We start from the raw sequence: 57671 nt of genomic DNA, 5'->3' as shown, positions 1-57671 counted from the left end.
CGGGGCTGGGCATCGTCAAGCTCCTCGAAGGGCGCCGGGGGCGGACCTACCCCGACATGGAGTGGGAGCCCAAGGCCGCCTTCGAGGCGGTGGCGCAGCAGTACCGGAGGTGACCGGCCCCTACTCCCGCTTGTCGTCCCAGGGCATGCCCAGCCAGCTGTCGAAGGAGGTGACCAGCGCCGTCAGCGCCGCCGCCAGCCGCTGGTCGGTCCACTGCGCGTGCACGACGACCTCGCCGTCGGCGTGGAACTCGAACGGGGTCTCACCGGCCGCCCGCCAGCGGATGCGCCGGGGCCCGCGCGGCACATCGCCGCCTCCATTCACCAGGCTGCCCACGCCGATCGCCAGCCACAGCGGGAACAGCAGCCACCACACGTACCACCAGAAGATCCGGCCCTTGAGGCCGACGGCCTCGGGGCAGCCGCTCTGGGTGACCGTCCAGCGGGTGCGCAGGCCCTTGCCCGAGCACGCCTTCTCGCGGACGACGGTGCCCAGCACTTCCCCGTAACCACCCAGTACCTGGTACGCCGAGACCCCGTCACCGGCCGACGCGGTGACGACCGTCGCCAGCCGGGCGCGGCGCTCCGGGTCGGCCCACAGCACGAAGGAGCGGGTGCCCTCCTTGCGGGCGGCGAGGTACGCGGGTATGCCGCCCGGCGGCAGCTCCCGCTCCAGGTGGGCCAGCACCCGCGACTCCCCGCCCGGCACGTCCGTGACCTTGACGACATGGCTGAAGGGTGAGACGGGAGGGGGAGCCGGCGCGCCCTTGCGCGGCTTCCTCCCCGTCGCGACGGGACTCACTTTCAGGACGGTGGCCACGTGCGCGCTCCTCCGTTGTGATGATCGGGAAGTCGAACAGTAGCCCTACCGTCTTGCCGGATTACGAGGACGGTGCGGCGCCCAGCCGCCGGAACAGGCCCTCCTGCACCACCGACACCAGCAGGTTCCCCGCCCGGTCGTAGATCCGGCCGCGCGCCAGACCCCGACCGCCCGTCGCCACCGGCGACTCCTGGTCGTACAGGAACCACTCGTCCGCCCGGAACGGCCGGTGGAACCACATCGCGTGATCCAGCGACGCCATGTCGAAGCCGCGCGGACCCCACAGCGGCTCCACCGGGATGCGGACCGCGTCCAGGAGCGTCATGTCGCTCGCGTAGGTCAACGCGCAGGTGTGCACCAGCGGATCGTCGCCCAGCGGCCCCACCGCGCGCATCCACACCGCGCTGCGCGGGTCCGCGTCCTTGATCTCCTCGCGCGTCCAGCGCAGCCGGTCCACGTAACGGATGTCGAAAGGCTGGCGCCGCGCCATCCGCTCCAGGGCCTCCGGCAGGCCGCCCAGGTGCTCGCGCACCTCCTCGGCGACCGTCGGCAGCTCCTCAGGGTCCGGCACCACCCGGGCGGGCGGCAGCTGGTGCTCGAAGCCCGCCTCCTCCGGGCGGTGGAACGACGCGGTCAGGTTGAAGATCGTCCGGCCCTGCTGGACGGCCGTCACCCGCCGGGTGGTGAACGACCTGCCGTCCCGGACGCGCTCCACGTCGTACACGATCGGCACCCCGGGACGGCCCGGCCGAAGGAAGTAGGCGTGCAGCGAGTGCACCGGCCGGTCCCCGTCCGTGGTGCGGCCCGCCGCCACCAGCGCCTGGCCCGCGACCTGGCCGCCGAAGACCCGTTGCAGGGACTCCTCGGGGCTCCGGCCCCGGAAGATGTTGACCTCGATCCGCTCCAGGTCGAGCAGGTCGACCAGGCGCTCGGCGGGGTTCGTCATACCGCTCTTCTCCACTCTCACAACTGGCCCACGGACGTGACCCGCACGACCGCCCGGCCCTCCTCGTCCGACGCGGCGAGGTCCACCTCCGCGCTGATGCCCCAGTCATGGTCGCCGTTCGGGTCGGCGAACGTCTGACGGACCCGCCACACACCGTGCGCCGCGTCCTCCTCGATCTTCAGCAGCTTCGGGCCGCGCGCGTCCGGGCCGGTGCCCAGCTCCTCGTACTCGTCCCAGTACGCGTCCATCGCCTCGCCCCACGCGTCCTCGTCCCAGCCCGCGTCCACGTCCAGCTCGCCCAGGTCGCGGACCCGGTCCAGCGCGGCCAGCTCCACCCGGCGGAACATCGCGTTGCGCACCAGCACCCGGAACGCGCGGGCGTTCGCCGTGACCGGCTTGACCTCGTCCGCCCGCTCCTGCGCCTGCTCGGCGGTCTCCACCTCGGGATTGGCCAGCTGCTCCCACTCGTCCAGCAGACTGGAGTCGACCTGCCGGACCATCTCACCCAGCCAGGCGATCAGATCCTCCAGGTCCTCGGACTTGAGGTCGTCCGGAATGGTGTGCTCCAACGCCTTGTACGCGCTCGCCAGATACCGCAGCACGATGCCCTCGGTGCGCGCCAGCTCGTAGTTCGACGTGAACTCCGTGAACGTCATGGCCCGTTCGTACATGTCACGGATCACCGACTTCGGCGACACCGGATGATCGCCGACCCACGGGTGGCTGCGCCGGTAGACGTCGTACGCGTGCCACAGCAGCTCGCTCAGCGGCTTCGGGTACGTCACCTCCTGGAGCAGCTCCATCCGCTCCTCGTACTCGATGCCGTCGGCCTTCATCTGCCCGACCGCCTCACCACGCGCCTTGTTCTGCTGCGCGGCCAGGATCTGGCGCGGATCGTCCAGCGTCGACTCCACCACGGAGACCATGTCCAGCGCGTACGACGGCGAGTCCGGGTCCAGCAGCTCGAACGCGGCCAGCGCGAACGTGGACAGCGGCTGGTTCAGCGCGAAGTCCTGCTGGAGGTCCACGGTGAGCCGGACGATGCGCCCCTCCGCGTCCGGCTCGTCCAGCTGCTCCACCACACCGCCGTCCAGCAGCGAACGGTAGATCGCGATGGCGCGGCGGATGTGCCGCAGCTGCGCCCGGCGCGGCTCGTGGTTGTCCTCCAGCAGATGCCGCATCGCCTCGAAGGCGTTGCCCGGGCGGGCGATCACCGAGAGCAGCATCGTGTGCGTGACCCGGAAACGCGAGGTCAGCGGCTCCGGATCGGACTGGATCAGCTTGTCGAACGTGGTCTCCGACCAGGCGACGAAGCCCTCGGGGGCCTTCTTGCGGACGACCTTCCGCTTCTTCTTCGGGTCGTCCCCCGCCTTCTTGACCGCCTTCTCGTTCTCGATGACGTGCTCGGGGGCCTGGGCCACGACGAAGCCCGCCGTGTCGAAGCCCGCCCGGCCCGCCCGCCCGGCGATCTGGTGGAACTCCCGCGCCCGCAGCGTCCGCACCCGGGTGCCGTCGTACTTGGTGAGCGCGGTGAACAGCACCGTGCGGATCGGCACGTTGACACCCACGCCCAGCGTGTCCGTACCGCAGATCACCTTCAGCAGACCCGCCTGCGCCAGCTTCTCCACGAGCCTGCGGTACTTCGGGAGCATACCCGCGTGGTGCACCCCGATCCCGTGACGCACGTACCGGGAGAGGTTCTGGCCGAACTTGGTGGTGAAGCGGAAGTTGCCGATGAGATCGGCGATCTTCTCCTTCTCCTCCTTGGTGCACATGTTGATGCTCATCAGCGACTGCGCCCGCTCCACCGCGGCCGCCTGCGTGAAGTGCACGATGTACACCGGCGACTGCCGGGTTTCCAGCAGCTCCGTGAGCGTCTCGGTGATCGGCGTCAGCCGGTACTCGTAACTCAGCGGTACGGGACGGGTCGCCGAGCGGACCACCGAGGTCGGGCGGCCGGTGCGCCGCGTCAGGTCCTCCTCGAACATCCGGACATCGCCGAGCGTCGCCGACATCAGGACGAACTGCGCCTGCGGGAGTTCGAGCAGGGGGATCTGCCACGCCCAGCCCCGGTCCGGCTCCGCGTAGAAGTGGAACTCGTCCATCACGACCTGGCCGATGTCCGCGTACTTCCCGTCACGCAGCGCGATCGAGGCCAGCACCTCGGCGGTGCAGCAGATCACCGGGGCGTCGGCGTTGACCGAGGCGTCCCCGGTCAGCATGCCGACGTTCTCCGTGCCGAACAGCTTGCACAGATCGAAGAACTTCTCCGAGACCAGCGCCTTGATCGGCGCGGTGTAGAAGGTGACCTTGTCCTGGGCCAGCGCCGTGAAGTGCGCACCCGCCGCGACCAGGCTCTTCCCGGACCCCGTGGGCGTGGAAAGGATCACGTTGGCCCCGGAGACCACCTCGATCAGCGCCTCCTCCTGAGCGGGGTAGAGGGTGATCCCCTGCGTCTCGGTCCAGGACGAGAAAGCCTCGAAGAGAGCGTCGGGATCGTCGGTCGGGGGGAGCTGATCGATAAGGGTCACGCCCCCATCTTGCCTGTCTTCCGCCCCGATGAGGGAACCGGACGACGGCCCGAAGATCACGGACGATACGCTTCCCTCTCAACTCGGCCACGCCGCAACGGCGGTGGCCGGAATCCCGCGCCCGGCCACCACAGGGCGCACTCGGCGACACCTACGGGGGCTCGGCAGTCATGATGGGACCGGCACACTCTCTGTCAGGGGCGGCGGCCTGGCTGGGGGTGGGCGCCGCGGCAGCGGCCACCGGCCACACCATGCCGTGGCCCGTGCTCGTCGTCGGGGCGCTGATCAGCGCGGGCGCCGCACTCGCACCCGACCTCGACCACAAGTCCGCGACCATCTCGCGCGCCTTCGGACCCCTCTCGCGCGGGGTGTGCGAGATCGTCGACAAGCTCTCGCACGCCGTCTACAAGGCCACCAGGCTGCGGGGCGACTCCAACCGCAACGGCGGCCACCGCACCCTCACCCACACCTGGGTCTGGGCCGTCCTGATCGGAGCGGGCGCCTCCGCCGTCGCGTACACCGGCGGGCGCTGGGGGGTCCTCGCGATCCTCTTCGTCCACCTGGTCCTCGCCGTCGAAGGGCTGCTCTGGCGGGCCGCCCGCGTCTCCAGCGACGTCCTGGTGTGGCTGCTCGGCGCGACGAGCGCCTGGATCCTCGCAGGGATCCTCGACAAGCCGGGCAACGGCGCCGACTGGCTGTTCATCGAACCCGGCCAGGAATACCTCTGGCTCGGGCTGCCGATCGTGCTGGGCGCTCTCGTCCACGACATCGGCGACGCGCTGACCGTCTCGGGCTGCCCGATCCTGTGGCCGATCCCGGTGGGCCGCAAGCGCTGGTACCCGATCGGCCCGCCCAAGGCCATGCGCTTCAGGGCCGGAAGCTGGGTGGAGATCAAGGTGCTGATGCCGGTCTTCATGATCCTGGGCGGTGTGGGCGCGGCGGCCGCGATGAACGTCATCTGAGCCGCCCGGGGGCCGGCCGGCCCCCGGGCGCCCTGTCAGCCGTGCCAGGAGCGCCAGAGCGCCGCATACGCCCCGTCCGCCGCCACCAGCTCGTCGTGGCTGCCCAGCTCCGTGATCCGGCCCTGCTCGACCACGGCGATCACGTCCGCGTCGTGCGCGGTGTGCAGCCGGTGCGCGATCGCCACCACCGTGCGGCCCTCCAGCACCTGGGCGAGCGACCGCTCCAGGTTGCGTGCCGCCCGGGGGTCGAGCAGCGACGTCGCCTCGTCCAGGACCAGCGTGTGCGGATCGGCCAGCACCAGCCGGGCGAGCGCGATCTGCTGGGCCTGCGCCGGGGTGATCACCAGGCCCCCCGAACCGACCTCCGCGTCGAGCCCGTCCTCCAGCGCCCTCGCCCAGCCGTCGGCGTCCACCGCGGCGAGTGACGCCCACAGCTCCGCGTCCTCGGCGTCCGTACGGGCCAGCCGGAGGTTGTCCCGCAACGAGCCGACGAACACGTGGTGCTCCTGGTTGACCAGCGCCACGTGCGACCGCACCCGCTCCGTCGCCATCCGCGCCAGCCGCGCACCGCCCAGCGTGACCTCGCCGTCCCGGGGCGCGTAGATCCCCGCGAGCAGCCGGCCCAGCGTCGACTTGCCGGCACCCGACGGGCCGACCAGCGCCAGCCGGGTACCCGGCGCGACGTCCAGCGACACGCGGTGCAGCACGTCGACGCCGTCCACGTACCCGAAGCGGACCTGGTCGGCGCGCACGTCCCGGCCGTCCGGGGACACCGAGGCGTCGCCCGCGTCCGGCTCGATCTCCCGGACACCCACCAGCCGCGCCAGCGACACCTGGGCCACCTGCAACTCGTCGTACCAGCGCAGGATCAGACCGATCGGGTCCACCATCATCTGCGCGAGCAGCGCACCCGTGGTGAGCTGGCCGACGGTCATCCACCCCTCGATGACGAACCATCCGCCCAGCAGCAGGACCGCGCCGAGGATCGTCGCGTACGTGATGTTGATGACCGGGAACAGCACCGTACGCAGGAACAGCGTGTACCGCTCCCACGCCGTCCACTGCTTGACGCGCAGGTCCGACAGCGCGACCCGGCGCGCCCCCAGCCGGTGCGCCTCCACGGTCCGCCCCGCGTCCACGGTCTCCGCCAGCGCCGCGGCGACCGCCGCGTAACCGGCGGCCTCCGAGCGGTACGCCGCCGGGCCCCGGCGGAAGTACCAGCGGCAGCCGATGAGCAGCACCGGCAGCGCCACGACGACCGCGAGGGCCAGCGGGGGAGCGGTGACGGTGAGGGCGGCGACCAGCAGGCCCACCCACACCACGCCGATCGTCAGCTGTGGGACGGCCTCGCGCATCGCGTTGGCCAGCCGGTCGATGTCCGTGGTGATCCGGGACAGCAGATCGCCCGTACCGGCCCGCTCCAGCACGCCCGGGGGCAGCCGCACCGAGCGGACGAGGAAGTCCTCGCGGAGGTCGGCGAGCATCTCCTCGCCCAGCATGGCGCTGCGCAGCCGCATCATCCGGGTGGCCGCCGTCTGGACCACGAGCGCGCACGCGAACACCGCCGCGGTCCGCTCCAGGTGCAGGTCGCGGGCCCCGTCGGACAGGTCCTCCACCAGCCCGCCCAGCAGGTACGGGCCCACGATGGACGCGATCACCGCGAACGTGTTGAGCAGGGTCACCACGGCGAACGGCCTGCGGTGGCGCCGCATCAGATCCAGGACATAGGCCCGCACGGTCGCCGGCCGGCCGACCGGCAGAGTGGTCGCGGTCTCGGGGGCCGCCGGATCATAGGCGGGGGGTACGTGGGCCGGTGGGGCGACGCCGGTCATTGCCTGTCCTTTCATGCCCGTTCCTCGACTTCCTGGTGCGCGGCGGCGCGCTCACCGTGCTCCGCTGTCGCCGGGGGCTCCGCCTCGTCGTCGTTCTCGCGGGTGACGACGGCCCGGTACCGCTCCTCGGTGCGCATCAGCTCGCGGTGCGTGCCGACCGCCACCACCGCGCCGCCGTGCACCAGCGCCACCCGGTCGGCCAGATCGAGGAGCAGGGGCGACGAGGAGAACACGACGGTCGTACGGTCCTCGCGCAGCGCCTTGACGCCCGCCGCGACACGGGCCTCGGTGTGCGAGTCGACCGCAGAGGTGGGCTCGTCCAGGACGAGGGTGTCCGGGTCGGTGAGCAGCGACCGCGCCAGGGCGAGGCGCTGGCGCTGGCCGCCGGACAGGGACCGGCCGCGTTCGGTGATCCGGGTGTCCAGCGGCTCGCGGTCCGGCTCGGGGGACGCCTGCGCCAGCGCGGCCAGCACGTCGTCGCACTGCGTGGCGGACAGCGCGGCCGCGGCCTCCACCTTCCCGGACGACGGCACGTCCAGGAGTTCGCGCAGGGTGCCCGAGAGCAGCACCGGGTCCTTGTCCTGGACGAGTACGGCGGTGCGTGCCGCGCCCGGTTCCAGTTCGTCCAGCGGCACCCCGCCCAGCAGGACGGAGGGCGGCTCGGCGGCGTCGGTGTCCGGTGCCTCGGGCTGGGCGTGTCCGCCGAGCCGTTCCGCCAGCCGCCCCGCCTCGTCGGGGTCGCCGCAGACGACCGCGGTGAACCGGCCCTCCTGCGCCAGCAGTCCGGTGACCGGGTCGTACAGGTCGCCGGAGGGGACGGTGCCGACGGTGGCCGGCCGGGTGTTCCGGCTCAGCGACAGCACGCGTACGGCGCGCTGCGCGGAGGGGCGGGAGAAGGAGTACGCCATCGCGATCTCCTCGAAGTGCCGCAGCGGGAACAGGGTCAGGGTCGCCGCGCTGTACACCGTCACGAGCTGGCCCACCTCGATCCTGCCGTCCCGGGCCAGCGAGGCTCCGTGCACGACCAGGGCGAGCAGCAGGACGCCGGGCAGCAGGACCTGGACCGCCGAGATGAGCGACCACATCCGGGCGCTGTGCACCGCCGCCTCGCGGACCTCCTGCGAGGCGCGCCGGTAGCGGTCGAGGAACAGCTCCTCGCCGCCGATGCCGCGCAGCACGCGCAGCCCGGCCACGGTGTCCGAGGCGAGTTCGGTGGCCCTGCCGCCCTTCTCGCGCTGCACGTCCGCGCGCCGCGTGGCACGCGGCAGCAACGGCAGGACGGACAGAGCGAGGAACGGCATGGCGACCCCCACGAGAACGCCCAGCGAGGGGAGGTAGAGGACAAGCCCCACGCTGATGACGACGAGGACCGTGGCGGCGGCCAGGAACCGTGAGAGCGCCTCCACGAACCAGCCGATCTTCTCCACGTCACCGGTGGAGACCGCGACCACTTCGCCCGCCGCGACCCGGCGCGTCAGCAGCGAGCCCAGCTCGGCGGTCTTGCGGGACAGCAACTGCTGGATCCGGGCGGCGGCGGTGATCCAGTTGGTCACGGCGGCCCGGTGGAGCATCGCATCGCCCACCGCGGTCAGCACGCCGAGGAGCGCGGTCAGCGCACCGGCCAGCGCGAGCCTGCCGCCGGACCGGTCCACGACCGCCTGGACGGCGAGCCCCACGGTCAGCGGGTATCCCGCGATCGAGCACTGGTGCACCAGCCCCCAGAACAAGGACTTGAGCTGCCCGCGGATCTGGTTGCGGCCCAGCCACAGCAGGAAGCGGGGGCCTGAACGGACATCGGGATCGCCGGGGTCCGCATATGGAAGATCGCGAATGTGCATGACATCCCAAAGGATCGGAAGACACTGGGCCCGCGAGGCGCCGCGCAGGCGCGTCGGGGCAGCACTGATTCGCCTGCGGGATGCGCAGGCGGGGGAACCGGACCGCGCAAGCCTTGCCTCTCGCCGGGATCGCGGCAAACGGTTTTAGGCGGCGCGGGTGCGGTGCGGGTAAAGATTCGGCACGCATTCTCCGGGGCCGCCGGGGGTGGACGGCGGCGTACATCGCCAGGTGCGAGCATGGACGGATGCGTATAGCCGGTGTGGTTCGGATGGCGGCCTCGGCGGCCGCCTGCGGTGTCCTGCTCACGACCCTGACGTCCTGCGGTGACGGGCACGACACGAAGAAGGGCGCCGCCGCCGGGCGTTCGGCGGTCGGGAAGGGCAGCACGAAGGCCCCCGTCAAGGACCTGAAGCGCATCCCCGATGTGGGTGACCGGTTCCAGTCGCAGATCCCCGCCGACTCCCGCCAGGTCGTCGCCGTCTACGGCGAGGGCAAGGACTCGGCGGACTCCACCGTCGTGCTCTACACCAAGTCCGGCTCCACCTGGGACAGGACCGCCTCCTGGAAGGGCCACAACGGCAAGAAGGGCTGGACGCCCGACCACCACGAGGACGACAAGCGCAGCCCCGTCGGCGTCTACACGCTCAGCGACGCGGCCGGTGTCCTGCCCGACCCGGGCGCCCGCCTCCCGTACACGCAGACCGCCTCGATCCAGGCCCCGCGCTACTGGGCCAAGTCGCACTGGCACGACTTCGACTACGTCATCGCCATCGACTACAACCGGGTCAAGGGCACCCCGCCCAACGACCCGACGCGCCCGCAGGGCCAGACCAAGGGCGGCAGCATCTGGCTGCACATGGACCACGGCAGCGGCACCTCGGCCTGCGTGAGCGTGTCCAAGGAGGCCATGGAGAAGCTGCTGCGCACCCTGGACCCGAAGCAGCACCCGGTCGTCGTCATGGGCGACCGGGCCAGCCTCCGCGCCTGACCCGCGCCGCTCAGGCGGGGCCCGGGCGGGTCGCCCACTCCAGCTCCATCAGGGCGGAGTGGTACGAGCGGCCCGTCGCCCGGTCCATGCCGATCTCGCACATCCGGTTGGCCGAGAGATACGCCTCGTAATCCCGGGACCGCACCTCGGCGGCCTCCTTGGCGGTCGCGGACGCCGTCAGCTCCTGGTGCAGCATCCCGCGGTCGCCCGCGAAACCGCAGCACGCGGCGTCGTCGGGGATCACGGCCTCGTCCGCGCAGGCGTCGGCGACCGCGCGCAGCCGGTCCACATCGTCCAGGTGCTCCATGGAACAGGTCGGGTGCAGCACGGCCGAACGGGACTTCCGCAGCACCGTCAGCTCCGGCAGCAGCTCGTCCGCAGCCCAGACCAGGGAGTCGACCACGTTCAGCTCGCGGTGCAGCGCCCGGTTGTCCTCGGTGAGATACGGGACCACCTCATGGGCGATCCCCAGCGTGCACGACGAGGCGTCGACCACCAGCGGCAGCTTCCCCCCGGCCGTCCAGCCCCAGGCCGCTTCCACGATCCGGTTGGCCATCACGGCGTTTCCGGAGTCGTAGCCCTTGGAGTGCCAGATGGTGGCGCAGCAGGTGCCGTTGACGTCGTCCGGGATCCAGACGGGCTTCCCGGCCCGGGCCGACACGGCCACCACTGCCTGGGGCAGCGACGGGCCGCGATGGCTGTCCGGGCTGCCGAAGATGCGGTTGACGCAGGCCGGGTAGTAGACCGCGCTCGCCCCCGTCCTGGACGTACGAGGCAGTTTGCGGGACGCGGCGCCGGGGATCTCCGAAAGCCACTCGGGGACCAGATCGGGGCTCACCGCCCGGCGGGCGAGCCGGGTGACCCCTTGCAGCAGCCGGTCGTCGATCCGGCTCGCCGCGGCGACCGCGAGCCGGGCCGCCGTCTCCGCCGTGCGGAAGTGCTTGGCGGCGAGCGCGGCGATCCGCTCCTCACGCGGGGAGTGCCGCTGGTGGCGGAAGTTCTTCATCATGGCGCCCGTGTCGATGCCGACGGGGCAGGCCAGCTTGCAGGTGGAGTCTCCGGCGCAGGTGTCCACGGCGTCGTAGCCGTAGGCGTCGACCAGGCCCGTCTCGACGGGCGAGCCGTCGGCCTGGCGCATCATCTCGCGGCGCAGCACGATCCGCTGGCGCGGTGAGGTCGTCAGGTCGTGGCTGGGGCAGGTCGGTTCGCAGAAGCCGCACTCGATGCAGGGGTCGGCGATGGCCTCGACCTTCGGGATGGTCTTCAGCCCGCGCAGATGCGCCTTCGGGTCGCGGTCGAGGACGATCCGCGGCGCCAGGACGCCGTCGGGGTCGATGACCTGCTTCGTACGCCACATCAGTTCGGTGGCCTGCGGGCCCCATTCCAGTTCGAGGAAGGGGGCGATGTTGCGGCCCGTGGCGTGCTCCGCCTTGAGCGATCCGTCGAACCGTTCGACCGTCAGCCGGCAGAAGTCGGCCATGAAGGCGGCGTACCGGTCGACGTCGGACGGCCGGGCCGCGTCGAACGCCAGCAGGAAGTGCAGGTTGCCGTGGGCGGCGTGACCGGCGACGGCGGCGTCGAAGCCGTGCTCGGCCTGGAGCGCGAGCAGCGCCTCGCAGGCGTCGGCCAGCCGGGACGGCGGGACAGCGAAGTCCTCGGTGATCAGTGTCGTGCCCGAGGGGCGGGATCCCCCGACCGCGGTGACGAACGCCTTGCGGGCCTTCCAGTAGCCGGAGATGGTGCGGGCGTCCCGGGTGAACTCGTTGGTCACCGAGGTGACGGGCCTGACCAGCTCCAGGCCGCGCACCACATCGGCCGCCGCCCGCTCGTAAGCCTCCTGGCCCGCCTCGTCGGGAGCGCGGAACTCCACCAGCAGCGCGGTGGTCTCCTTCGGCAGCCCCGCCCAGTCGGCGGGGACCCCCTGCACGCTGACCGAGGCGCGCAGGGTGTTGCCGTCCATCAGCTCGACGGCGATGGCCCCCGCCTCGTTGAACCGAGGGACGGCGGCGGCCGCGGCGGTCAGCGAGGGGAAGAACAGCAGCGCCGTGGAGATCCGGCGGTCCAGCGGCAGGGTGTCGAAGACGACCTCGGAGATGAAGCCGAACGTCCCCTCGGAGCCGACCATGAGGCCGCGCAGGATCTCCACCGGGGTCGATCCGTCGAGGAACGCGTCCAGCCGGTATCCGTTGGTGTTCTTGATCTCGTACTTGGCGCGGATGCGGGCCGTGAGCGCCGCGTCCGCCTCGATCTCCGCCTTCAGCGCCAGCAGCCCCTCGCACAGGCGGGGTTCGGCCCGGGCCAGCTCCTCGTCGGCGGCCGGGTCGGCGGTGTCCACGACGGTGCCGCTCGGCAGCACGAACGTGAGCGAGGAGACGGTCCGGTACGAATTGCGGGTGGTGCCCGCGGTCATGCCCGAGGCGTTGTTGGCGACGACTCCGCCGATCGTGCACGCGATGGCGCTGGCCGGGTCCGGGCCCAGCAGCCTGCCGTGCCGGGCGAGGGCCGCGTTGGCGCGTACGACCGTTGTCCCCGGGCGGATGCGGGCGCGGGCCCCGTCGTCCAGGACCTCGATGCCCGCCCAGTTCCGCCGGACGTCGACCAGGATGTCCTCGCCCTGGGCCTGGCCGTTGAGGCTGGTTCCGGCGGCGCGGAAGACCACGTTGCGCCCCTTGCCGTGCGCGTACGACAGGATCGACGAGATGTCGTCCAGGTCCTCGGGGACGACGACCACTTGGGGCACGAAGCGGTACGGGCTGGCGTCCGAGGCGTACTTCACCAGGTCCGAGACCTTCCAGAGCACCTTCTCGGCGCCGAGCAGGGCGGTGAGCTCGGTGCGCAGCGTCTCCGGGGTGCCCTGCGCCCGTGCGTCGGGGACGCGGTCGTGGGAGGGCGGGCGCACCGCCGCGGGGCGCAGCGTGTCGGGGTCCGGCTCCAGCAGCGGCATGGTGGTTCTCCTCGGCGGTTCGGCGGTCCGGCGGCTCGGCGCCGCGTCCCGTGACCGGTCAGCAGCGACGCTCCGGCATTCCGTTGACCAGGGTGGTCAGCAGGCCGCCGAGCACCTCGCGCTGGTCGGCGGCCAATGGAGCCAGGATCTCCTCTGCGGCCGCCCGGCGCGCGTCGCGCAGCGAGCGGAGCGTGGCGATGCCCTCGTCCGTGATCTCGATCCGGACCACCCTACGACTCTCCGGATCGGGGACGCGGCGCACCCTGCCACTCGCCTCCAGGGCGTCGACCAGCGTCGTCACGGCGCGCGGGACCACGTCGAGGCGCTGGGCGAGGTCCGCCATCCGGGGCGGTCCGTCGTAATGGGCGACGGTGCGCAGCAGCCGGAACTGCGCCGGCGTGATGCCCATCGGCTCCAGCTGACGGCCCTGGATGCGCTGGAGCCTGCGCGTCAGCCGCAGCAGCTGTTCGGCGAGCATGCCGTCGGGGTCGGGGGAGTCCATGCCCCGAACAATATCAGGACTTCGTTCATTGTGAGTAGGGGTAACAATGAGCTATGCTCGCATTCGGCTCGACTGTCACGGTCGCGATCCCCGCGCCCGGGCGGCCCCGCCCGCCTCACTTCCGCACGCCGGACGAAGGAGCTCATGAAACCCGACGGACCCACGTGGACACCCCCGCCCAAGGACCCCGCCCAGCCGCCCGCCGAGCTGCGCCGCATCCTCCGCCTCTTCCGCCCGTACCGCGGCCGCCTCGCGGTGGTCGGACTGCTCGTCGGCGCCTCGTCGCTGGTGTCGGTCGCCTCACCGTTCCTCCTGCGCGAGATCCTGGACACCGCCCTTCCGCAGGGGCGGACCGGCCTGCTCACGCTGCTCGCCCTCGGCATGGTCCTCACCGCCGTGATGAACAGCGTCTTCGGCGTGCTTCAGACCCTCATCTCCACCACCGTCGGCCAGCGCGTCATGCACGACCTGCGCACCGCCGTCTACGCCCAGCTGCAGCGGATGCCGCTCGCCTTCTTCACCCGGACCCGCACGGGTGAGGTCCAGTCCCGGATCGCCAACGACATCGGGGGCATGCAGGCCACCGTCACCTCGACGGCGACCTCGCTCGTCTCCAACCTCACCGCGGTCATCGCCACCGTCGTCGCCATGCTCGCGCTCGACTGGCGGCTCACCGTCGTCTCGCTGCTCCTGCTGCCCGTCTTCGTCTGGGTCAGCCGCCGGGTCGGCCGCGAGCGCAAGAAGATCACCACCCAGCGCCAGAAGCAGATGGCCGCCATGGCCGCCACCGTCACCGAGTCGCTGTCCGTCAGCGGCATCCTGCTGGGCCGCACCATGGGCCGCTCCGACTCGCTCACCCACGGCTTCGCCGAGGAGTCCGAGCGGCTGGTCGACCTCGAAGTGCGAGCCAGCATGGCCGGACGGTGGCGGATGTCCACGATCGGCATCGTCATGGCCGCCATGCCGGCCGTCATCTACTGGGCCGCGGGCATGGCCCTCCAGTCCGGCGGGCCCGCCGTCTCGATAGGCACCCTCGTCGCCTTCGTCTCCCTCCAGCAGGGCCTCTTCCGCCCCGCCGTGAGCCTGCTCTCCACCGGCGTGCAGATGCAGACGTCCCTCGCGCTCTTCCAGCGGATCTTCGAGTACCTCGACCTCACCGTGGACATCACGGAGCCGGAGAATCCGGTGCGCCTGGAGAAGATCCGCGGCGAGGTCCGCTTCGAGAACGTCGACTTCAGCTACGACGAGAAGAGCGGCCCGACGCTCAGCGGCGTCGATGTCACCGTGCCCGCCGGAGCCGGACTGGCCGTCGTCGGCCCCACGGGGTCCGGCAAGTCCACCCTCAGCTACCTCGTGCCCCGGCTCTACGACGTGACCGGCGGCCGGGTCACCCTCGACGGGGTCGACGTGCGCGACCTCGACTTCGACACCCTCGCCCGGGCGGTCGGCGTCGTCTCGCAGGAGACGTACCTCTTCCACGCCTCGGTCGCCGAGAACCTGCGCTTCGCGAAGCCGGACGCCACCGACGAGGAGATCGAGGCGGCGGCCCGCGCCGCGCAGATCCACGACCACATCACCTCGCTCCCCGACGGCTACGACACCCTCGTGGGGGAACGCGGCTACCGCTTCTCCGGCGGCGAGAAGCAGCGCCTCGCCATCGCGCGGACGATCCTGCGCGACCCGCCGGTGCTGATCCTGGACGAGGCGACCAGCGCGCTCGACACCCGTACCGAATTCGCTGTGCAGGAGGCCATCGAGGCGCTCTCCGCCGGACGGACCACGATCACCATCGCCCACCGGCTCTCCACCGTCCGCGACGCCGATCAGATCGTCGTCCTCGACGGCGGCCGCACCGCGGAGCGCGGCACCCACGAGGAGCTGCTCCGGCTCGACGGACGGTATGCGGCACTGGTCCGCCGGGACACGGAGATGGCCCCGGTGGCGGGCTGACCGGACGGCGTGCCGCCGGGCATGGCGTCCCCGGGGCCGGGACCGGCGCGGGTTAGCGTGCCCGCATGGCGCACGAGCCCCCGGATTCCCAGCCCCCGGCCACCCCGCCCCGCCGTCGCACGCGCCTGACCCGGCGCGGCCGCCTGACGCTGTTCATCGGTTCCCTGCTCGTCCTCGCCGTGGCCGCAGCCGTGCTCGTCCCCCTGCTGACACGAGAACCGCAGAACGAGGAAACGGCCCGCACGCTGGTGATCCCCGAGGGCCGCCGGGCGACCCAGGTCTACGAGGCCGTCGACCAGTCCCTCGGCGTACCCGCGGGCACGACCGCCGCAGCCGTGCCGACGTCGGACCTGCCGCTCCCGGCCGCGGCACGGGGCAACCCCGAGGGCTACCTCTACCCGGCGACCTACCCGGTCACCTCCGCGACCACCCCGAAGAGCCTGCTGCGCTACATGACCGACACGGCGGGCCGCCACTTCGGCGCCGACCACATCACGGCGGGCGCCCGGCGCAACGACGTGACCGTCTACCAGACGGTGACCATCGCCAGCATCATCCAGGCCGAGGCGGACACCGAGGCGGACATGGGCAAGGTCGCCCGCGTCATCCACAACCGCCTGGACCGGGGCATGCCGCTCCAGATGGACTCCACCCTCAACTACGCGCTGAACCGCAGCACCCTGGACACCACCACGGGCGACACCAAGCTCGACAACCCCTACAACAGCTACGCCCACAAGGGCCTCCCGCCCACGCCCATCGGCAACCCGGGCGACCAGGCGATGACCGCCGCCATCACCCCCACCCCGGGCCCCTGGCTGTACTTCGTGACGGTGGCCCCCGGCGACACCCGCTTCACGGACGACTACGCGGAACAGCAGCGGAACGTGGCGGAGTTCAACCGGAACCGGGGAGGGGGATGAGGCGGGCGCCCACGGACCTCAGACGAGGGCGGGCGCCTCTACGGACTCCTCGGGTGCCCCGTCCCGCAGCAACGCGACGATCTCCCGCACGGCGGCGCGCCCGGCACGGTTGGCGCCGATCGTGCTGGCGGACGGGCCGTAGCCGACGAGGTGGATACGCGGGTCGCGTGCGGCCCGGGTGCCTTCGACCCGAATACCGCCGCCGCGCTCCCGCAGCCGCAGCGGGGCGAGATGGTCGATGGCCGCGCGGAAGCCGGTGGCCCACAGGATGACGTCGGCCTCGACGCGGCGGCCGTCGTCCCAGGCGACCCCGGTGGGCGTGATCCGGTCGAACATGGGGAGCCGGTCCAGCACCCCGGACTCCCGGGCGCTCCGGATGGCGTCGTTGACGGGCAGCCCGGTCACGCTCACCACGCTCTGCGGCGGCAGCCCGCGCCGGACCCGCTCCTCCACCATGGCGACGGCGGCCCGACCCCGGTCCGCCCCGAAGGGCCCCTCCCGGAAGACCGGCGGCCGGCGCGTCACCCAGTGGGTTTCCGCCGCCACCTCGGCGATCTCCATCAGATGCTGCGTACCGGAGGCGCCGCCGCCGACCACGACCACCCGCTGTCCGGCGAACCCGGCCGGGCCCGGATAGTCGGCCGTGTGCAGTTGCCGCCCCCGGAACGTCTCCTGCCCCGGGTAACGCGGCCAGAACGGCCGGTCCCACGTCCCGGTCGCGTTGATCAGGGCACGCGTCACGTACGTACCCTCGGAGGTCTCCACCAGCAGCCGGCCGCCCTCGCCCTCGCGCACGGCGCCGACGTCCACCGGCCGGTGCACCTGCAGCCCGAACGCGCGCTCGTAACGGTCGAAGTAGGCGCCGATGACCTCGGAGGAGGGCCGCTCCTCGTCCGCCTCCCTCAGCACCATCCCCGGCAGGGCGTGCATGCCGTGCACCTTGCCGTACGTCAGCGAAGGCCACCGGAACTGCCAGGCGCCGCCCGGCGCGGGCGCATGGTCGAGGACCACGAAGTCGCGGTCCGGCTCCAGACCGACGCGTCGCAGGTGGTACGCGGCGGACAGACCCGCCTGCCCTGCGCCGATCACCACGACGTCCACCGACCGCATCGCCAAATCGTTCACGCTTCTACCAACTCCGACGGGCCCACGGAACTTCCCGCGCGTCGCCGCCCGACGGTTCCGGCCCCGGCTCCGGCCCTTGGCAGGATGGGACGCATGCCTTCTGCCTTCACCACCACGGTCCTGCACCTCACGACGGGCTCGACGGAGACCGTCACCGACCTGACGTCGGAGTGCGAACAGTTCCTCGCCCGCGCGGCCTCCGGCCGCGACGGCCTGCTCAACCTCTTCGTCCCGCACGCCACCGCCGGAATCGCGGTCCTGGAAACCGGCGCGGGCAGCGACGACGACCTCCTCTCCGCCCTCCACACCCTGCTGCCCGCCGACGACCGCTGGCAGCACCGCCACGGCCACCCCGGCCACGGCCGCGACCACGTGGTCCCGGCCCTGGTCCCCCCGCACGCCACCCTGCCGGTGATCGCGGGCCGCCTGGAACTGGGCACGTGGCAGTCGGTGTGCCTGGTCGACACGAACGTCGACAACGCGGAGCGGAAGGTGCGGTTGAGTTTCCTGGGGTGACCGGGGTCCTTGGGCGTGGTGTTTCACATCTGGACCGCACGTCTAATCTGAGGCGTACGCCGAGTGAGGGGAAGCCGGGACCGCCATGGCCGATGAACAGCCCTCGGGCGGTGCCGCCCCCGTCCTCCTCGACCGGTCCGGCCGGTGCTACCCCCTGGACGATCCCCGTTGGCGCGGCGATGACGGCGGGCCGCTAGCCGTCAGTGCGCTGCCGGGGCTGCGGCCCGAGCAGATCGACACCGGCGAGCGTTCCCTCTGGCGATATCACGCCGCGCTGCCCGTTCCGGTCGGCCGACGGGTGAGCCTGGGGGAGGGCTGCACGCCGATGATCCCGGTCGACTGGGCCGGGCGGCGGGTCCATTTCAAGCTGGAATGGTTCAATCCGACGTCCAGCTTCAAGGACCGGGGCGTGTCCGTGATGATCTCCCACCTCGCTGCGCACGGTGTCGACCGTGTGCTTGAGGACAGTTCGGGGAACGGTGGTTCCGCCGTGGCCGCCTACGCCGCCGCGGCCGGGATCCGCGCCCGGATCATCGTCCCCGCCGCCACCTCGGCGGCCAAGATTCTCCAGGCCCGGGCGTACGGAGCCGAGATCGAGCTCGTGCCGGGCACCCGCGACGAGGTCGCGGAGGAGGCGATCCGGCAGGCGCGGAGTACTTCGTACGCCAGCCACAACTGGCACCCCATGTTCATCCAGGGCACCAAGACCGTCGCCTACGAGATGTGGGAGTCCCTGGGCTTCACCGTGCCCGACAACGTGGTCCTCGTCGCCGGGGCCGGCAGCAACGTCATCGGGTGCGACCTCGCGTTCGGCGAGCTGCTCGCCGCCGGGCAGACCGACCGGCGCCCGCGTCTCTTCGTCGGGCAGCCCGAGCACTGGGCGACCATCGCCGACACGTTCAACGGCATCGACCCGGGCACGCGCGGCGAGCGGGTGCCGACCATCGCCGAGGGCGCGTCCATCGCCCGTCCGGTCCGGCTGCCCGAGGCGGTGGAGGCCATCCGCCGCTCCGGCGGAGCCGCGTACGCCGTTCCCGAGGCGGAGATCCGCGCCGCCGTCCGCGCCCTGAGCGCGCGCGGCCTGTACGCCGAGCCCACCAGCAGCGTCGCGGCGGCGGCCCTCGACCACTTCATCGCGACCGGTGAGATCGCACCGGACGAGACGACCGTCGTCGTGCTCACCGGAGCGGGGCTGAAGTCCGCCGAGAAGATGGCAGCGGTGTTCGCCTGACCGGAACGCGGACCCTGGGGGCCGACACGTACGGTGAGCTTCCCGGAGCGACCGGAACCGCCGACGAGTAAGGGGACTGTGATGAGTGAACCGGCCAAGCCCGAGGTCCATGTGCCGGAGGGCGCCGCGCCCACCGAGCTGACGACCCGTGACCTCGTGGTGGGAGAGGGGCCGGAAGCGCTGCCGGGCAGGGTGGTGCAGGTCCACTACGTCGGCGTCACGTTCGCGTCCGGGAGGGAGTTCGACTCCTCCTGGGAGCAGGGCCGGCCGTTCAAGTTCGCCGTGGGCGGCGGCAAGGCCATCAAGGGCCTGGACCGGGGCGTGCGGGGCATGAGGGCCGGAGGCCGGCGCGAGATCATCGTTCCCCCGCGTCTCGGCTACGGCAAGCAGTCGCCCTCCGCCTTCATCCCGCCCCACTCCACCCTGATCTTCATCGTGGACCTGCTCACCGTGGTGGGCCCGGGCGGCTCGGCGGGACCCGCCTGACCCCGGCTACCGGCCGCCCCGCCGACGGCGCGCGCGCTCGAACTCCGCGTGGTCCGCCAGCCAGGGGCCCAGCCCGTCGAGCGCGGCGCAGCCACCACGGACGAAGGCGCTCACCACGCTCCGGTACCCACGGATTCCGTCGACCAGGGCGTACTCGACGCGGTACTCCGGATCTGCCCCGCCCACCCCCTCGCGCACGGTCGTGATCCGGGCGACGGAGTCCGCGTAGAAGTGGACCTGGATCCCTTCGCCCCTCGCCTCGTCCTCGATGGTGAAGACCTCGTTGTCCCCCGCGACACGGTCCTCGACGAACTGCCAGAACTCCGCGGCGGCGTGACGGGGGCCGCCCGGGCGCCACTTCCTCTCGGCGCCCTTGTCGTCGGTGAAGGACAGGACCGTAAGGCCGCACCCGGCCTCCTCGTACGCCTCCAGCGGCGTGCTCCTGGCGCGGTCGGCGGCCTCCGAGCACATCAGGAAGCTCACGGTGCGCACCGCTTCGTCGGCGAGTTCCGGGTGGTCCCGGCGTACGGCCGACTCGACCGCCGTCGCCATCCGCTGCCAGTCCCGCTTGTCCGTGCCGCGTTTGCCGCGCCGTGGATCGCGGTCGATCCGCAGGCCGTCGCACGCGTGTTCCGCGGTGGCGATCACCCGCATGACCCCGGGCCGCTGCGCGGCGTCGACGGCGTCGGGCAACCGCCTCGGGACCGTCGCGCCGTGCACGTACTGGCCGGTGTACCTCAGGACCGCCGCGTCGAGCGGTCCGAGTACGGTGCCGCGTTCGGCGCGGCGGCGCCGGGCGTGGTACTCCTGGGCCCGTTTCGCGTCGGACGCCTCCGTCGCCGTACGCACAGCCGCACAGACCCGGCCCCGTTCGAGCGATTCGATCCCGGCCCCGTGGGCGATGAGCATGCCCTTGTCCCAGGGGATGCGACGGAAGTACGCGTCGACGTCGGCGGGTGCGGCGAGAAGGACCGGGTCCAGGAGGGCCACGGCGGCGCCCTCATCGAGCCGGCCGCGCGTTCCGGCGGCGTCGCACAGTGGCAGCACCGCACTCCACAGCAGCAGATGGCGGCCCAGATCCTCCCGGATCACCGCGAGATGCTCGTCCCCGACCGGGAACGTGAACGTCCGGGGCTCGTGGTTGGCGTCCGCCCCGGCCCCGAGCATCAGCTTCAGCACCCCGCCCTCGCGGACCACGCGCGGGATCCAGCCACTCCCGCGTGTGAAAACGACCTCGCTCATGGCCCCAGTCTTCCCCACGGTCCGGGAGCTACGAGGAGGCGGCCCCGCCGTCCAGCACGAAGGACCGGATGTGTGCGCTGAGCTCCGCCGGCTGGTCCTCGGGGATCAGGGTGTAGCTGTCCTCGATCTCCACGAGCCGCCCCTTGGGCAGCAGCTCGGCCAGCCTGCGCCCGTGCTCCGGGGGCATGACCTTGTCCTCGGCCGCCCACACCACGAGGGCGGGCCGGTCGAAGTCCCGCAGCTTCTCCGCCCAGCCGAGCAGTTCACTCTTCGGCGGGACGCCCAGCACGTACTTGCGCAGGTCCCGGCGGATCTCCTCGGAGGTCCACAGCGGGGTGAACCAGGCGTTCATCACCTCGTGCGGGACCGGGCGCTTGCTCATCCAGCCCCAGGTCACGGGCAGCCGGCGCATCGGCTTCGCCTTGAGCAGCCGGAAGGCGAGGTTGATGCCGCCCGGCAGCTTCGCCGAGGTGTGGAGGTTGCGGCCCGGCACGCCCGGCGGGAAGTTGTCGAACGCCTCGCACGACGTGATGACGAGCCGTCCGATCCGCTCGTCCCTGCCCTCCGCGACCAGGGCCTGCGCACCGCCCCAGTCGCTCATCACCAGCGTGACGTCACGCAGGTCGAGCCGGTCGAGGAACTCGGCGACCAACCGGGCCACGCCCGCGACCGACAGGTCCGCGTCGGGCCGCATCGGCCGGCGGTGGCCGCCCAGCGGCAGTGTCGGCACCACACAGCGGAGGTCGGAGCGCAGGGGCTCCACCACGTTCCGCCACAGGGAGCCGTCCATCGCGACGCCGTGCAGCAGGACCACGACCGGCCCCTCACCGCCGGTGTCCTGGTACTCGACCGTCCCGGCCGAAAGCTCCACCTCAGCCATTTCTGCTCGCCTCCCCCTCACGCGTCCGCCACCCACTTGAGGAATATGCCACCGCCGAGGAGGCCGGGCGTCGGGTTCCGGCCAGACCGGTCGGCCCCGCCGGGAACACCGCGCCCGGTCCGGGCGGTTGCACCGACCGAGGGTGCGGCGGATCCGCCGCACCCTCGTACCGCATGCTCGTTTCCGCTGGAGGACTGTGATGACTGACCGGCCGCTGACCCTCATGGCAGTGCACGCCCACCCCGACGACGAGGCCACCGGGACCGGGGGCGTGCTCGCCCGGTATGCGGCGGAAGGCATCCGCACCGTGCTGGTGACCTGTACCGACGGCGGATGCGGGGACGGACCGGGCGGCGTGAAGCCGGGCGATCCCGGGCACGACCCGGCGGCCGTCGCCGTGATGCGCCGCCGGGAGCTGGAGGCCAGTTGCGAGGTACTGAAGATCAGCGATCTGGAGACGCTCGACTACGCCGACTCCGGGATGATGGGCTGGCCGGCCAACGACGCCCCCGGCTCCTTCTGGGGGACGCCCGTCGAGGAGGGCGCCGCCCGGCTCGCCGAGCTGATGCGCCACTACCGGCCCGATGTGGTCGTCACCTATGACGAGAACGGCTTCTACGGCCACCCCGACCACATCCAGGCCAACCGCATCACGATGGCCGCCCTGGAGCTGACCGACCTGACGCCGAAGGTCTACTGGACGACGGCCCCGCGCTCGATGATGCAGCGCTTCGGGGAGATGATGCGCGAGTTCGGCGAGGACCTGCCGGAGCCCGACCCCGAGGAGGCCGCGGCGATGGCGGAGATCGGCCTGCCCGACGACGAGATCACCACCTGGGTCGACACCACCGCGTTCAGCGGCCAGAAGTTCGACTCCCTGGCCGCGCACGCCAGCCAGGGCGAGAACATCTTCTTCCTCAAGATGGGCAAGGAGCGGTTCGGCGAGCTGATGGGCGTCGAACCCTTCGTGCGCGTCAGGGACACCACCGACGCCCCTCTCCCCGAGAACGACCTCTTCGCCGGACTGCGCTGACCTGCCGGCCGCCCCACCGCGTCCCGCCGGCTCACACCCTGCCCGGGTGCGAGCCGGCGGACGTACGTGCTCAGTGCTCGCAGAGGGAGAACTCCCGCTCGAACAGCTGCTCGTTGTGCTCGTCCACGAAGAACTTGCGCTCCCGCATGAGCTCCTCGCGGTACGCCTTCGCCTCGTCCAGGGTCATGGTCGAGGTGCCGGCCCAGGGCTGCTGCGGCGCCACGTCGGAGGTCGAGACGATCGTCTCCGACGGGTCCACCAGGAAGAACGCCAGGATCTTCCGGTGCCCGGCGCGGCCCGGGTCGGCGAGGCGGAACGAACCGACCCGGTGCTGGAGCATGTTGGGGAACGCCAGACAGCGCCCGGCCGGGGTCGAGGCGTGGCCCAGTACCTGGTTCAGCGCACACTCGTTCTCCAGGCCGTACACCTCACGCACGCCGGTGTAGTCGCTCTGCTCGTAGTCCGGATCGTCGACGGCGGTCCGGAAGCCCAGCCGGCTCTCCGTGATGTTCTCGCTGTCCCAGTAGTAGATGGCGGTCGACACGATCCGCTCGTTCAGCATTCCCTCGACATGCCAGGAACCCCCGGCGTACTCGGGCTTCTCCGGCGTCAGGTGGATGGTCGCCAGCTTGGCGATGACCTGGAGCCGGCGACCGTTCAGGGAGACCCGGTCGGACTCGTCGGCCGGCTCGGGCGCGGTGTATTCCGGGGCGTCCGGGATGACCGGCCGACGGTTCTGATACCAGTCGTCGGCTGCCAGTTCGTGCGCCACGACCGCCTTCTCGTACGCGTCGGCGTCGCTGAAGTCCTCCTCGTCCGGATACTCCGGCTCCGCGTCGTACCAGCCGTACGGGTCGGCCTCGATCCGCAAGGGCCGCGAACGGCGCAGATCGGTGAGCACGTTCTTCCACAGCGGGAGCATCCGGGCGAACAGCTCAGGGAGGACGGCGGCCAGCTCCCGGTGCTCCTCGGGGTGGACGTTGTTCACGTACGAACGGAAGGCGGCCTCGCCGTCCGCACTGACGTCGACGTCCGTGGGCAGCCACTGGAAGCGCTCCGAGAACTCGTACTTCGAGTAGCGGTTCGCCGGGTTCTCCCAGGCCCGCTCCGGACCGCCGCTCACGTCCCGCACCAGGCAGAACAGCGAAGGATGCACCAGGTCGAGCACCTGGCCGTCCGACCCCGGATGCCAGTCCTTCTCCTCCTCGGGAACCTCCTCCAGCACCCGGACCGCCGCACGCAGCCGCGACCGCAGCTCCGCGTCGATCAGCGTGTCCGACTGCCAGACCCCGTCGACGGCCGAGACCTCGATGCCGGTACGGGCGTCCCGCAGCTCCGCGTAGTGCGCGAGCTCGGCCAGCACATAGCGCACCTGCGCCTCGGTGAGGCCCTGGTCGACCGCCTCCCGCGTCCACTTGGCGGCTATGGCCGTGTCGTGCATCTTCTCGAACCATCCCGGCTTCGCCCGAAGGTGCGCGCTGCACGCGATCATCTCCAGCTCACGCAGGGTGCGGGGCTGCGCGGACCCGCCGGCGCGGGAGGTGTGGAACGGCAGCGGAAAGGCGGACAGGCCAGTCAACTCTCTTGGTCCTTCCAGGCGGTGAGTGATGGCCGGAAGACTACGGGAGCCCACTGACACCACCGGCCGCCGGTCAGGGCCGGCGCAGGGCCAGGAGGGTCGCGTCGTCGGTGCGGTGGTCGCCGTCCAAGCGGCCCACCAGCCGTTCGACGTAGTCCTGGAGCCCGGCGTTGCCGGGGTCCGGCGCGAACTCCCGGAAGCAGCTCTCGGCCGCGCGGCGGAAGCGGAGCGCGTCCTGGTCGGGGTCGGCGGGACGGCGCTCGGTCAGTCCGTCCGAGTACATCAGGACGATGTCGCCCGCCTCCAACTTCGTCTCGCCTGCCTGGTACGACGTGCCCGGCAGCACGCCCAGGGTGAGCCCGGGCCCTCCGGCGGGCGCCGGCAGTTGGGCCGCGCGCCCGTCACGCAGCAGCACCGGGCGCGGATGCCCGGCGCAGGTCCAGCGGAGCAGGGTGCGCTCGGGGTGGTAGCGGGCGATGATCGCGGTGGCGGTGGACTCCCGGGCGTCCGCGCAGGCCACCTCGTTGAGCCACTCCGTCAGCCGCTCCACGGGCTCGAAGGTGTACGCGAGCCCCGCGAGCGCGTAACGGAGCTTGGCCATCAGGGTGACCGCGTCCAGGCCGTGGCCCCGGGCATCGCCCAGCGCGAGCAGCAGCCGCCCGTCGGGCAGCCCGCGGGCCTTGTACCAGTCGCCACCGACCCCGGCCCCGGCCGCGTCGGGGCGGTAGACGGCCGCCGCCTCCAGGCCGTAGCTGTCCAGCTCGTCCTGGAAGTGCGGCAGCACCGCGTCGCGCAGGACCCCGGCGATCTCCGCCACCGCGTCGGCACGCTCGTGCTCGCGGCGCGCGTGGCGCTCGGCCCGCCGTGTCGCCTCCCGCCTGCGCCGGTCCGTGGTGACGTCGGTCAGGACCGCCCGCAGGGCCCACACCAGGCCGCCGGGCACGATGCGCACCGGCTCGGCGACCATGCGGAAGACGCGCTCGCTGCCACGGAAGCGCAGCTCGCACTGGGTGACGCGCTTGCGCAGGAGGACGTCGTACAACGTCTGGTACAGCGTGGACAGGCAGTCCGGTGTGGTGGCGGCGGCCAGGTCGGAAAGGCTGGGCACCGGGACGTGCTCCGGCAGACCCAGCACCTGGCGGAAGCCCCGGGACGGCTGGATGCCGTCGTCGGCGAGATTCCACTCCGCCCAGCACGTGCGCACCAACTGCTGGGCAGCCGCGGCCATGCGGAGGCGGCCGCCCGGTTCCCAGGTGAGCAGGAAGTGGTGGCCGCAGGGCGCGATCCGCACCTCCGCGCTGACCCGCACCGGCCCCGTCCGCGTGTTCACCAGCCACTCCACCGCGTCGCTCTGCTGCGGCGCGCCCGTGCGGTGCGCGTCGGCCAGCATGCGCGGGATCGCCGTGGCGGCCAGCGAGGGGACCCGCTCGAAGAGCGACACCGGCCCCGTCCACGGGGGCAGGGCCTCGCCGGGGAACCGGGAGCCCGCGTCGGCACGGGCCGTGGCGTTGCGGGCGAGGAGGACGACATCCCGGACCTCGCCGTCCTCGCCGAACACCGGAGTCAGCAGCAGGGCCGCCACCGGGAGGGCGTCGAGCACCTCCTGACCGGAGGGCGGGTGATCCGCGACGGACCGCGGAGCCCGGGGCACGGCGTCGGGCGCGGGGGGCCCGTACCGCTCGGCGTACCGGGTGACGCGCCGGCGCTGGGCGTCCAGCAGCGCCCGGATCGCCTGGAGTTCCAGACGTGCGCGTGTGCCGCCCGCGGGAGGGGGTTCGTCCACGGGCATGTCGGGCCTCTCGGTGCGGGTGTACGGGCGGCGCCGAAACAGCATCGAGGCACGGGACCGGGCGCGCCACTCGGTGTACGCCGGGTGGCGGCGGCCGCCCGGTCCGCGCGGGCGCGCCGGCGCCTCCCGCACTGTCAGGCGGTCGTCGCCTCCAGGTAGGCGCGCCAGCCGCCGTGCTCCGTGATGTCGGTGCCGCTCGCCGCGGCGAGCGGGTCGCACTGGAAGCCGAGGACCCAACTGCCGTCATCGAGTTCGACGCGTCCCAGCGACATGGGCGCCGGCAGCGCCGCGAGGAAGCGCCCGAGGGCGCCGGGCGAGAGGATCCAGCGCTCGCCCGCGATCGCGGCCCCGTCCCCCGGCCCCACACGGACGAGGCCCGGCTTGGGCGGGGTCGTCCCGAGCGCCGTGAGCCGGTACGACGCGGCGGTCGTCACCGCACCCGCGTACCGGGCGCCGGAATCGGTGAGCTGATGGTTGAGCGGCTGTCCGGTCAGGTGGGCGCCGAACACGGCGAGGGCGGTGCCCCCGTCGGGCAGGGGGTGCGGTGCCTGTTCCCCGGTGAGCAGGGCGGCGATGTCGATGGCCGGCTGGTCCTCGAAGGCGCGGGTGACGACGCTGACCCCGAACGGGCCGCCGTCCGCGTCCCCGGCCGGAACCGCGACGGCCGCCATGTCCAGGAGGTTCACGAAGTTGGTGTACGTGCCCATCCGGGAGTTGACCCCCACCGGATCGGCCAGCACCTCGGCGATGTCCGGATGCCCGGTGGTCGTCGGCAGCAGCAGCGCGTCGTACGCGGACAGCAGGCTCTCCGCCTGCATCCGGTAGCGGTCCAGCCGTTCCTGGTCTGCGGCCAGCGCATGGGCGGGCAGAGTGGCGGCGGCGAGAATGATCCCGGCGACCGTGGGGTCCACCGCCGACGGGCTCCCCGCGATGAAATCGCCGACGGCCGCGTAGCGTTCGGCGACCAGCGCCCCGTCGTAGAGCAGCCGGGCCGCCGCCAGCAGCGGTGACACGTCCACCACGGAGGCCGTGGCGCCGGCGGCCTCCAGTTGCTTGACGGCCGCGGCGAACGCGGCGCGCGCGCCGGGCGACAGCGGGGCGAGATCCTCCTCCCGGGGAACCGCGATCCGGGGCCGGGCCGGGGCGGAGAGACGGACGTCGTCGGGCCAGGCCCGGCCACGCGGGTCGCCGCTGTCCGGTCCCGTCATGACACCCATCGCCGTCTGGGCCTCGGTGAGGGTGCGGGCGAACACCGTGACCGCGTCGTAGGGGCGGGCGGCGGGGAGCACGCCGGTGGTCGGCACCACCCCCAGCGTGGGCTTGATGCCGACGATGCCGTTGAGGGCGGCGGGGACGCGGCCGGAGCCCGCCGTGTCGGTGCCGAGCGCGATGTCCACGATGCCGAGGGCCACGGCGACCGCCGAACCGGAACTGGACCCGCCGGAGATCTTCCCGGGACGCAGGGCGTTGCGCACGGCACCGTACGGGCTCCGCGTCCCGACCAGGCCGGTGGCGAACTGGTCCAGATTGGTCTTGCCCAGCAGGATCGCGCCCGCGTCCAGCAGCCGTTGTACGGCTGTCGCGGACGCGTCCGGGACGTAGGCGAAGGCGGGGCAGCCGGCCGTCGTGGGCAGGTCCGCCACGTCGATGTTGTCCTTCACGGCGAGCAGGACGCCCGCCAGGGGCAGCGGCTCGTCGGTGGCCGGCCGGGCGTCCAGGGCGGCGGCCTCCGCCAGGACTTCCTCCTCCGGGCGCAGGAGGATCCACACCTCCGGCCGGTCGGTCTCGGCGATACGGCGGTAGGCGGCGGTGACGCGTGCGACGCAGCTCTGGGTCACGCTGCTTCCTCTCGTGCGACGACGGCCAGCGGTGTGCCGGCGTCGATCTGCTGTCCGGGGCTGACGAGGACGTCGGTGACGACGCCCTGTGCGGGGGCGCGCACCACGACCTCCATCTTCATGGCTTCCAGGACCAGAAGGACCTGTCCCGGCTCGACCCGGGTGCCGGGACCCGCCTCGACCTTCCACACGGTGGAGCTCAGCGGGGCCTCGACCAGTCCCGAGCCGGGCGGCAGGGTGAGCGGGGCGGTTCCCTCGGCGGCCGGCTCCGGTTCGGCGCGCGGGGCGAATTCGCCCGCCGCCTCCCAGGCCCGCCGCTCAATCTCGAAGGCGGCGGACTGGCGGGTCCGGAAGGCGGCGATGTCCGCCGCGTTCTCCCGCAGGAACGCCTCGTGCCCGGCGAGCGAGAAGACGCCCGGGCGGATGTCGAGTGCGGTGCGCCCGGCGGCGAGGTCGCCCCGGATGTCCAGGAGTTCGGCCGGACCGACCGGGTGCCAGACGATCCGGTCGAAGAACCGCAGCAGCCACGGCGTGCCGTCGGCGAAGGAGCGGGGCGGGCGCAGACCGCCCCACACCGGGACCGTCCGGCCGATGAGCTGATAGCCGCCGGGGCTCTCCATTCCGTAGACGCACAGGTACGAGCCCCCGATGCCCACACCGGCCTCCGCCGTCCAGGTGCGCGCCGGGTTGTACTTGGTGGTCACCAGGCGGTGGCGGGGGTCGAGCGGGGTCGCGGCCGGGGCGCCGAGATAGACGTCACCGAGGCCGAGGACGAGATAGCGGGCGTCGAAGACCGTACGGCGTACGTCCTCGACGCTCCCCAGGCCGTTGATACGGCGGATGAACTCGATGTTGGACGGATTCCAGGGGGCGTCCCCGCGCACCGAGGCCGCGTAGCGGTCGATGGCCTCGTCCACGGTCGGGTCGTCCCAGGACAGCGGAAGGTGCACCTCCCGGCTGGGCACCCGCAGATCGGCGGTGGCCGGCAACTGGCCCTCGGCCTCCCGGAGCAGACCGAGCAGGGTGCGCAGCGGCAGCACGTCCGGGTCGGTGTGCAGATGCAGCGAGCGCACGCCCGGAGTGACGTCGACGAGACCGCGCGGCGCGAGCGCCCGTATGTGCTCCGCGAGGGCGTGGACGCGCATCCGCAGGCCCAGGTCGAGGGTCATGGGGCCGTACTCGACCAGGATGTTGTCGTCGGCGCCCCGCCGGTAGGTGACCTCGGGGGCGGTGCCGTCGGCCGGGCGGCGGCCGAGCACTCCGTCGTCGCCGTCCGGGCCGCCGGGGGCCGGGAACGTGAGGAGCGCCGGGGTCCGGCGCAAGGCGTCGGCGGTCCGCTCGGTCACCGGCACGAACTGGACGGTGTCGCCCGGGCGCAGCTGGCCCGTCTTCCACCGCTCGCCGCGCACCACGGTGACCGGGCAGGCGAAGCCGCCCAGGCTCGGCCCGTCGGGGCCGAGGATCGCCGGGGTGTCGCCGGTGAGGTTGACCGCGCCGACGGAGTACGCGGTGTCGTGCACGTTGGACGGATGCAGTCCGGCCTCGCCGCCGTCCGGACGGGCCCACTCGGGGCGGGGCCCGACGAGACGCACCCCGGTGCGCGCCGACTGGGCGGAGACCTTCCAGTGCGTCCCGTACACCGTCGCGATGCCCTCCCGGGTGAGGAAGTCCGGTGCGGCGTGCGGCCCTTCGCTGACCGCGATGCGCCAGTGCGCGGCGAAGTGCGGGCGCGAGGCGGCCGGGACGGGGGCGGGCGCGGGAGCCTCGGGCCCGGGCCGGGCGGGCCGCAGTACGTCGCCGGTGCGCAGGGCGCGGCCCGCGTGGCCGCCGAAGCCGCCCAGGGTGAAAGTGGCCGCGCTGCCCAGGTAGCCGGGGACGTCGAGGCCACCGCGCACCAGGACGTAAGTGCGCATCCCGGGGCCCTGCGCGGTGCCGACGTCGAGCAGCTGCCCGGCGGCGAGCTCGACCGGCTCCCACATGGCGGAGGGGCGGCCGTCGACGGTGACCGCGGCGGGGGCCCCGGTGACGCAGACGGTGGCCGGTGCGGAGAAGCGCAGCGCGGGCCCCTCCAGCGTGCACTCCAGGCCGGGGGCGCCCTCCGGGTTGCCCACGGCCCTGTTGCCGAGGCGGAACGAGAGGTCGTCCATCGGACCGCCGGGCGGGATGCCGACCTCCCAGTAGCCGGTGCGCCCCGGCCAGTCCTGCACCGTGGTCTGGGCACCACCGCGCTCGACGTCGATCCGGGGGCGCGGATCGCGCAGACCGGCCAGGGTCGCCGTGGTGTGCCGGGCGTCGAGCACGACCGGTTCGCGGCAGGCGGCGCGCAGCAGCCCGAGGTTGGTCTCCACCCCGTCCACCACCGTCCCGTCCAGCGCCTCGGCCAGCCGGGCGAACGCCTGCGCACGGGTGTCCCCGGTCGCGACGACCTTGGCGAGCATCGGGTCGTACGCCGAGGAGACGTGCTGCCCGGTCTCCGCCCAGCCGTCCACCCGCACGCCCTCCGGGAAGCCGACCCGGGTCAGCAGGCCGGAGCTCGGCCGGTGGTCCCGGGCCGGGTCCTCGGCGTAGATCCGCGCCTCGACCGCGTGGCCCCGGGCGGGCGGCTCCGTCAGGAACCCGCTCTCGCCGCGCGCGAGGCGCAGCATCCAGGCGACGAGGTCGATGCCGTGGATCTCCTCGGTCACCGGATGCTCGACCTGGAGACGGGTGTTGACCTCCAGGAAGTACGCCTCCTCGCGCACCGGGTCGTACACGAACTCAACGGTCCCGGCCGACCGGTAGTCCACCGAGGCGCACAACTCCCGGGCGGCGGTGTGGAGTACGGAGCGCAGGTGAGGCGGCAGGTCCGGCGCCGGGGCCTCCTCCAGCACCTTCTGGTTGCGGCGCTGGAGGGAGCAGTCGCGGTCGCCGAGCACCACGACGGACCCGGTGCCGTCCCCGAAGACCTGTACCTCGACGTGGCGGGCGCGCTCCACGTAGCGCTCCAGGAAGACCCCGCCGTCGGCGAAGCTGCCCCGGGCCAGCCGGGACACCCGGGCGAAGGCGTCCCGCAGCTCCGCGGGCCCGGCACACGCCTGCATGCCGATGCCCCCTCCGCCGCCGGTCGCCTTGAGCATCACGGGATAGCCGGTCCGCTCCGCCGCGCGCAGGGCCGCCTCCTCGTCGGCGAGGAGCCCGCTGCCGGGCAGCAGCGGCACGCCCGCCGCGAGCGCCGCGGCCCGTGCGGTGTGCTTGGCGCCGAACACCTCCAGCTGGGCGGGCGTGGGGCCGACGAACGCGAGGCCCGCCTTCTCCACGGAGGCGGCGAACGCCGTGTTCTCGGACAGGAAGCCGTAGCCGGGGTGGACCGCCCCGGCCCCGGTGGCGAGGGCGGCCTCCAGGACGGCGTCCGCCCGCAGATAGCTCTCGGCGGCGGGGGCGGGGCCGAGGCGCACCGCCTCGTCGGCGAGGCGGACGTGCGGGGCGGTGCGGTCGGCGTCGGAGTACACGGCCACCGTACGCAGGCCGAGGGCTTCGGCGCTGCGGATGACCCGGCAGGCGATCTCGCCGCGGTTGGCGATGAGCAGGGTGTCGAACATGACGGCAACTCCTGGGTACGGGGCCGGGGTTCAGGCGAGCGGAGGCTGTGCGGGCAGCACGTGGTCCCCCACGCCGTCGGTGCTCAGGCAGAGCGAGCAGACGACCGCGTCATGGGTGGCGCAGGCGGCGACGTCGGGGCGTTCGTACGACTGGTGGCAGACGTGGCAGTCGTAGGTCACCGCGCTCGGGTTGCCGTCGGCGTCGAGCATCGGCTCGTCCAGGCCGTCGTCGGTGCGGCGCAGGTAGTAGCGGCCCTTGGTGACGTATGCGACCAGGGGCGTCAGCACGAAGGCGATGACGGCGGCGGCGACGGGGGAGTACGGCTGGAGGGTGTTGCCCAGGGCGTGGAAGTACATCGCGATCGACAGGCCGGAGGCGGCGGTGAAGGCGACCACGCCGACGGGGTTGACCGCGTACAGCATGCCCCGGCGGAACTCCGGCCGGAGCGGCGAGATGCGCAGCAGGTACTTGTTGACGCCGATGTCGGTGGCGACGGTGACGATCCAAGCGATGGCGCAGTTGGAGTAGAAGCCGAGGATGTCGTTGAGGAAGCTGAACATGTCGGCCTCCATCAGCGCGAGCGCGAAGCCGAGGTTGACCAGCACGAAGACCAGCCGCCCGGGGTAGTGCCGGGTCACCCGTGTGAAGGAGTTGGTCCAGGCGAGCGAGCCGGAGTACGCGTTGGTGACGTTGATCTTGATCTGGCTGATGACCACCAGGACCACGGCCAGCGGGACGACGAGCCAGGACGGCATCATCGCGTCGAAGGCGCCCCGGAACTGCTGGATCGGCTCGGGCGCGGCGGTGGCTCCGACCTCCGCGATGATGTACACGGCGAGGAACACCCCGATGGCCTGCTTGAGCGCGCCGAGCACCACCCATCCGGGTCCGGCCATGACCACGGCGGCCCACCAGGTGCGCTTGTTCGCCTCGGTCTTCGGCGGCATGAAGCGGAGGTAGTCGATCTGCTCGCCGATCTGCGCGATGAGCGAGAGGCACACCCCGGCACCGAGGAGCACGGACGCGGTGTCGATGCCGCCCTTGCCGTCGGTTCCGGCGTACGAGAGGAACCGGTCGACGGTGCCGGGGTCGGTGGCGACCAGATACACCAGCGGGCCGACCATGAGCAGCAGCCAGACCGGCGTCGTCCACACCTGGAGCTTGCTGAGCGCCGACATTCCGTAGATCACCAGCGGGATGACCATCAGCGTCGAGACCAGGTAGCCGAGCCAGAGCGGCAGTCCGAGGCCCAGTTCCAGGCCCTGCGCCATGATCGAGCCTTCGAGGGCGAAGAAGATGAAGGTGAAGCTGGCGAAGATGACGCCGGTCAGGACCGAGCCGTAGTAACCGAAACCGGAGCCCCGGGTGATCAGGTCCAGGTCGAGGTTGTACCGGGCGCCGTAGTAGGCCAGCGGGAAGCCGGTGGCGAAGATGACGACCGCGGCCACCGCGATGGCCAGCAGTGCGTTCCCGGTGCCGTGGGCCAGGCCGATTCCCGCGCCGATCGAGAAGTCGGCCATGTAGGCGATCCCGCCCAGGGCGGTGGTGGCCACCACCGCGGGGGTCCAGCGGCGGTATCCGCGGGGCGCGAAGCGGAGGGTGTAGTCCTCCAGCGTTTCGCTCGTCGCCCGGTTCCTGGCAGCGGTCGGTGGTGTGGACGTCGCACGTGACTCGGTCGTACTCATGGGCAGCCCTTCGGAGAGCGGTGTACGGAGGGAAGGCCGTGCTGAGGACGGGGGCGGACGTCGTCGGCCGCCGGGGTTTCAGAGGAGGTCGGCGTGCAGGGCCATCTGCGTCATGGCGCGCCGGGCCCGTTCGAGGACGACGGCCATGGAGTCGCCGACATGGGCGTGCAGGGCGCGGTGGCCGTCGGCGAGGCGTCCGTCGCGGACGGCCTCCATGATCTCGATGTGCTCCGTGATGGTCGTCCCGATCCGGTCCGGGGTGAGGAAGTCGTACATCCGGACCCGGCGGATGCGCTCGCCGACGGCCACGAGGGCATCCGTCAGGGCGGGGTTCCCGGAGGCGCGGGAGAGCTCGGCGTGGAAGCGCTCGTCCTGGACGACGAAGCGGGGATCGGGGGCCGGGGGCCGCTCGCGCATGGCGTACCAGCGGTCCAGCTCGGCCTTGAGGACGGCCGGGTCATGCCGTACGGACGGGTCCTCGATCGCCCGGGCGATGCCGCGCAGTTCCAGGGTGCCCCGCAGTTCGTAGAGGTCGCGCAGCTGGGCCAGGTTGGGGATGGTGACGAAGAAGCCGCCGTCCCCGCGCTCGATCAGGCCGTCGGCGAGCAGACGCGCCAGGGCCTCGCGCACCGGGGTCCGCGAAACGCGGAAGCGGGCGGCGAGCCGTGTCTCGGCCAGCCGCTCGCGCGGCCCGAACCCGCCGTCGAGCACGGCCGCGCGCAGCCGCCCGTACACCGTCTCGCGGAGTGAGGGCGCGGGCTCCGCGTCCGCGTCCCGCCGTGTGTCCGGGGGCGTATACAGCGTCGTGTCCAGCGTCGCGTCCATGGCCGGAGACGCTAGGAACCGGTTGTTTCACCGGAGTCCACGACGGAGTGAACGACTGGTTTCGGGCAGCTCACGCCGGCCCGGGGGAGGCATGGCGAAGCGCCCCGCACACGGGTGCGGGGCGCTTCACCATGGGGGCGGGCCGTTCAGCTCGTGGCGCAGGAGACGGTCGGCCAGGTCCAGTTGCCGTTGGTCTGGATGGTGACGCCGAAGTTGTTGCCGCTGCCGTTGGGTTTGGCGGTCAGCACCTGGGCGCTGGGGTAACTGGCGCTGATGTTCCAGGTGGAGAGGATCTTCTCCGGGGACGGGACGTTCATCGTCACGGTCCAGTTGCTGGAGCCCGAGACCGCGACGTTGAGGTTGTAGCGGTCGCCCCAGCTCTGTCCGGCGGAGAGGGTCGCCGTGCAGCCGCCGGTGTTCCCGCCGTCGCCGCCACCGCTGCTGCCGTCGGGGGCGACGGCGCGCCCGGTCTGCGGCGAGATCATGCCGGAGCACAGGCCCCGGGAGGCGAGCGACTGGGCGATGCGCGGGATGGCGGCCAGGGTGTTGGCGGGCCACTCGTGCATCAGGATGACCTGGCCGCTGGAGAGGCGCGACACGGCCTGGACGATGGCGTCGGTGCTCGCCCCGTTCCAGTCCTGCGAGTCGACGTCCCAGATCACCTCCGTGAGCCCGTACTTGGCCTCGACGGCCTTGAGGGTGGCATTGGTCTCCCCGTACGGCGGCCGGAACAGCTTCGGTGTGCCGCCGCCCGCGGCCGCGATGGCCTGCTGGGTCCGGGAGAGCTCCGAGTCGATCTGCGCCTGGCTCTGCTGGGTGAGATGGGGATGGGTGTAGCTGTGGTTGCCGACCCACATGCCCGCGTCGACCTGGGCCTTCACCTGCGCCGGGTACGAGGCGGCGAACTGCCCCTCGTTGAACATGGTCGCCCGCAGGCCGTTCTGCTTGAGGGCGTTGAGCAGGGCGGGGGTGTGGTCGTTGGACGGGCCGTCGTCGAACGTCAGGCCCACGTAGCCGTTGCAGGCGGCGGCCTGGGCCGGTGCCGCTGCCGTGGCGGTCAGACCCAGCGAACTCGCCGCGGCGAGCACGAGCCCCGCCACCATGGCGGCCGGGCGGCGGTCGAATCGGAGACGCATGAACTGTCCTCCAGGTGAAGGGGAGTTCCGGCCGCACGGGCGGCACGGCCGGGCCTGAGCACGGAGTTTTTGGCCCCCTCGGGTGACTGTCAATAGTTTCGGCAAGTATTTCGAAAGCGTCGGTCCGATCCGACACTGTGTCAGTACGCCATCGGTGCACTTCAGTGGGTGTGAGGTGTCGTGCGTCGGCCGACCGTGAAGGCGGCCGGGGCCATGGGTGCGTTGCTGCCGGAGATCGCGCGGCGAAACTTTCGAACCCTCGGAAGTCTCCGCCTGTCATCGTATTGACAGTGTCTCGTCAAGCCGCTGTCATACATGGGAGCGCTCCCACATACTTCCCCACGCCCCGAGGAGGCGCACATGACCATCCACCCCCGCCGCTTACCGCGCAGAACCTGGACGGCGGCCGGCTCCGTCGTCGCGCTGGCCCTGTCGCTCTTCGTCGCCATGCCCGACGGGGGCCGGGCCGCGGCGGCGGAGTCCGCGCCCGGGTGCCAGGTCGACTACACCGCCAACGAGTGGACCGGCGGCTACACCGCCGAGGTCAGCGTCACCAACGAGGGCCCGGCGCTCAGCGACTGGCGGCTGACCTGGACGTACGAAGGAGACCAGCAGGTCACCTCCGGCTGGAACGCCACGGTCACGCAGACCGGCCACGCCGTGACCGCCGTCAGCACGGCCTGGAACGGCGCGGTGGCCGAGGGCGGCACCGTCTCCTTCGGCGTGCAGGGGACCTCGCAGGCGGGCGGCCCCGCGCCCACGGGCTTCGCGCTCAACGGCGTGTCCTGCGGGGGCGAGGACACCACGCCCCCGACCACGCCGCCTCCGACGACGCCGCCGCCCACCACGCCGCCCTCCGCCGAGTGCGGCGACGCGGTCGTCTGCGACGACTTCGAGGACCAAGCCGGTTCGGCACCCGCCGGGAACTGGCGGTTCACCGCGCCCGACTGCCAGGGCACCGGGACGGCCGCCGTGGACACGCAGACCGCGCACAGCGGCACGCGCTCGCTGCGGCTGGACGGGAAGGCGGGGTACTGCAACCACGCCTTCGTGGCCTCCACCGCGGACCTCTCGTCCGTGGGTCCCGTGATGTACGTGCGCATGTGGGTGCGGCACACCACGGCGCTGCCGGCCGCGCACGTCGCCTTCGTGTCGATGCCCGACAGCTCCCAGGGCGGGAAGGCGCTGCGGATCGGCGGGCAGAACGGGGCGCTCCAGTGGAACCGGGAGACCGACGACGCGACGCTTCCGGCGCAGAGTCCGACCGGGGTGGGGCTGAGCAGGCCCCTGCCGACGGGCAGCTGGCAGTGCCTGCGGTTCGCCGTCGACACCACGGCTCCGGGGCTCGACACCTGGCTGGGCGACGAGCAGGTGCCCGGCCTGCACGCCGACGGCGTCCCCACCCGCGACGTGGACGACCAGTGGCTCTCGCGGACCACCCCGCCCCGGCCCACCGCGCTGCGGCTGGGCTGGGAGAGCTACGGGGTCGGCGACGACACCTTGTGGTTCGACGACGTGGCGGTCGGCTCCGCGCCGATCGGCTGCTGACGGGCGGGCGCGTACCGGCGGCGGCCGGTACGCGCCCGCGAGCGCGCCGCCCGACGGGGGTCCGCGCTCACCCCTCGCCGAGGTGGTCGCTCAGCGTGCCGATCGCGGCGGCGGCTTCCAGGACGTGGGGGACGGCTCGTTCGGCGAGGTCGGGGTCGGAGGTGACCACGTTGATCGCGGCCCGGACCGGCCAGCCCGGCAGCGGGGCCGCGACGCCGTGGGCGCCGATGTTGACCTCGCTGTGGGTGATGACGCAGCCGGTCTCGCGGATCGCCTGGACGCGGGGCGGTTCGGCGGCGCGCGGGGGACCGGATGCCAGCGCGGCCAGGCCGCCGGAGCCGTGGTCCAGAGGGTCGCGGCTGCCCTTGCGGTACCAGAACAGGGGGCCGTCAGTCGGCGGTTCGGCCACCACCGTGGTGACGGCGGCGGTGCCGATGGCCTCCACCAGGCTCGCGGTGGCGTCCAGGCGGCGGGCGAGGCGGTGCAGCACGGGCTCGGCGACGGTCCGCAGGCTGGGCCCGGTGCCGCCGAGGAGGCCGGTCACGGCCGGGCCCACGGTGTAGCGGCCGCTGTCGTCGCGAGCGGCGAACCCCGTCCGGTGGAGCGAGACAAGCAGCCGGTGCGCGATGGAGCGGTGGAACCCCGTCGCGGCCGACACCTGGCTGGTCGACAGCCCCTCCGGGTGGCGGCTCAGTTCGACCAGCAGGGCGAGTCCGCGCTCCAGGGTCTGCGAGCCGCCGCTCTCGGAGTCGTTCGGCGGTGTCATTCCACCTCTTCGGGGATCGGCCGGATGGTGGGGAGGATCCTGCCACGGACCTCGCCCAGGCCGATGCGCCCCCGCGCGCCCGGTGCCGTGTAGCGCAGGACGACCTCGTCGCCGTCCTGGAGGAACGTGCGCTCCTCGCCGCCCGCCGTCCAGGTCTCCTTGCCGCCCCAGGACAGTTCGAGGAACGAGCCGCGCTGGTGCTTCTCGGGGCCGGAGATGGTGCCCGACGCGTAGAAGTCGCCGACCCGCAGCGAGGCGCCGTTGACCGTGAGGTGGGCCAGCATCTGCGCGGGCGACCAGTACATGGACGCGTACGGCGGGCGCGCCACGACCGTGCCGTTGACCTCGACCTCGACGTCGATGTCGTAGCCCGACGGACCCTCCTCGCGCAGGTAGGGCAGCACGGCGGGTTCCTGGCCGGGGAGCTCGGTGCGGGCGTGCTCCAGCGCGGCGAGCGGGGTGACCCAGGCGCTGATGCTGGTGGCGAAGGACTTGCCGAGGTTGGGGCCCAGCGGGACGTACTCCCATGCCTGGATGTCGCGCGAGGACCAGTCGTTGACACCGGTGACGCCGAACACGGTCTCGGTGAACTCGGAGGTCGGGACCCGCTGCCCGAGCGGGACCGTACGCCCGACGACGAAGCCGAGCTCGGCCTCGATGTCCAGGCGCAGCGACGGCCCGAACGTGGGCGCCGGGTCGGTGGGCGCCTTGCGCTGTCCGGCGGGGCGGTGCACCGGGGTGCCCGAGACGACGATGGAGCCCGCGCGTCCGTGGTACGCGACCGGCAGGTGGCGCCAGTTGGGCATCAGGGCGTCGCCGTCGGGCCGGAAGATCCGCCCGACGTTCGTGGCGTGGTCCACGGACGCGTAGTAGTCGACGTAGTCCCCGACCTCGAACGGCAGGTGCAGGGTGACACCGGCCAGCGGCACCAGGCGGACGCGGTCGCGGTACGCGGTGTCGGTGAGCAGCTCCACGGCCCAGGCACGGACCTCCGCCCACACTGCGGCGCCCGCGGCCATCAGCGGGTTGAGCGCGGGTGCGTCGAGCAGCGGCGCCCAGTCGGGGCGCAGCCCGGTGGCGGCGGCGCCCAGGTCCAGGACGTGGTCGCCGATGCGGACGCCGACGCGCGGGGCGGTGTCCGCGGCCGAGAAGACGGCGTACGGGAGGTTGTCGACGTCGTACGCGCTGCCGTCCGCGGCCTCGACCCAGGTGACGGGGTGGGTGCTCATGTGTGAAGTCCTTCGGAATCGGTATCGGTGGCGGGGCCGAGCAGGCCCAGGGCGGTGAGGTCGTCCAGCGGTTCGAGCACGCTGCACGACCCGTACGAGACGAAGGCCTCCCGTGCCGCGGCGGTCTCGGCGGCCGGGAGCGCGGTCACCGCACGGGCCAGCGCCTCCGGGTCGCGCTCGGCGAGGGCCGTGCGGACACCGGACAGGGGGTCTCCGGCGCGGGCCCGGGCCGTCGCCAGGAGCACGTTGAGGTAGCCGTGGTGCTCGAAGCCGGTGGCGGCCGCGGTGTGCCGGACCGCGTGGTGCAGCCCGGCCGTGCACTTGAAGGCGGCCCCGGCGGCGACGGCCCCGTGGATCCACGCCGCCACCTCGTCCTCGTCCGGGAACGCCGCCGCCTCGGTCCCGCCGGTACGGAACTTCAGCCGGAAGCCGTGCCGTGCCACCGGCGCGAGGGCTCGCTCCCAGTCCGGCGTACCGGGACGCGGCATCTCCACGTACACCGTGCCGGGGAAGCCGAGCGCGGCCAGCTCCTCGATCTGCGGCCCGAGCGGCCGGGCGGGGTCCGGTCTGTACTCGATGGCCGCCGGTACGAGCCGGTCGGTCCGCGCGAAGGCGGCCAGGACCTCCGGGAGCGCGGTGGGCCCGGTCACCACGCTCACCCGCAGGCCCTCGGGGAAGAGGTCCGGCCCGGCGTGCCCGGCCAGTTCGCCGAGCCGGTCGGCGGCGATCACGAAGGGGCCGACGAGCTCGGCGTGGCCCGACGCGAGATGTCCGGCGTGCTCGGTCACGGCACGCGGCAGTGGAGCCAGGCCGGGCGGGAAGACCGCGGCGTCGTCCACGAGATGACGGAAGGCGAGAGGGAAGGACACGCGCGACACCCTAGCCGAGAGACCCGTAATGCGGACGGGGGATGTTCCGATATCGGTCACGCGTGGCGCGGGGCTCCGGTGGGATCTTCAAGAATGCGCAATGGTCTAGGCCAACTCATTGACGTGAATGCGTCATCCTTCGATTCTGGCGGCACCTTCTCCCGACAGGAGCCTCCATGAGACGTCTTCGCGCTCTGCTCTCCGGCGTGGCCACCGCCGCCCTGGCCACCGCAGGACTCGCGGCCTTCGCCGCGCAGCAGGCATCGGGTGCGTCCGCCGACGCCACCGCGCTGTCGAACCGGTGGTACGCCGCCGCGCCCTATCTGATGCCGCACGACAACAACCCGCCGGACGCGGGCGCCATCATGGACGCCACCGGCCTCAAGGCGTTCCAGCTGGCCTTCATCCTGGCGCCCAACGGCGGCGGCTGCAGCCCCACCTGGGACGGTACGTCGCCGGTCTCCTCGGACACCGCGGTCGCCTCCGTCATCAGCGCGATCCGCGCCAAGGGCGGCGACGTGTCGGTGTCCATCGGCGGCTACGGGGGAACGAAGCTCGGCCAGACCTGTTCCGACGCGGCCTCCACCGCAGCCGCGTACCAGCAGGTCATCACCAAGTACCAGCTGAAGGCCATCGACTTCGACCTGGAGGAGCCGGAGTACGAGAACACGGCCGCCATCGCCCGCGAGATCGGCGCGGCCAAGATCCTCCAGCAGAACAACCCGGGCCTCTATGTCTCGGTCACCACGGCGGCCACCGCCGACGGCACCGGCTGGTTCGGGAAGCAGATGCTCAACGAGGCGAAGGCGCAGGGCTTCACGCCGAACAACTTCTCCATCATGCCGTTCGACGGCGGCTTCAACGGCGCCGCCGCCCAGACCGGCGCCCTGGCCAACTTCAACTCGATCCTGCGCACCACCTTCGGCTGGGACGAGGCCACCGCCTACGCCCACGAGGGCTTCTCCGGCATGAACGGCCGCAGCGACACCGGCGAGTACTTCACCCAGGCCGACTTCCAGACCGTCCTGGACTTCGCCACCAGCCACCACATGGACCGCTTCACCTTCTGGTCCCTCAACCGCGACCGCCAGTGCACCCCGCCCGACAACAACGGCAAGACCTCCGGCACGTGCAGCAGCGTGGCGCAGGCCGACTGGGACTTCGCGAAGTACTCGGTGAGGTTCGCGGGCGCCACCCCGCCCACCACCACACCGCCGACCACGCCGCCCCCCACCGGCAGCTGCACCGCGGCCGCGTGGAGCGGCAGCGCCGTCTACACCGGCGGCGCCACGGTCTCGTACGGGGGACACACCTGGAAGGCCAAGTGGTGGACCCAGAACGAGACGCCCGGCTCCACCGGCGAATGGGGTGTCTGGCAGGACCTGGGCCCCTGCTGACCCGCTGACCCGCCGGCCTCGACGGCTGCCCCGGTACCGGCCGGGGCAGCCCGTGCCGCGTACCTGCCCGCACCTGTTCACCCGCGTTTCCGGGCCCCACCGTCCTGAGGCTAGTTTGTGTCCAGCACAGACGGGTGGTCCGTGACGGCAGAGGTGCACGGGGACGAGAGGTCGGGAAGAGTGTCGCTGCGCGCAGGCGATCCAGCCGAGATCGGCGGTTATCCGCTGGAGGCGCGGCTCGGTTCAGGGGGCATGGGCACGGTCTTCCTGGCCCGTACGAGCTCCGGCCGGCCCGTCGCCATCAAGCTGATCCACCAGCAGTTCGCCGGCGACAGCGAATTCCGCATCCGCTTCCGGCAGGAGGTCGCGGCGGCACGCCGGGTCAGCGGCGCCTTCACCGCCGCCGTGGTGGACGCCGCGCCCGAGGCCGAACAGCCCTGGATGGCCACCACCTACATCGAGGGCCCCACCCTCGCCGAGCGCATCGCCGCCGAGGGCCCGCTGACCGGGGCCGGACTGCGCAACCTGGCCATCGGACTCGCCGAGGCGCTGCGCGACATCCACCGCGTCGGGGTCGTCCACCGCGACCTGAAGCCGTCGAACGTCGTGCTGTCCCCCGAGGGGCCGCGCGTCATCGACTTCGGCATCTCGCGCGCCGCGGACCAGCAGACCCTGACGATGACCGGACGCGTCATCGGCACCCCGCCCTTCATGTCGCCGGAACAGCTCCAGGCACCGCGCGGCGTCGGACCGCGCTCCGACGTCTTCTCGCTGGCGACCCTCCTGGTGTACGCGGCCACGGGCCACGGCCCCTTCGACGCGGACAGCCCGTACCTCACGGCCTATCAGGTGGTGCACGAGGAACCCTCGCTGGACGCCGTGCCGGGGCCGCTGCGCACCGTCGTGGAACCGTGCCTGGTCAAGGAGCCGGAAGGACGGCCATCGGCCGACGAGCTCCTGGAGCTGCTACGGGACCTGCCCGCCGACCTCGGCGGCGCGGCGGCTGCCGGGCGCGCCCCCGGCCGCACCCGGGACGTGGCCACCCAGCACCACCTCGCCACGCGCGACACCCCGGCGCCGAGCGCCCCCGCCTCGGAGCGGACCGGCCCCCTCGGCGGACGCCGGCTGCGCGGCCGCTGGCGCCCCGTGCTCGCCGCGGCGCTCGCCGTGGCCGCGATCGGCGGCGGAGTGGCCGCCCTCCGGACGGGCGGCTTCGGAGCGGAGCCGGACGAGGGCAAGGCCCGCACGGTCGCCGCGCCCGCGGGCACCCTGCCCGACGGCTTCACGCCCTGGCGCGTCACCGTGCCCGGCGGGCAGGAGGACATCCCCGACGAGCTGCGGTGCGTCGCGCGCGGCGAGGCGGCGTTCTGCGGAGGAGGCGGCGTCGTCGCCACCCGGATCGACGTGCGGGACGGCTCGCGCGCCTGGACGGTGAAGAGCCCGGGCGTCCCCGTTCAGGGCATGCACATGGTGGGCGCCACCGGCGACACCGTGATCGGTTACCGGTTCGCCGCCCAGGACGACCCCCGGGCACGGGGCGACGAGGTGGTGGCCGTCGACGCCGACAGCGGCAAGGAGCTGTGGTCCACGGTCTCCGGCGCCCAGTCGACGGCCGTCACGGGCCGGACCCAGGACGCCGTCGTGACCGGCTCCACCGTGATCACCGTCAACGCGTCGGACGACGCCTTCGAGGCCCGGGACGCGCACAGCGGCGAGCTGGTCTGGACGGCGCCCTTTCCCGGAGGTTCCCGGTGCGCCCCCGTCCTGGCGGACGACGCACTGCTCGCCATGTGCGTGACGGACGCGGAGGTCCAGGCCCTGACGGCACGCCGCCCGGTCGTCCACACGCTCGACCGGGCCACGGGGAGCTGGGGCCGGGCCATCGCGCTGGACGGGCCCGGCGTTCCCGTGGGCGCCGACGGCGGCCGGCTCGTCCTGCTCCGTGAGCACACCGACGGCCCGGCGCTCAACGGCTACGACGCGGTGATGCGGGTCGACCCGGCCTCCGGGAAGGCCACGGACAAGCCGCTGGACACCACGTACGAGGGCACGCCCGGCATGGCGGACGGCACCGTGTACGTGAGCGGGCGGACCGGCCGCGTCACCGCGTTCGACCCCGCCACCGGCCGGAAGAAGTGGTCCCGGCAGACCAGCGTGGAGGGCGCGTCGGGCCCCGCGGCGGGGGACGGCGCCCTGCTCTTCAGCTCCGCGACCGGCCGCGTGGTCGCCCTCGCCCCGTCCGACGGCACGGTGCTGTGGGCGACGGACCCGAGGGCGGACGGCCTGACCGGCGAGGAGGGGGCGAGCCCCCGCGTGACCGTCGCCGGACGCGCGGTGATCGTGGCGGCCGCCCGGAACACCGTTTTCGCCTTCGACGCCCACCGCCCGCCGAAGTCGGGCTGACCAGGGCCCCGTCTACAGTGGCCCGCATGAACCGCTGGACCGAACTGACCGGAGACACCTCGGGCGAGGACTACGCCGCGCGCTTCGCGGCCCTGGCCCGGAGCGGCAAGGACATGCACGGCGAGGCGCGGTTCTGCGCCGCCCTGGTACCCGCCGGGGCGCGGGTCCTGGACGCAGGTTGCGGCACCGGCCGGGTCGCGATCCGGCTCGCGGAGCTCGGGTACGACTGCACCGGGGTGGACGTCGACGCCTCGATGCTGGCCGTCGCGCGCGAGCAGGCGCCCGGGCTGCCCTGGTTCCGCGCCGACCTGGCCGCGTTCGACCCGCACGCGCTCCCCATCGAACCGGGGTTCGACCTCGTCGTCGCCGCGGGCAACGTGATGGCGCTGCTCGCCCCCGGCACCGAAGCCACCGTGGTCGCCCGCCTGGCCGGAGCGCTGCGCCCGGGCGGTCTGCTGGTCGCCGGGTTCGGCCTGGACGCGGCCCACCTCCCCGTACCGCCCGGCCTCACGCTCGCCGAGTACGACGCCCACTGCGCCGCCGCCGGGCTCACCCCCGTCGACCGCTTCGCCACCTGGGACGCCGACCCGTACGACGGCGGCGGCTACGCGGTCAGCGTGCACCGGCGGGGCGAGGGCTAGCCGGACGGCGGGTCCGTCCTTCGGGAACGCGCGTTCGGCGCCGCGGATGCCGTTGATCCATTCCATCGCGTGTTCGTATTGACTTGGACAAGGTCCATCGTAGGATCGGTTCCGGCCGAAGCCAGGGCAGGACTCCCTCCGGGCGAGACCGGTCAGGCCAGCCCCCCTCGCATTCTCAGAGCACCGAGATCCGCCCCGTCCGGAAGGAATTCCATGACTGAGAACCACGACGCGATCGTCACCGACCCCAAGTCGGAGGAGGCCGGCGGCTGCCCCGTCGCGCACGGTCGCGCGCCGCACCCCACCCAGGGCGGCGGCAACCGCCAGTGGTGGCCGGAGCGGCTCAACGTGCGGATTCTCGCCAAGAACCCCGCCGTGGCCAACCCGCTCGGCGAGGACTTCGACTACGCCGCGGCCTTCAACGCCCTGGACCTGCCCGCCGTCAAGCGGGACATCGCCGAGGTGCTGACGACCTCGCAGGACTGGTGGCCCGCCGACTTCGGCAACTACGGCCCCTTCATGGTCCGGATGGCCTGGCACAGCGCCGGCACGTACCGCATCAGCGACGGCCGCGGCGGCGCCGGCGCCGGCCAGCAGCGCTTCGCCCCCCTCAACAGCTGGCCGGACAACGCGAGCCTCGACAAGGCGCGCCGCCTGCTGTGGCCGGTCAAGAAGAAGTACGGCAAGAACCTCTCCTGGGCCGACCTGCTCGTCCTCACCGGGAACGTCGCCCTGGAGACCATGGGCTTGAAGACCTTCGGCTTCGGCGGCGGCCGCGTGGACGCCTGGGAGCCCGACGAGGACGTGTACTGGGGCCCCGAGACCACCTGGCTCGGCGACGAGCGCTACACCGGCGACCGCGAGCTGGAGAACCCGCTCGGCGCCGTGCAGATGGGCCTCATCTACGTCAACCCGGAGGGCCCCAACGGCAACCCGGACCCGATCGCCGCGGCCCGCGACATCCGCGAGACGTTCCGCCGCATGGCGATGAACGACGAGGAGACCGTCGCCCTGATCGCCGGCGGCCACACCTTCGGCAAGACACACGGAGCCGGTCCCGCCGACGCCGTCGGCCCGGACCCCGAGGCGGCCCCGATGGAGCGCCAGGGCCTCGGCTGGGAGAGCTCGTACGGCACCGGCAAGGGCGGCGACACCATCACCAGCGGCCTCGAAGGCATCTGGACGGACACCCCCACCGCCTGGGACAACAGCTTCTTCAACATCCTCTTCGGTTACGAGTGGGAGCTCTTCAAGAGCCCCGCGGGCGCCCACCAGTGGCGGCCGAAGGACGGCGCGGGCGCGGGCACCGTGCCCGACGCGCACGACCCGTCGAAGAGCCACGCCCCGACGATGCTCACCACCGACCTGTCGCTGCGCTTCGACCCGGCGTACGAGCAGATCTCGCGGCGCTTCCACGAGAACCCGCAGGAGTTCGCCGACGCCTTCGCCCGCGCCTGGTTCAAGCTGACCCACCGCGACATGGGCCCCGTCGTCCGCTACCTCGGCCCCGAGGTCCCGCAGGAGACGCTGATCTGGCAGGACCCGCTGCCCGAGCGCACCCACGAGCTGATCGACGCCGCCGACATCGCGGCGCTCAAGGAGAAGGTCCTCGCCTCCGGCCTGTCCGTCTCCGAGCTGGTCTCCACCGCCTGGGCCTCCGCCTCGTCCTTCCGGGGCAGCGACAAGCGCGGCGGCGCCAACGGCGCGCGCATCCGCCTCGAACCGCAGAGCGGCTGGGAGGTCAACGACCCGGACCGCCTCGCGGGCGTCCTGCGTACGCTCCAGTCCGTCCAGGAGACCTTCAACGCGGAGCAGCGGGACGGTAAGCAGGTCTCGCTGGCCGACCTGATCGTCCTTGCGGGCGCCGCCGGGGTCGAGAAGGCGGCCAAGGACGCCGGTACGGACATCGAGGTCCCGTTCACCCCGGGCCGCGTGGACGCCTCGCAGGACCAGACCGACGTCGAGTCCTTCGTGGAGCTGGAGCCCGTCGCCGACGGCTTCCGCAACTACCTCGGCAAGGGCAACCGGCTCCCCGCCGAGTACCTGCTGCTCGACCGGGCGAACCTGCTCAACCTGAGCGCCCCCGAGATGACGGTCCTCGTCGGCGGTCTGCGCGTCCTGGGTGCCAACCACCAGCAGACCTCGCACGGCGTGTTCACCGACGCGCCGGAGACCCTCACCAACGACTTCTTCGTCAACCTGCTCGACATGGGCACGACGTGGAAGTCGACGGCCGACGACCAGAGCGCCTTCGAGGGCCGCGACGCCGTCACCGGTGAGGTCCGCTGGACCGGCACCCGCGCCGACCTGGTCTTCGGCTCGAACTCCGAACTGCGCGCGGTCGCCGAGGTCTACGCGAGCGACGACGCCAAGGAGAAGTTCGTGCGCGACTTCGTCGCCGCCTGGGACAAGGTCATGAACCTGGACCGGTTCGACCTCGTCTGACGACGCCGCAAGGGCCGGTCCCCCCGCGCGGGAGGGCCGGCCCTTGCCGTTGTGCGGGGGCGGTCAGGCGGTGGCCACCGCGAAGACGTGGATGATCCCGCCGTCCGTGGTGCGCGGCAGCGTCACGGACGCGAGCCGCTTACCGGCCTGGAGCGCGAGGGGCGCGGTCGTGAAGACCTCGGTGCCCACCGGGTCCTTTCCGCCGCCCTGCACATCGCGGTACTCGGTGTGCACCGCCACCGTGTTCCCGTACGACGGCTGCTGCGAGCCGCCGCCCAGCGTCCAGTCGCTGAAGCCGATCTCGGCCTGCTGCGTGGTGCCGTCGGTGTACGTGAGCGTCACCGTGCCCGACGCCTTGCCCTCGGCCGCGCTCCCGAGGAACGCCAGCTTCGTGTCGCCCTCGGCGGAGGAGACGTTGAGCACCTGCGGGCCCGCACCGACCACCTCGATGTTGTCGGGGTCACCGGCCTCCACCTTCGGCCAGGTGAAGTCGAAGCCGCCCGAGGAGACCGTGCCGCCCGGCTTCGCCCCCGCCGCCGCCAGTGCCTCGGCCGAGTAGCTCCAGCCCTCGCCGTCGAAGTTGGCCTGCGGATTCTCGTCGTCCGCCGAGATACCGGTGCTGTTGCGGTTCCACAGCAGCCCGTTCCTCTCGGCGACCGTCACCGCCGCCGACGTCTTCGGCAGCTCGGTGCCCGTCGAGGACTCCAGTGTCACGGGGACCGTGTAGTAGCCCTCGACGGTGTCCTTCCCCGCCGACACGGTGAGCTTCGCCTGTGCCGCGCCGCTCGCCGGGACCGTGAAGTCGCCCTCGGACGGTGTGACGGTGACCCCGGCCGGGGCCTCCGCCTCCCAGTGCACGGTGGTGGCCTTCGTCTCCAGGCTCTGCACCTTGACCACGGTCTGCGCACCGTCACCGCCCGGCTCGACCTTCAGCTGGTCCGGGGACGCGCCGGTGAAGTACTTCAGCCCGCCGCCGGGGAACGACGGCGGCGCGTCGGCCGGTGCGCTGCCCCAGGAGGTGTCGGGCGTCGTGCCGAGCGTGAAGTCCAGCCGCCCACCGTGCTCCACCAGCGAGTCACCGACCCACGGCTTCGTGGACGTGCGGCCGTCGACCTTCAGCCCGTGGATGTACGTGTGGTCCGCCGACGCGGCCGGAGCCTCGATCGTGATCTTCTTGCCGTGCCCGGTGTGCACCACCGCGTGCGGGAACAGCGGCGCGGTGAGCGTCAGATCGGCGCGGCTCGGGTTCTGCGGGTACATGCCGAGCGCCGAGAAGACGTACCAGGACGACATGGTGCCCGCGTCGTCGTTGCCCGGGATCCCGCCGGGGCCGTCGGTCCACAGCTGGTCCAGCTCCGCGCGGACCGTCTCCTGCGTCTTGTACGGGGCGCCGAAGTAGTTGTACAGGTACGGCGCGTTGATGTCGGGCTCGTTCGTCGGGTCGTAGCGCGTGGCGTCCTTCGCCGAGAAGTCGAACTTCCCGTCGGGCGTGCGGAAGAACGCGTCCAGCCGCTCCGTCGCGCGCTCGTTGCCGCCCATCGCACCGGCGAGACCGGCCACGTCCGAGTACACCATCCAGGTGTAACGGGCGCTGGTGCCCTCCACGAACCCGGCGCCGGTGCCGGGCGTGAAGGTGCCCGCCCAGCTGCCGTCGGACTTCCGGTCGCGTATGTACCCGCCGTCCTCGGTGGCGTTGGCGTCGAAGACGTTCGTCCAGTTGCCCGACCGGTCCAGGAACTTCTTGGCGTCGCCCTTGTTGCCCAGCCGCCGGGACAGCTCCGACAGACCGTAGTCGGCCGCCGCGTCCTCCAGCGTCTCGGCCGCCCCGCCCCAGCAGTGGCAGTTGTCCGCCGGTACGTAGCCGAGCTCCAGGTACTTGTCGAGCGCGGGGCGCTGGCCCACGCACTCGACGTTGCAGCCGGAGCTGTCGGAGTCGTTGGCGGTCGGCACGGTCGCCGCCTTCACCAGCGACTCCAGCGCGCCCCTGACGTCGAAGTCACGGCCGCCGAACGCGTAGATCCCGGCGAGCGCCGCGTCGGACGGGTCGCCCGACATCACGCTCGTCTTGCCGTTCTCCAGCAGCCAGCGGTCCCACTCGCCGTCGCGCTGGTTCGCGTAGTTGAAGAGGGACTGCGCGTAGTCGCTGCCCGCCTTCGGGTTGATCAGCGCCATCAGCTGCACCTGGGCCCGGTACTGGTCCCAGCCGGAGAAGGTGCCGTACTGCGCCTTCTGCCCCTTGGACAGCCGGTGCGGCTTCCGGTCGGCGCCGAGGTAGCGGCCGTCCACGTCGCTGGTGAGGGTCGGCTCCAGCATGGAGTGGTAGAGCGCGGTGTAGAACGCGGTGCGCCGGGTGTCCGAGCCGCCGCCGATCTCGATCGCCTTCAGCGCCTTGTTCCAGTTCGCGGCCGCCTGCCGCTTCACCGCGTCGAAGCTCTTGCCGGGTCCGTTCTCCTTGCGGAGGTTGGCCTCGGCGTTCGCGGCGCTGACGTACGAGACGGCCACCTTGGCGCGCGCCTCGGTGGTGCCGTCCGCGAAGGTGACGTACCCGCCGGAGCCCTTGCCCTCGACCGCGTTGCCGGACGAGCTGTAGCCCGTTCCGCCGGAGGCGGAGGTGGAGCCGGGGGTGAGGGTGCCGTCCTTCCAGGTGCCGACCTTCGCGAAGGGCTTGTCGAAGTGGGCGGTGAAGTACAGCGTGTAGAGGTCCTTGCGGTTGTTCGCGCTCTGCGGTCCGCAGAAGTTGCCCGCCGTGACCGACCCGGTCACCGTCCGCGCGGCCTTGTCGATGCGCACGGTGGCGTCGGTGCTGCCCGTCTCCGAGTTGGAGGTACGGAAGAGCAGGCTGGCCGGTTTGTCCGCCGGGAAGCCGAACTCCCCGGACCCCGTCCTGGCGGTCGTGGTCAGCGCGGCCGAAGCACCTCCGGCCAGGCCGACCTTGTAGTAGCCCGGGGTGGCCGTCTCGTCGTCGTGCGAGAAGTCGCTGGCGTACTTCGCGTCGGTGGTGTCCGAGCTGGGGGAGGAGTCCACGTCACCCACGTACGGCATGATCGGGATGTCGCCGTTCGCGCCCGAGCAGCCCACCCCGTTGAGGTGGGTGAGGCTGAAGCCGCGGATCTTCTTCGCGTCGTACTGGTAGCCGCCGGGGGCGGGCGTCGAGACCTGCTTGCCCCTTGAGTTCTGCGGGCTCCACGCCAGCATGCCGAACGGCTGCACGGCACCCGGATAGGTGTTGCCCGCGTTCGACGTGCCGATGAGGGGATCGACGTACGACACCGGGTTCCTGACGGTGTCCCGGCCCGGTGCGGCCGAAGCGGGGGCGGCGGCGGCCGCGAGCCCCGCCACGGCCATGGCGGCGGCCGTGACGGAGCCCACGGCCCGGATCGCGGTGTGCGTACGACGTTTGTGCGTGTGTGGCACCGTTCCTGCCCTTCTGATGTGACGGACGGTCAACGCGGCGGGGCCCGGCGCCGTGACCGGGGAGGAACGACGTGCCCCCGACAACGTTGTCAACGACGTGAGGATGCTCCTCCTGCCGGTCCTGGGTGTCAAGGCTCCCCGGAATCCGCCCGTCCGGCCGGGCTGTCCACGCACAACAGCCCGGCCCGTGACTCCGGTTGTCCGGAGTCCGTCAGCGCAGGGCCGCCGGAAGCGCCTCCCGGTGCAGGATGCCCAGCCGCTGCGTCGCCCGGGTCAGCGCCACGTACAGGTCACTCGTCCCGAACCGGCCGGGCTCCACCACCAGGACGTGGTCGAATTCGAGTCCCTTGGCCTGACGGGGCCCCAGCAGCACCACTGTGCGGGTCAGATCGGGCTCGCCGCCGGGCACGACCCCGTCCAGCGGCGCCGCGATCTCCTCGTGCAGCTCGCGCGGCGCGATCACCGCGAGGCGGCCTTCGGCGGGGGTCAGCTCCTCGACCGCCCGCGCCACCGCGCCCGCCAGATCCGCCCCGGAGTCCCGCACCCACGGCACCTCGCCCGTGGAGCGCACCGAGCCAGGCGGCTCGAACGACGGGTCCTCGGCCCGCAGCACCTTCGCCGCGACCTCCATCACCTCGGCGGGCGTGCGGTAGTTGACCCCGAGCCGGACATGCTCGTACCGGTCGCCGACGTACGGCTCCAGGATCTCCCGCCACGAGCCGACCCCGGCCTCCTCCGAGGTCTGTGCCGGGTCGCCCACCAGCGTCATCGACCGGGTCGGGGACCTCCGCATCAGCAGCCGCCACGCCATCGGCGACAGCTCCTGCGCCTCGTCCACGATGATGTGCCCGAACGCCCACGTCCGGTCGGCGGCCGCCCGCTCGGCCGCGCTGCGGTGGTCGGCCTCCTCCTGGCGCTCCGCCATCCGCTCGGCGTCGATGATGTCGTGCGCGGCCAGCAGCTCCGACTCCTCGTCCTCGAACTCGAAGGACTCCGAGCCCCTGGACAGCTCCAGGACGCCCTGGGCGTACGCGATCCGCTCCTGGCGCTCCGCCTCGGCGGCGGCCCGCGCGGCACTGTCGTCCACCCCGAGCAGTTCCGCGGCCTCGTCCAGCAGCGGCACGTCGGCCGGGGTCCACGCGTCCTCGCCCGGCGCCCGCCGGATGGCCTCGGCGTCCGCGTCCGGCAGGTGGACCGGCTCCGCCAGGTAGTCGGCGAGGAAGTCCTCCGGGGTGAGCGCGGGCCACAGTCCCTCGATCGCGGCGTGCACCTCCTGGCTGACCGCGACCGCCTTGCCGAGCTGGGCGATGTCGTCCGGGCCCAGGAAGTTCGGCCCGCCGTACGGGTCGGCGCCGATGCGCTCGGTGAGCTGGGCGGTCAGCGCGTCGATGATCCGGAACGCGAAGTGCGGCCGGGCCAGGTTGTGCGGCAGCCGGGTGTCCCGGGCCGCCTGCCGGGCCTCGTAGGCGATCTCCCAGTCCAGGACCAGGTCGCCGTCGTCGTGCGGGATGATCAGCGGGGCGCCGGGCTCGGGCAGCAGCTGCCGGTCCCGCACCGCCAGCGCCAGCGCCTCGGCCATGGGGGCGCCGCCCTTCACGGCCGCGGCCCGGGGCGTGTCGGTGCCCCGGGCGCGGACGCCGGGGAACAGCTCGGCCTGGGTGGCGAGGAGGACGCCGGTCTCGCCCAGCGAGGGCAGCACCTCGCCGATGTAACCGAGGAAGGCCGGGTTCGGGCCCACGATGAGGACCGCGCGCTTGGCCAGCAGCTCCCGCTGCTCGTACAGCAGGAACGCCGCACGGTGCAGGGCGACGGCCGTCTTGCCGGTGCCGGGCCCGCCCTCGACCACCAGGACGCCCCGGTGCGGCGCGCGGATGATGCGGTCCTGCTCCGCCTGGATGGTCCGCACGATGTCCGCCATGCGTCCGGTCCGCGCCGAGTTCACCGCGGCGAGCAGGACCGTGTCGCCGCTCGGGTCCTCGAAACCGGTGCGCTCCCGGTCCCCGACATCCAGGATCTCGTCGTGCAGCTCGGTGACCGTGCGGCCCTCGGTCGTCACATGGCGGCGCCTGCGCAGCCCCATCGGGGTGTGATTCGTGGCGAGATAGAAGGGGCGGGCGACCGGGGCACGCCAGTCGATCAGCAGAGGCGTGTGTTCGGAGTCGTCCTCGCGGATTCCGATACGGCCGATATGGTGCGCGACGCCGTCCGTGAGATCGATCCGGCCGAAACAGAGTGAACCGTCCACCGCATTCAGCGCGGCGAGCAGACCGGAGCGCTCGGCGACCAGGACATCGCGTTCGAGCCGGGCCTGCTGGCCGGTGCCGACCGGCGTCAGGGCGTCCTGTACCTGCTCGGCGGCGTCACCGCGCAGCACGTCGACACGGTGGTGGAGCCGGTCGATGTATTCCTGTTCCTTCTGCAATTCGGCGCTTTCCCGAGTTGACAAAACAGCTCCCTGACGGATATGGTGATTCTTGTTGGCCCCCGGTGAGGGGCCTTTTCTGTGGGCGCACAGAATCACTCAATATACTCGTGAAAATCCCCGGTCCGCAATTGCGGACCGGGGATTTTCACTTCGCCCGGGGCCGTCACAGCTCCTTCAGCAGCGCCTCCGTCGTCGTCACGACCGCGCAGCGGCCGGCCGCCCAGCGCAGTGCCATGTCGTGGTCCTCGCGCGAGAAGTCCGCCACCGCGTCCGCCACCACGAACGCCTGGATGTCGCGCATCCACGCGTCGGCCGCGCTCATCAGCACACCGATGTGCGCGTACACACCGGTGATCACCAGCTGGTCGCGGCCGTCGTCGCGGACGAGGGATTCCAGCTCGGTGCGGACGAACGCGCTGTATTTCCACTTGGTGAGCACCGTGTCGCCCGGCGCGGGCGCCACCTCGTCCGGCGAGGCGAGGGCCTCCGGGTCGTCCGCCACCCCCGGCCCCCAGAAGTCCAGCTGGAGACCGCGCTCCTCGGCGCTCTGGCCGCCGCGCTGCGCCGAGTGCACCACCGGGATCCCGGCCCGGCGGGCGGCCCCGATCACGCGGGCGGTGTTCGCGAGCATGCCGGTCAGCGGCTCCTCGCCGGGGCGGTACGCGCGCAGGAAGTGGTTCTGGAGGTCGTGGACGAGCAGCACGGCGCGCGCCGGGTCGACGGTCCAGCCGACCCGGTTCGCCGGGAGCTCGTCGGGGCCCGGCAGGGGATACGGGGCGATGGCGGGAAGAGCCATGAGGGCAGCCTTTCGGTGCCGCGGCGAGGCGGACTCAGTTCTGTGCGGGGGGAGTTGACGTGGTGGCGGGAACCGCGTCGGTGCGCAGGCCCTTCTTGCTGACCTTGCCGATCCCCGTGTGCGGGAAGGCGTCCACGAACTCGACGAGGTCGGGCACCTTGTACGCGGCGATTCCGTGTGCGCGCACATGCCGCTTGACGGCGAGCGCCCCGGGCGGTTCGGCGCCCTCGCGCAGGATCACGTACGCCAGGGTGCGTTCACCGAGATACGGGTCGGGCACACCTACCACCGACACGTCGTGCACCGAGGGGTGGGCGAGGATGATGTTCTCGATCTCCTCCGGCGCGACCTTCTCGCCGCCCCGGTTGATCTGGTCCTTCGCCCGCCCCTCCACGACGAGGTGGCCGCTCGGGGTGCGGCGCACGATGTCGCCCGTGCGGTAGAACCCGTCCTCGGTGAACGCGGTCCTGTTGTGCTCGGGCGCGCGCCAGTAGCCCCGGATCGTGTACGGGCCCCGGGTCAGCAGGTGCCCGAACTGCCCGTCGGGCACGTCCTGTCCGGCGTCGTCCACGATGCGGATCTCGTCGTCCTCCGAGATCGGCCGGCCCTGGGTGGTGACCACGGTCTCGTGGTCGTCGTCCAGCCGGGTGTAGTTGACCAGGCCCTCGGCCATGCCGAAGACCTGCATCAGCCGGCAGCCGAGCGCCGGTTCGAGGCGGCGGGCGGCCGTCTCGCTGTACTTGGCGCCGCCGACGAGGACCAGACCGAGGCTCGACAGGTCCTGCTCCGCCGAGGCGGCCGCGTCCGTCCACACCAGGGCGAGCGGCGGGACCATCCCCGTCATGGTGACGCGCTCCCGCTCGATGACCGGGAACGCCGTGGCCGGGTCGGGGCGGGGGCACAGGACGACGGTGCCGCCCGCGTACAGCGTGCCGAGCCAGCCGGGCGAGCTCATCGGGAAGTTGTGCGCGGCGGGCAGGACCACGAGGAAGCGGGTGTCCGCGTCCACGCCGCAGATCTCGTTGGATCCGCGCAGCGAGTAGATGTAGTCGTCGTGCGTACGGGGGATGAGCTTGGGCACCCCCGTGGTGCCGCCGGACAGTTGGAGGAAGGCCAGGTCGTGCGGCTCGGGCCCGTCCTCCGGCTCCCCGGCCGCGTCGCGTGGCACGTCGGACAGGGCGGTGTGCTCGCCCGGGTCGCCGACGACGAACACGTGCCTGAGGGTGGGCGCCTGCTTCCGTACGGCCGTGGCCAGCGCGCGGTGGTCGAAGCCGGCGTGCCGGTCCGGGATGACGTAGGCGACGGCCTCGGCGAAGGAGCAGAAGTAGCCGATCTCCGTCTCGCGGTGGGCGGGCAGCGCGTAGACGGGGAGTGCGCCGATCCGGAAGAGGGCGAAGACGACCTCGGCGAACTCGGCGATGTTGGGCAGCTGGACGACGACCCGGTCGCCCTTGGCTATTCCGCGCGCCCGGAAGCCGGCCGCCAGCCGGGCCGCGCGCTCGTCCAGCTCCCGGTACGTCCAGGCGCGGCGCTCCGGCGCGGGGTCGATGAGCGCGACCCGGTCGCCGTGGGCCCCGGCCCGTTCGCGCAGCATGCTCGTGAAGGTCTCGCCGCGCCAGTGCCCGGCGGCGCGGTAGCGGGCGGCGAACTCCGCGGGCCAGGTCGGGGCGTCGTCGTACGGTGAGGCAGTCATCGTTCCAGGTCTCCAGGGGAGGGCCGTTTCGGGGGTGCCGGGCGGACGGGTCAGGCGCGCAGGGTGGCGCCGCCGTCGACGTACAGGTCGTGCAGGGTGATGTGGCGGGCCCGGTCGGACACGAGGAAGGCGACCGCCTCGGCGATGTCGGACGGCTCGGCGATCCTGCCCAGCGGGATGCCCGTGCGGTAGCTCGCCAGGTCTCCGGCCACGACGCGCTGGGCGGCGGGTCCGTGATCGTCGCCCGCCTCACCGGCCGGCCACATCCCGCGCTGCATGTCGGTGAGCGTGGAGCCGGGCGAGACGGTGTTGCAGCGGACGCCCCGGGGGGCCAGTTCCAGGCCGAGGCACTTGGTGAACATGACGGATGCGGCCTTGGAGGCGGCGTACGCCGCCATGGTCGTACGGGGAATGCCGGCGGCGTTGGACGCGACGGTGACGATGCTGCCGGCGCCCCGGTCCGCCATCCGGCGCGCGACGGACCGCGATACGTGGAAGACCCCGTCGGTGTTGACGGCGAACGTCGCCCGCCAGTCCTCGTCGGTGAGCTCGGTGACGGGTGAACAGCGCAGTATCCCGGCGACGTTGACCGCGATGTCGAGGGCGCCGAATGCCGCCTCCGCCTCGGCGACCAGGGCCTCGACGGCCGCGGCGTCCGTGACGTCCAGCGCCCGGGCCACGACGCTCCCGTCGTACTCCCGGGCGAGCGTGTCGATGCCTTCCGGGGCCGCGTCGGTCGCCAGGACCCGGCAGCCGCGCGCGACGAGGGCCCGCACGACCGCTTCGCCTATGCCGCGTCCGGCTCCCGTCACGAGGGCCAGCCGGCCGCTGAGCTCCTCTTCGGCGGGGGCGACAGGAGGACGGGAAGAGGAGGCGGAATGCGGCGCCATGGTTCAGGGGTCTCCCTTATGACGGTGCGAACGGGGGCAATGTCACTTAGGTAAGCCTAACCATAGAGTGATCACGTGGGCCAGGGGGCCGGAACCCGTGATCCCGCCTGATCGCGGGCTGCTTGATGTCCCTTTTGTTCATGTATGAGGTGAAAGTCAATTGCGGGCGATTGGGGTGAGTTTGCGGGTGCCAGACATGCCCAAAAGGGGCGAATCGCTTCATTTCGGCCTCAGTGGGCAGCGTCACGTCGGCCGTTTCTGACGCGCAATCCGATCTCCCGGTTCCCAGTCGTGCCAAGAAATTTGACTTCCTCCGGTGCGGGCGATCATGAGCATTTCCTTTGATTGATCTTGCAAAACAATTGTGATCAGCAATTCCGGGCTTGTTCCGGCCGTCGTTTCTCGCTTACGGTCCCGTCATCAATCCGGATGGAACGCCGAATCCTGCCGCCGTCCGGGAACCCGACCACTCACGTACGGCAGGAGCGGGGGACCCAGGTATGCCGCCGGTCCGGAATCCGGAGCGGCTAGGGGTGAAGTCGCCATGCGCGACCGGACATCTCCAGTCCGAACCCGACAGCTCACCTCGCAGGCGACGGAGAGGAAATACGCCATGCCCTTCCCGGGTAAGCACCGTCGTGCCAAGTCCGCGTCCCTGACCCGCGGTTTCATCGCCGTCAGCGCGGGCGGAGCCGTTCTCGCGCTCCCCCTGATCGCGGCCGGATCGGCCTCCGCCGCCCCCGCCAAGACCGTCGCCGCCGAAAAGGCCGCGGCCCCGACTTCCGTCGCCGGCAAGGAAATTGCCGTGCGCAAGGCCGCGCCCACCACCTATTCCGTGGTGTCCGGCGATTCGCTTTACAAGATCGCCCAGGGACATTCCCTCAGCGGCGGCTGGGAGCGGCTGTACAAGGACAACCGCGGTGCCGTCGGGAGCAATCCCGACCTCATTCACCCGGGCCTGAAGCTCACCATCGGCGCCAAGTCCGAGGCCGCCGCCCCGAAGGCCGCCGAGAAGAGCGCCTTCAACGCGGAGACCGCCGGCAAGAACGGCGACACCGCCCCCCGGACCGAGAGCGCCGACCGCGCGGACCGCTCCGAGCGCACCGTCGTCCCGGTCGCCGCCGAGAAGCCCGCCGAGACCCAGGCGGCCGTCACGTACACCGACGACCTCGACGGCTGGATCAAGGAATCCCTGGCGATCATGGCGCAGCAGGGCATCCCCGGCAGCTACGACGGCATCTACCGCAACATCATGCGCGAGTCCTCGGGCAACCCGATGGCGATCAACAACTGGGACATCAACGCCGTCAACGGCACGCCCTCCAAGGGTCTGCTCCAGGTGATCCAGCCGACCTTCGACGCCTACCACGTGCCCGGTACGTCGCTGGACATCTACGACCCGGTCGCCAACATCACGGCCGCGTGCAACTACGCCGCCGCCACTTACGGCTCCATGGACAACGTCTTCGGCGCGTACTGACCGGCACCGGCCCCGCGCTCGGGGCACGGCCGTGAGCAGGGGTGGGAAGAAGCGGAAGCGCTTCTTCCCACCCCTTCGGCGTGTGCGGCGGGAGGACCGGCCGTCCCGGAATGCGGGGCTACGGCGGGGCGTGGATGCTGGAACGGTCAGCGTCTCTAGGAGGTCAGTCATGGGCATGCTCGACAAGATCAAGGACATGATCAAGGGGCATCCGGACCAGGCCCGCCAGGGAGTCGAGAAGGGCGGCGACTACGTCGACAAGAAGACCGGCGGCAAGTACGGCGGCCAGGTCGACTCGGCTCAGCAGAAGATGAACGACCAGCTCGGTGACCGCCGCCCGCCCGACGAGGGCCGGTAGGCGCTCGCACGGACCGTGGGGGGGCCGGGGGGGGGGGGGGCCCGGGCGCGCCCAGGCCCGCAGGTGCCGGTGGGGCCCAGCGGCGCGCCCCCCCGGCGAGCGGGGAACGGGCGGGGGGCGGGGGGGCGAGCCCAGGG

41 protein-coding genes and 1 riboswitch (1 of these 42 cut by a window edge) are annotated in these 57671 nt (G+C 72.3%); of the genes, 16 read left to right on the top strand and 25 right to left on the bottom strand.

Translation table 11 applies throughout. The features are described 5' to 3' along the window. On the top strand, positions 1 to 113 hold the end of the coding sequence (locus tag ACZ6C6_RS29330; RefSeq protein WP_469207251.1) for a hypothetical protein. It extends 898 nt beyond the left edge of the window; the window shows 113 of its 1011 coding nt (coding positions 899-1011); its start codon lies off the left edge, out of view; its stop codon occupies positions 111 to 113. Positions 114 to 120: 7 nt separating this feature from the next. On the opposite strand, the gene ACZ6C6_RS29325 is transcribed toward ACZ6C6_RS29330, so the two are convergent. The 3 genes from ACZ6C6_RS29325 to ACZ6C6_RS29315 all read right to left on the bottom strand — a co-directional run bounded on the left by ACZ6C6_RS29325 (position 121) and on the right by ACZ6C6_RS29315 (position 4296). Further along, positions 121 to 819, bottom strand: coding sequence for a hypothetical protein (locus ACZ6C6_RS29325; protein WP_469206996.1), 699 nt, complete (start codon positions 817 to 819; stop codon positions 121 to 123). Between the two features lie 61 nt (positions 820 to 880). Continuing rightward, positions 881 to 1765 (bottom strand): acyl-CoA thioesterase, encoded by an 885-nt coding sequence (locus ACZ6C6_RS29320; protein WP_469206994.1) that lies wholly within the window; start codon positions 1763 to 1765, stop codon positions 881 to 883. Positions 1766 to 1782: 17 nt separating this feature from the next. After that, positions 1783 to 4296, bottom strand: coding sequence for a DEAD/DEAH box helicase (locus ACZ6C6_RS29315; protein ID WP_469206992.1), 2514 nt, complete (start codon positions 4294 to 4296; stop codon positions 1783 to 1785). A gap of 170 nt (positions 4297 to 4466) precedes the next feature. Between ACZ6C6_RS29315 and ACZ6C6_RS29310 the strand changes: the two genes are divergently transcribed. Next, the gene (locus ACZ6C6_RS29310) at positions 4467 to 5258 is read left to right on the top strand and encodes a metal-dependent hydrolase (protein WP_469206990.1); all 792 of its coding nucleotides are present in this window, start codon (positions 4467 to 4469) and stop codon (positions 5256 to 5258) included. A gap of 35 nt (positions 5259 to 5293) precedes the next feature. Here ACZ6C6_RS29310 and ACZ6C6_RS29305 read toward each other — a convergent pair whose 3' ends face one another. Then, on the bottom strand, positions 5294 to 7090 hold the full coding sequence (locus tag ACZ6C6_RS29305) for an ABC transporter ATP-binding protein (RefSeq protein WP_469207249.1): 1797 nt from the start codon (positions 7088 to 7090) through the stop codon (positions 5294 to 5296). An 11-nt stretch (positions 7091 to 7101) separates the two neighbouring features. Then, positions 7102 to 8928 carry an ABC transporter transmembrane domain-containing protein gene (locus ACZ6C6_RS29300; RefSeq protein WP_469206988.1) on the bottom strand — a complete coding sequence of 609 codons (1827 nt, stop codon included), beginning with the start codon at positions 8926 to 8928 and terminating at the stop codon, positions 7102 to 7104. Between the two features lie 269 nt (positions 8929 to 9197). Here ACZ6C6_RS29300 and ACZ6C6_RS29295 point away from each other — a divergent pair, with 269 nt between their 5' ends. After that, positions 9198 to 9917, top strand: coding sequence for a L,D-transpeptidase family protein (locus ACZ6C6_RS29295; RefSeq protein WP_469207247.1), 720 nt, complete (start codon positions 9198 to 9200; stop codon positions 9915 to 9917). 10 nt (positions 9918 to 9927) lie between these two features. Here the strand turns inward: ACZ6C6_RS29295 and ACZ6C6_RS29290 are convergent, their stop codons facing one another. Both ACZ6C6_RS29290 and ACZ6C6_RS29285 read right to left on the bottom strand, forming a co-directional pair. Then, positions 9928 to 12861, bottom strand: coding sequence for an FAD-binding and (Fe-S)-binding domain-containing protein (locus tag ACZ6C6_RS29290; RefSeq protein WP_469206986.1), 2934 nt, complete (start codon positions 12859 to 12861; stop codon positions 9928 to 9930). Between the two features lie 58 nt (positions 12862 to 12919). Next, positions 12920 to 13363, bottom strand: a complete 444-nt coding sequence (locus ACZ6C6_RS29285; protein ID WP_469206984.1) for a MarR family winged helix-turn-helix transcriptional regulator — start codon at positions 13361 to 13363, stop codon at positions 12920 to 12922. Positions 13364 to 13507: 144 nt separating this feature from the next. Here ACZ6C6_RS29285 and ACZ6C6_RS29280 point away from each other — a divergent pair, with 144 nt between their 5' ends. Together ACZ6C6_RS29280 and mltG are read left to right on the top strand one after the other, a co-directional pair. Further along, positions 13508 to 15313 carry an ABC transporter ATP-binding protein gene (locus ACZ6C6_RS29280; RefSeq protein ID WP_469206982.1) on the top strand — a complete coding sequence of 602 codons (1806 nt, stop codon included), beginning with the start codon at positions 13508 to 13510 and terminating at the stop codon, positions 15311 to 15313. 65 nt (positions 15314 to 15378) lie between these two features. Beyond that, positions 15379 to 16236, top strand: coding sequence for an endolytic transglycosylase MltG (mltG, locus tag ACZ6C6_RS29275; RefSeq protein WP_469206980.1), 858 nt, complete (start codon positions 15379 to 15381; stop codon positions 16234 to 16236). An 18-nt stretch (positions 16237 to 16254) separates the two neighbouring features. Here mltG and ACZ6C6_RS29270 read toward each other — a convergent pair whose 3' ends face one another. Then, positions 16255 to 17346: an NAD(P)-binding domain-containing protein gene (locus ACZ6C6_RS29270; protein WP_469207245.1), complete on the bottom strand. Its 1092-nt coding sequence runs from the start codon at positions 17344 to 17346 to the stop codon at positions 16255 to 16257. A gap of 108 nt (positions 17347 to 17454) precedes the next feature. On the opposite strand from ACZ6C6_RS29270, the gene ACZ6C6_RS29265 reads away from it, so the two are divergent. The 3 genes from ACZ6C6_RS29265 (at position 17455) to ACZ6C6_RS29255 (ending at position 19594) form a co-directional block, all read left to right on the top strand. Beyond that, the gene (locus tag ACZ6C6_RS29265; protein ID WP_469206978.1) at positions 17455 to 17877 is read left to right on the top strand and encodes a secondary thiamine-phosphate synthase enzyme YjbQ; all 423 of its coding nucleotides are present in this window, start codon (positions 17455 to 17457) and stop codon (positions 17875 to 17877) included. An 85-nt stretch (positions 17878 to 17962) separates the two neighbouring features. Beyond that, entirely contained in the window at positions 17963 to 19108 is a 1146-nt protein-coding gene (locus ACZ6C6_RS29260; RefSeq protein ID WP_469206976.1) for a threonine synthase, read from the top strand. Between the two features lie 81 nt (positions 19109 to 19189). Continuing rightward, positions 19190 to 19594, top strand: coding sequence for an FKBP-type peptidyl-prolyl cis-trans isomerase (locus ACZ6C6_RS29255; RefSeq protein ID WP_469206974.1), 405 nt, complete (start codon positions 19190 to 19192; stop codon positions 19592 to 19594). Between the two features lie 6 nt (positions 19595 to 19600). On the opposite strand, the gene ACZ6C6_RS29250 is transcribed toward ACZ6C6_RS29255, so the two are convergent. Together ACZ6C6_RS29250 and ACZ6C6_RS29245 are read right to left on the bottom strand one after the other, a co-directional pair. Beyond that, positions 19601 to 20836, bottom strand: coding sequence for a DUF6357 family protein (locus ACZ6C6_RS29250; RefSeq protein ID WP_469206972.1), 1236 nt, complete (start codon positions 20834 to 20836; stop codon positions 19601 to 19603). Between the two features lie 28 nt (positions 20837 to 20864). Next, a complete protein-coding gene (locus tag ACZ6C6_RS29245; RefSeq protein WP_469206969.1) occupies positions 20865 to 21716 on the bottom strand; it encodes an alpha/beta fold hydrolase in 852 nt (283 codons plus the stop codon). A gap of 199 nt (positions 21717 to 21915) precedes the next feature. Here ACZ6C6_RS29245 and ACZ6C6_RS29240 point away from each other — a divergent pair, with 199 nt between their 5' ends. After that, positions 21916 to 22749, top strand: coding sequence for a PIG-L family deacetylase (locus ACZ6C6_RS29240; RefSeq protein WP_469206968.1), 834 nt, complete (start codon positions 21916 to 21918; stop codon positions 22747 to 22749). Positions 22750 to 22819: 70 nt separating this feature from the next. On the opposite strand, the gene ACZ6C6_RS29235 is transcribed toward ACZ6C6_RS29240, so the two are convergent. From ACZ6C6_RS29235 to ACZ6C6_RS29205, 7 genes are all read right to left on the bottom strand, one after another. Continuing rightward, positions 22820 to 24328, bottom strand: a complete 1509-nt coding sequence (locus ACZ6C6_RS29235) for a DUF4246 domain-containing protein (RefSeq protein ID WP_469206966.1) — start codon at positions 24326 to 24328, stop codon at positions 22820 to 22822. 73 nt (positions 24329 to 24401) lie between these two features. Beyond that, entirely contained in the window at positions 24402 to 26162 is a 1761-nt protein-coding gene (locus ACZ6C6_RS29230) for a PP2C family protein-serine/threonine phosphatase (protein WP_469206964.1), read from the bottom strand. Between the two features lie 89 nt (positions 26163 to 26251). Next, positions 26252 to 27955, bottom strand: a complete 1704-nt coding sequence (gene atzF, locus ACZ6C6_RS29225) for an allophanate hydrolase (RefSeq protein ID WP_469206962.1) — start codon at positions 27953 to 27955, stop codon at positions 26252 to 26254. Beyond that, positions 27952 to 31533 carry an urea carboxylase gene (gene uca, locus ACZ6C6_RS29220; RefSeq protein WP_469206960.1) on the bottom strand — a complete coding sequence of 1194 codons (3582 nt, stop codon included), beginning with the start codon at positions 31531 to 31533 and terminating at the stop codon, positions 27952 to 27954. Before uca ends, atzF begins: the two co-directional genes overlap by 4 nt. A 30-nt stretch (positions 31534 to 31563) precedes the next feature. Then, complete coding sequence (locus ACZ6C6_RS29215) at positions 31564 to 33219, bottom strand: purine-cytosine permease family protein (protein WP_469206958.1); 1656 nt, start codon at positions 33217 to 33219, stop codon at positions 31564 to 31566. Between the two features lie 78 nt (positions 33220 to 33297). After that, on the bottom strand, positions 33298 to 34044 hold the full coding sequence (locus ACZ6C6_RS29210; protein ID WP_469206956.1) for a GntR family transcriptional regulator: 747 nt from the start codon (positions 34042 to 34044) through the stop codon (positions 33298 to 33300). A 146-nt stretch (positions 34045 to 34190) separates the two neighbouring features. After that, complete coding sequence (locus ACZ6C6_RS29205; protein ID WP_469206954.1) at positions 34191 to 35180, bottom strand: polysaccharide deacetylase family protein; 990 nt, start codon at positions 35178 to 35180, stop codon at positions 34191 to 34193. A 360-nt stretch (positions 35181 to 35540) separates the two neighbouring features. On the opposite strand from ACZ6C6_RS29205, the gene ACZ6C6_RS29200 reads away from it, so the two are divergent. Continuing rightward, positions 35541 to 36728, top strand: coding sequence for a cellulose-binding domain-containing protein (locus ACZ6C6_RS29200; protein ID WP_469206952.1), 1188 nt, complete (start codon positions 35541 to 35543; stop codon positions 36726 to 36728). 67 nt (positions 36729 to 36795) lie between these two features. Here ACZ6C6_RS29200 and ACZ6C6_RS29195 read toward each other — a convergent pair whose 3' ends face one another. Genes ACZ6C6_RS29195 through ACZ6C6_RS29185 form a run of 3 tightly spaced genes read right to left on the bottom strand, consistent with a single transcriptional unit; the run spans position 36796 to position 39592 of the window. Further along, on the bottom strand, positions 36796 to 37494 hold the full coding sequence (locus ACZ6C6_RS29195) for an IclR family transcriptional regulator (RefSeq protein ID WP_469206951.1): 699 nt from the start codon (positions 37492 to 37494) through the stop codon (positions 36796 to 36798). After that, positions 37491 to 38723 carry a fumarylacetoacetase gene (gene fahA, locus ACZ6C6_RS29190; protein WP_469206949.1) on the bottom strand — a complete coding sequence of 411 codons (1233 nt, stop codon included), beginning with the start codon at positions 38721 to 38723 and terminating at the stop codon, positions 37491 to 37493. Before fahA ends, ACZ6C6_RS29195 begins: the two co-directional genes overlap by 4 nt. Continuing rightward, positions 38720 to 39592 carry a hypothetical protein gene (locus ACZ6C6_RS29185; RefSeq protein WP_469206947.1) on the bottom strand — a complete coding sequence of 291 codons (873 nt, stop codon included), beginning with the start codon at positions 39590 to 39592 and terminating at the stop codon, positions 38720 to 38722. Before ACZ6C6_RS29185 ends, fahA begins: the two co-directional genes overlap by 4 nt. Before the next feature lie 176 nt (positions 39593 to 39768). On the opposite strand from ACZ6C6_RS29185, the gene ACZ6C6_RS29180 reads away from it, so the two are divergent. From ACZ6C6_RS29180 to katG, 4 genes are all read left to right on the top strand, one after another. Further along, positions 39769 to 40989: a chitinase gene (locus ACZ6C6_RS29180; RefSeq protein ID WP_469206945.1), complete on the top strand. Its 1221-nt coding sequence runs from the start codon at positions 39769 to 39771 to the stop codon at positions 40987 to 40989. Positions 40990 to 41169: 180 nt separating this feature from the next. Next, positions 41170 to 43392: a serine/threonine-protein kinase gene (locus tag ACZ6C6_RS29175; protein WP_469206943.1), complete on the top strand. Its 2223-nt coding sequence runs from the start codon at positions 41170 to 41172 to the stop codon at positions 43390 to 43392. Between the two features lie 26 nt (positions 43393 to 43418). Beyond that, positions 43419 to 44033 (top strand): class I SAM-dependent methyltransferase, encoded by a 615-nt coding sequence (locus ACZ6C6_RS29170; RefSeq protein WP_469206941.1) that lies wholly within the window; start codon positions 43419 to 43421, stop codon positions 44031 to 44033. 213 nt (positions 44034 to 44246) lie between these two features. After that, a complete protein-coding gene (gene katG, locus ACZ6C6_RS29165) occupies positions 44247 to 46478 on the top strand; it encodes a catalase/peroxidase HPI (RefSeq protein ID WP_469206939.1) in 2232 nt (743 codons plus the stop codon). Between the two features lie 63 nt (positions 46479 to 46541). On the opposite strand, the gene ACZ6C6_RS29160 is transcribed toward katG, so the two are convergent. From ACZ6C6_RS29160 to ACZ6C6_RS29140, 5 genes are all read right to left on the bottom strand, one after another. After that, positions 46542 to 49823, bottom strand: a complete 3282-nt coding sequence (locus ACZ6C6_RS29160; protein ID WP_469207243.1) for a GH92 family glycosyl hydrolase — start codon at positions 49821 to 49823, stop codon at positions 46542 to 46544. 280 nt (positions 49824 to 50103) lie between these two features. Continuing rightward, a complete protein-coding gene (locus ACZ6C6_RS29155) occupies positions 50104 to 52314 on the bottom strand; it encodes a HelD family protein (RefSeq protein WP_469206937.1) in 2211 nt (736 codons plus the stop codon). 166 nt (positions 52315 to 52480) lie between these two features. Next, entirely contained in the window at positions 52481 to 53113 is a 633-nt protein-coding gene (locus ACZ6C6_RS29150) for an isochorismatase family protein (protein WP_469206935.1), read from the bottom strand. A gap of 34 nt (positions 53114 to 53147) precedes the next feature. After that, the gene (locus ACZ6C6_RS29145; RefSeq protein ID WP_469206933.1) at positions 53148 to 54806 is read right to left on the bottom strand and encodes a (2,3-dihydroxybenzoyl)adenylate synthase; all 1659 of its coding nucleotides are present in this window, start codon (positions 54804 to 54806) and stop codon (positions 53148 to 53150) included. A 50-nt stretch (positions 54807 to 54856) separates the two neighbouring features. Continuing rightward, on the bottom strand, positions 54857 to 55696 hold the full coding sequence (locus tag ACZ6C6_RS29140; protein WP_469206931.1) for a 2,3-dihydro-2,3-dihydroxybenzoate dehydrogenase: 840 nt from the start codon (positions 55694 to 55696) through the stop codon (positions 54857 to 54859). Between the two features lie 425 nt (positions 55697 to 56121). After that, positions 56122 to 56306, top strand: a riboswitch (cyclic di-AMP (ydaO/yuaA leader). A gap of 3 nt (positions 56307 to 56309) precedes the next feature. On the opposite strand from ACZ6C6_RS29140, the gene ACZ6C6_RS29135 reads away from it, so the two are divergent. Then, on the top strand, positions 56310 to 57176 hold the full coding sequence (locus ACZ6C6_RS29135; RefSeq protein WP_469206929.1) for a transglycosylase SLT domain-containing protein: 867 nt from the start codon (positions 56310 to 56312) through the stop codon (positions 57174 to 57176). A gap of 169 nt (positions 57177 to 57345) precedes the next feature. Continuing rightward, positions 57346 to 57534, top strand: a complete 189-nt coding sequence (locus tag ACZ6C6_RS29130; protein WP_365686591.1) for an antitoxin — start codon at positions 57346 to 57348, stop codon at positions 57532 to 57534. The last annotated feature ends 137 nt before the right edge of the window (positions 57535 to 57671 follow it).

Source organism: Streptomyces sp. NPDC041814, assembly GCF_055590565.1.
Note: the sequence above shows the minus strand (reverse complement) of the source record. Positions and strands in the feature narration are given on the sequence as shown.

Bases quoted from the DNA above. Each gene is read 5' to 3' on its own strand.
- ACZ6C6_RS29320 (WP_469206994.1), bottom strand. From the start codon at position 1,765: ATGACGAACCCCGCCGAGCGCCTGGTCGACCTGCTCGACCTGGAGCGG.
- ACZ6C6_RS29310 (WP_469206990.1), top strand. From the start codon at position 4,467: ATGATGGGACCGGCACACTCTCTGTCAGGGGCGGCGGCCTGGCTGGGG.
- ACZ6C6_RS29305 (WP_469207249.1), bottom strand. From the start codon at position 7,090: ATGACCGGCGTCGCCCCACCGGCCCACGTACCCCCCGCCTATGATCCG.
- ACZ6C6_RS29300 (WP_469206988.1), bottom strand. From the start codon at position 8,928: ATGCACATTCGCGATCTTCCATATGCGGACCCCGGCGATCCCGATGTC.
- ACZ6C6_RS29295 (WP_469207247.1), top strand. From the start codon at position 9,198: ATGGCGGCCTCGGCGGCCGCCTGCGGTGTCCTGCTCACGACCCTGACG.
- ACZ6C6_RS29290 (WP_469206986.1), bottom strand. From the start codon at position 12,861: ATGCCGCTGCTGGAGCCGGACCCCGACACGCTGCGCCCCGCGGCGGTG.
- ACZ6C6_RS29285 (WP_469206984.1), bottom strand. From the start codon at position 13,363: ATGGACTCCCCCGACCCCGACGGCATGCTCGCCGAACAGCTGCTGCGG.
- ACZ6C6_RS29280 (WP_469206982.1), top strand. From the start codon at position 13,508: ATGAAACCCGACGGACCCACGTGGACACCCCCGCCCAAGGACCCCGCC.
- mltG (WP_469206980.1), top strand. From the start codon at position 15,379: ATGGCGCACGAGCCCCCGGATTCCCAGCCCCCGGCCACCCCGCCCCGC.
- ACZ6C6_RS29270 (WP_469207245.1), bottom strand. From the start codon at position 17,346: ATGCGGTCGGTGGACGTCGTGGTGATCGGCGCAGGGCAGGCGGGTCTG.
- ACZ6C6_RS29265 (WP_469206978.1), top strand. From the start codon at position 17,455: ATGCCTTCTGCCTTCACCACCACGGTCCTGCACCTCACGACGGGCTCG.
- ACZ6C6_RS29260 (WP_469206976.1), top strand. From the start codon at position 17,963: ATGGCCGATGAACAGCCCTCGGGCGGTGCCGCCCCCGTCCTCCTCGAC.
- ACZ6C6_RS29255 (WP_469206974.1), top strand. From the start codon at position 19,190: ATGAGTGAACCGGCCAAGCCCGAGGTCCATGTGCCGGAGGGCGCCGCG.
- ACZ6C6_RS29250 (WP_469206972.1), bottom strand. From the start codon at position 20,836: ATGAGCGAGGTCGTTTTCACACGCGGGAGTGGCTGGATCCCGCGCGTG.
- ACZ6C6_RS29245 (WP_469206969.1), bottom strand. From the start codon at position 21,716: ATGGCTGAGGTGGAGCTTTCGGCCGGGACGGTCGAGTACCAGGACACC.
- ACZ6C6_RS29240 (WP_469206968.1), top strand. From the start codon at position 21,916: ATGACTGACCGGCCGCTGACCCTCATGGCAGTGCACGCCCACCCCGAC.
- ACZ6C6_RS29230 (WP_469206964.1), bottom strand. From the start codon at position 26,162: ATGCTGTTTCGGCGCCGCCCGTACACCCGCACCGAGAGGCCCGACATG.
- uca (WP_469206960.1), bottom strand. From the start codon at position 31,533: ATGTTCGACACCCTGCTCATCGCCAACCGCGGCGAGATCGCCTGCCGG.
- ACZ6C6_RS29215 (WP_469206958.1), bottom strand. From the start codon at position 33,219: ATGAGTACGACCGAGTCACGTGCGACGTCCACACCACCGACCGCTGCC.
- ACZ6C6_RS29210 (WP_469206956.1), bottom strand. From the start codon at position 34,044: ATGGACGCGACGCTGGACACGACGCTGTATACGCCCCCGGACACACGG.
- ACZ6C6_RS29205 (WP_469206954.1), bottom strand. From the start codon at position 35,180: ATGCGTCTCCGATTCGACCGCCGCCCGGCCGCCATGGTGGCGGGGCTC.
- ACZ6C6_RS29200 (WP_469206952.1), top strand. From the start codon at position 35,541: ATGACCATCCACCCCCGCCGCTTACCGCGCAGAACCTGGACGGCGGCC.
- ACZ6C6_RS29195 (WP_469206951.1), bottom strand. From the start codon at position 37,494: ATGACACCGCCGAACGACTCCGAGAGCGGCGGCTCGCAGACCCTGGAG.
- fahA (WP_469206949.1), bottom strand. From the start codon at position 38,723: ATGAGCACCCACCCCGTCACCTGGGTCGAGGCCGCGGACGGCAGCGCG.
- ACZ6C6_RS29180 (WP_469206945.1), top strand. From the start codon at position 39,769: ATGAGACGTCTTCGCGCTCTGCTCTCCGGCGTGGCCACCGCCGCCCTG.
- ACZ6C6_RS29170 (WP_469206941.1), top strand. From the start codon at position 43,419: ATGAACCGCTGGACCGAACTGACCGGAGACACCTCGGGCGAGGACTAC.
- katG (WP_469206939.1), top strand. From the start codon at position 44,247: ATGACTGAGAACCACGACGCGATCGTCACCGACCCCAAGTCGGAGGAG.
- ACZ6C6_RS29160 (WP_469207243.1), bottom strand. From the start codon at position 49,823: ATGGCCGTGGCGGGGCTCGCGGCCGCCGCCGCCCCCGCTTCGGCCGCA.
- ACZ6C6_RS29150 (WP_469206935.1), bottom strand. From the start codon at position 53,113: ATGGCTCTTCCCGCCATCGCCCCGTATCCCCTGCCGGGCCCCGACGAG.
- ACZ6C6_RS29145 (WP_469206933.1), bottom strand. From the start codon at position 54,806: ATGACTGCCTCACCGTACGACGACGCCCCGACCTGGCCCGCGGAGTTC.
- ACZ6C6_RS29140 (WP_469206931.1), bottom strand. From the start codon at position 55,696: ATGGCGCCGCATTCCGCCTCCTCTTCCCGTCCTCCTGTCGCCCCCGCC.
- ACZ6C6_RS29135 (WP_469206929.1), top strand. From the start codon at position 56,310: ATGCCCTTCCCGGGTAAGCACCGTCGTGCCAAGTCCGCGTCCCTGACC.
- ACZ6C6_RS29130 (WP_365686591.1), top strand. From the start codon at position 57,346: ATGGGCATGCTCGACAAGATCAAGGACATGATCAAGGGGCATCCGGAC.